The sequence below is a fragment of the Flavobacterium sp. A45 genome (genome assembly GCF_002001005.1).
In the GTDB taxonomy this organism is placed as follows: domain Bacteria; phylum Bacteroidota; class Bacteroidia; order Flavobacteriales; family Flavobacteriaceae; genus Flavobacterium.
Map to the genome: position 1 here is coordinate 1 of NZ_MUNX01000040.1, position 49,097 is coordinate 49,097.

43 protein-coding genes are annotated in these 49,097 nt (G+C 33.9%); 22 read left to right on the forward strand and 21 right to left on the reverse strand.

The genetic code is table 11. From position 1 onward, the window contains the following. Positions 1–10: 10 nt before the first annotated feature. Together B0E44_RS01695 and B0E44_RS01700 are read left to right on the forward strand one after the other, a co-directional pair. Positions 11–1,771 (forward strand): ABC transporter ATP-binding protein, encoded by a 1,761-nt coding sequence (locus B0E44_RS01695; RefSeq protein ID WP_077370513.1) that lies wholly within the window; start codon positions 11–13, stop codon positions 1,769–1,771. Between the two features lie 67 nt (positions 1,772–1,838). Then, complete coding sequence (locus B0E44_RS01700; protein ID WP_077370472.1) at positions 1,839–2,222, forward strand: PUR family DNA/RNA-binding protein; 384 nt, start codon at positions 1,839–1,841, stop codon at positions 2,220–2,222. An 87-nt stretch (positions 2,223–2,309) separates the two neighbouring features. On the opposite strand, the gene B0E44_RS01705 is transcribed toward B0E44_RS01700, so the two are convergent. From B0E44_RS01705 to B0E44_RS01715, 3 genes are all read right to left on the reverse strand, one after another. Then, complete coding sequence (locus B0E44_RS01705; protein WP_077370473.1) at positions 2,310–3,428, reverse strand: GTP cyclohydrolase; 1,119 nt, start codon at positions 3,426–3,428, stop codon at positions 2,310–2,312. A 24-nt stretch (positions 3,429–3,452) separates the two neighbouring features. Further along, positions 3,453–4,403, reverse strand: a complete 951-nt coding sequence (locus tag B0E44_RS01710; protein ID WP_077370474.1) for a transporter — start codon at positions 4,401–4,403, stop codon at positions 3,453–3,455. A 110-nt stretch (positions 4,404–4,513) separates the two neighbouring features. Beyond that, complete coding sequence (locus B0E44_RS01715; RefSeq protein WP_077370475.1) at positions 4,514–5,092, reverse strand: non-canonical purine NTP diphosphatase; 579 nt, start codon at positions 5,090–5,092, stop codon at positions 4,514–4,516. Between the two features lie 262 nt (positions 5,093–5,354). Between B0E44_RS01715 and B0E44_RS01720 the strand changes: the two genes are divergently transcribed. Beyond that, entirely contained in the window at positions 5,355–5,786 is a 432-nt protein-coding gene (locus tag B0E44_RS01720; RefSeq protein WP_077370476.1) for a lipocalin family protein, read from the forward strand. A 361-nt stretch (positions 5,787–6,147) separates the two neighbouring features. Here B0E44_RS01720 and B0E44_RS01725 read toward each other — a convergent pair whose 3' ends face one another. After that, positions 6,148–6,936 carry an NYN domain-containing protein gene (locus B0E44_RS01725; RefSeq protein WP_077370477.1) on the reverse strand — a complete coding sequence of 263 codons (789 nt, stop codon included), beginning with the start codon at positions 6,934–6,936 and terminating at the stop codon, positions 6,148–6,150. Positions 6,937–7,387: 451 nt separating this feature from the next. Between B0E44_RS01725 and B0E44_RS01735 the strand changes: the two genes are divergently transcribed. From B0E44_RS01735 to B0E44_RS01750, 4 genes are all read left to right on the forward strand, one after another. Beyond that, complete coding sequence (locus tag B0E44_RS01735; RefSeq protein WP_077370479.1) at positions 7,388–8,650, forward strand: aminotransferase class I/II-fold pyridoxal phosphate-dependent enzyme; 1,263 nt, start codon at positions 7,388–7,390, stop codon at positions 8,648–8,650. 248 nt (positions 8,651–8,898) lie between these two features. Next, positions 8,899–9,732 carry an alpha/beta hydrolase gene (locus B0E44_RS01740; RefSeq protein ID WP_077370480.1) on the forward strand — a complete coding sequence of 278 codons (834 nt, stop codon included), beginning with the start codon at positions 8,899–8,901 and terminating at the stop codon, positions 9,730–9,732. After that, on the forward strand, positions 9,729–10,277 hold the full coding sequence (locus B0E44_RS01745) for an alpha/beta hydrolase (RefSeq protein WP_077370481.1): 549 nt from the start codon (positions 9,729–9,731) through the stop codon (positions 10,275–10,277). Before B0E44_RS01740 ends, B0E44_RS01745 begins: the two co-directional genes overlap by 4 nt. Positions 10,278–10,279: 2 nt before the next feature. Then, complete coding sequence (locus B0E44_RS01750; protein ID WP_077370482.1) at positions 10,280–11,101, forward strand: sulfurtransferase; 822 nt, start codon at positions 10,280–10,282, stop codon at positions 11,099–11,101. Positions 11,102–11,216: 115 nt separating this feature from the next. Here the strand turns inward: B0E44_RS01750 and B0E44_RS01755 are convergent, their stop codons facing one another. After that, positions 11,217–12,749, reverse strand: coding sequence for a SulP family inorganic anion transporter (locus B0E44_RS01755; RefSeq protein WP_077370483.1), 1,533 nt, complete (start codon positions 12,747–12,749; stop codon positions 11,217–11,219). A gap of 389 nt (positions 12,750–13,138) precedes the next feature. Between B0E44_RS01755 and B0E44_RS01760 the strand changes: the two genes are divergently transcribed. After that, positions 13,139–13,717: a YceI family protein gene (locus tag B0E44_RS01760; protein WP_254423229.1), complete on the forward strand. Its 579-nt coding sequence runs from the start codon at positions 13,139–13,141 to the stop codon at positions 13,715–13,717. A 4-nt stretch (positions 13,718–13,721) separates the two neighbouring features. Here the strand turns inward: B0E44_RS01760 and B0E44_RS01765 are convergent, their stop codons facing one another. The 11 genes from B0E44_RS01765 to B0E44_RS01815 form a co-directional block, all read right to left on the reverse strand. Next, entirely contained in the window at positions 13,722–14,057 is a 336-nt protein-coding gene (locus B0E44_RS01765) for a tRNA-binding protein (RefSeq protein WP_077370484.1), read from the reverse strand. A 154-nt stretch (positions 14,058–14,211) separates the two neighbouring features. Continuing rightward, a complete protein-coding gene (locus B0E44_RS01770) occupies positions 14,212–15,144 on the reverse strand; it encodes a peptidylprolyl isomerase (protein WP_077370485.1) in 933 nt (310 codons plus the stop codon). A gap of 112 nt (positions 15,145–15,256) precedes the next feature. Continuing rightward, positions 15,257–15,793: a GNAT family N-acetyltransferase gene (locus B0E44_RS01775; RefSeq protein ID WP_077370486.1), complete on the reverse strand. Its 537-nt coding sequence runs from the start codon at positions 15,791–15,793 to the stop codon at positions 15,257–15,259. 52 nt (positions 15,794–15,845) lie between these two features. Further along, positions 15,846–17,711, reverse strand: a complete 1,866-nt coding sequence (locus tag B0E44_RS01780) for a TlpA disulfide reductase family protein (protein WP_077370487.1) — start codon at positions 17,709–17,711, stop codon at positions 15,846–15,848. Between the two features lie 245 nt (positions 17,712–17,956). After that, positions 17,957–18,520 carry a DUF4256 domain-containing protein gene (locus tag B0E44_RS01785; protein ID WP_077370515.1) on the reverse strand — a complete coding sequence of 188 codons (564 nt, stop codon included), beginning with the start codon at positions 18,518–18,520 and terminating at the stop codon, positions 17,957–17,959. Between the two features lie 109 nt (positions 18,521–18,629). After that, the gene (locus B0E44_RS01790; protein ID WP_077370488.1) at positions 18,630–19,097 is read right to left on the reverse strand and encodes a hypothetical protein; all 468 of its coding nucleotides are present in this window, start codon (positions 19,095–19,097) and stop codon (positions 18,630–18,632) included. Positions 19,098–19,275: 178 nt separating this feature from the next. Next, a complete protein-coding gene (locus B0E44_RS01795) occupies positions 19,276–20,085 on the reverse strand; it encodes a bifunctional 2-polyprenyl-6-hydroxyphenol methylase/3-demethylubiquinol 3-O-methyltransferase UbiG (RefSeq protein ID WP_077370489.1) in 810 nt (269 codons plus the stop codon). 177 nt (positions 20,086–20,262) lie between these two features. After that, entirely contained in the window at positions 20,263–21,057 is a 795-nt protein-coding gene (locus B0E44_RS01800; protein WP_077370490.1) for a hypothetical protein, read from the reverse strand. A gap of 202 nt (positions 21,058–21,259) precedes the next feature. After that, a complete protein-coding gene (locus B0E44_RS01805; RefSeq protein ID WP_077370491.1) occupies positions 21,260–21,790 on the reverse strand; it encodes a GNAT family N-acetyltransferase in 531 nt (176 codons plus the stop codon). 242 nt (positions 21,791–22,032) lie between these two features. After that, positions 22,033–22,758, reverse strand: a complete 726-nt coding sequence (locus tag B0E44_RS01810) for a hypothetical protein (protein WP_077370492.1) — start codon at positions 22,756–22,758, stop codon at positions 22,033–22,035. Between the two features lie 407 nt (positions 22,759–23,165). Then, positions 23,166–25,292: a M3 family metallopeptidase gene (locus B0E44_RS01815; RefSeq protein WP_077370493.1), complete on the reverse strand. Its 2,127-nt coding sequence runs from the start codon at positions 25,290–25,292 to the stop codon at positions 23,166–23,168. 181 nt (positions 25,293–25,473) lie between these two features. On the opposite strand from B0E44_RS01815, the gene B0E44_RS01820 reads away from it, so the two are divergent. The 10 genes from B0E44_RS01820 (at position 25,474) to uvrB (ending at position 37,816) form a co-directional block, all read left to right on the forward strand. Then, positions 25,474–25,917, forward strand: coding sequence for a DUF1569 domain-containing protein (locus tag B0E44_RS01820; RefSeq protein ID WP_165688750.1), 444 nt, complete (start codon positions 25,474–25,476; stop codon positions 25,915–25,917). A 27-nt stretch (positions 25,918–25,944) separates the two neighbouring features. Next, complete coding sequence (locus B0E44_RS01825) at positions 25,945–26,592, forward strand: DNA/RNA non-specific endonuclease (RefSeq protein WP_077370495.1); 648 nt, start codon at positions 25,945–25,947, stop codon at positions 26,590–26,592. A 122-nt stretch (positions 26,593–26,714) separates the two neighbouring features. Next, positions 26,715–27,392, forward strand: a complete 678-nt coding sequence (gene trmD, locus B0E44_RS01830; RefSeq protein ID WP_077370496.1) for a tRNA (guanosine(37)-N1)-methyltransferase TrmD — start codon at positions 26,715–26,717, stop codon at positions 27,390–27,392. 172 nt (positions 27,393–27,564) lie between these two features. After that, positions 27,565–27,915 (forward strand): 50S ribosomal protein L19, encoded by a 351-nt coding sequence (rplS, locus tag B0E44_RS01835; protein WP_077370497.1) that lies wholly within the window; start codon positions 27,565–27,567, stop codon positions 27,913–27,915. Positions 27,916–28,203: 288 nt separating this feature from the next. Further along, positions 28,204–30,426 (forward strand): NADP-dependent isocitrate dehydrogenase, encoded by a 2,223-nt coding sequence (locus tag B0E44_RS01840; protein WP_077370498.1) that lies wholly within the window; start codon positions 28,204–28,206, stop codon positions 30,424–30,426. Positions 30,427–30,579: 153 nt separating this feature from the next. Beyond that, on the forward strand, positions 30,580–32,988 hold the full coding sequence (locus B0E44_RS01845; protein WP_077370499.1) for a TonB-dependent receptor: 2,409 nt from the start codon (positions 30,580–30,582) through the stop codon (positions 32,986–32,988). Between the two features lie 33 nt (positions 32,989–33,021). Next, on the forward strand, positions 33,022–33,843 hold the full coding sequence (locus tag B0E44_RS01850) for a DUF4249 domain-containing protein (RefSeq protein WP_077370500.1): 822 nt from the start codon (positions 33,022–33,024) through the stop codon (positions 33,841–33,843). Positions 33,844–33,947: 104 nt separating this feature from the next. Next, entirely contained in the window at positions 33,948–34,610 is a 663-nt protein-coding gene (locus B0E44_RS01855) for a thiamine diphosphokinase (RefSeq protein WP_077370501.1), read from the forward strand. 207 nt (positions 34,611–34,817) lie between these two features. Then, positions 34,818–35,765, forward strand: coding sequence for a 23S rRNA (adenine(1618)-N(6))-methyltransferase RlmF (gene rlmF, locus B0E44_RS01860; protein ID WP_077370502.1), 948 nt, complete (start codon positions 34,818–34,820; stop codon positions 35,763–35,765). Positions 35,766–35,824: 59 nt separating this feature from the next. After that, positions 35,825–37,816 carry an excinuclease ABC subunit UvrB gene (gene uvrB, locus B0E44_RS01865; protein ID WP_077370503.1) on the forward strand — a complete coding sequence of 664 codons (1,992 nt, stop codon included), beginning with the start codon at positions 35,825–35,827 and terminating at the stop codon, positions 37,814–37,816. Here uvrB and B0E44_RS01870 read toward each other — a convergent pair. Beyond that, positions 37,813–38,214, reverse strand: a complete 402-nt coding sequence (locus tag B0E44_RS01870) for a TerB family tellurite resistance protein (RefSeq protein ID WP_077370504.1) — start codon at positions 38,212–38,214, stop codon at positions 37,813–37,815. The two genes, uvrB and B0E44_RS01870, sit on opposite strands and share 4 nt — an antisense overlap. A 58-nt stretch (positions 38,215–38,272) precedes the next feature. Here B0E44_RS01870 and B0E44_RS01875 point away from each other — a divergent pair, with 58 nt between their 5' ends. Continuing rightward, on the forward strand, positions 38,273–39,082 hold the full coding sequence (locus tag B0E44_RS01875; protein WP_077370505.1) for an alpha/beta hydrolase: 810 nt from the start codon (positions 38,273–38,275) through the stop codon (positions 39,080–39,082). Positions 39,083–39,235: 153 nt separating this feature from the next. On the opposite strand, the gene B0E44_RS01880 is transcribed toward B0E44_RS01875, so the two are convergent. Next, positions 39,236–40,747: a thioredoxin-like domain-containing protein gene (locus tag B0E44_RS01880; RefSeq protein WP_077370506.1), complete on the reverse strand. Its 1,512-nt coding sequence runs from the start codon at positions 40,745–40,747 to the stop codon at positions 39,236–39,238. Between the two features lie 198 nt (positions 40,748–40,945). Here B0E44_RS01880 and B0E44_RS01885 point away from each other — a divergent pair, with 198 nt between their 5' ends. Together B0E44_RS01885 and B0E44_RS01890 are read left to right on the forward strand one after the other, a co-directional pair. Continuing rightward, complete coding sequence (locus B0E44_RS01885; protein ID WP_077370507.1) at positions 40,946–41,407, forward strand: DUF1456 family protein; 462 nt, start codon at positions 40,946–40,948, stop codon at positions 41,405–41,407. 359 nt (positions 41,408–41,766) lie between these two features. Continuing rightward, entirely contained in the window at positions 41,767–44,292 is a 2,526-nt protein-coding gene (locus tag B0E44_RS01890; RefSeq protein WP_077370508.1) for a mechanosensitive ion channel family protein, read from the forward strand. A gap of 203 nt (positions 44,293–44,495) precedes the next feature. On the opposite strand, the gene B0E44_RS01895 is transcribed toward B0E44_RS01890, so the two are convergent. After that, positions 44,496–44,831, reverse strand: a complete 336-nt coding sequence (locus B0E44_RS01895; RefSeq protein WP_077370509.1) for a hypothetical protein — start codon at positions 44,829–44,831, stop codon at positions 44,496–44,498. 258 nt (positions 44,832–45,089) lie between these two features. Further along, positions 45,090–46,655, reverse strand: a complete 1,566-nt coding sequence (locus B0E44_RS01900) for a YdiU family protein (protein ID WP_077370510.1) — start codon at positions 46,653–46,655, stop codon at positions 45,090–45,092. Positions 46,656–46,878: 223 nt separating this feature from the next. On the opposite strand from B0E44_RS01900, the gene B0E44_RS01905 reads away from it, so the two are divergent. Continuing rightward, entirely contained in the window at positions 46,879–47,571 is a 693-nt protein-coding gene (locus B0E44_RS01905; RefSeq protein ID WP_077370511.1) for an endonuclease/exonuclease/phosphatase family protein, read from the forward strand. 81 nt (positions 47,572–47,652) lie between these two features. On the opposite strand, the gene sucC is transcribed toward B0E44_RS01905, so the two are convergent. After that, entirely contained in the window at positions 47,653–48,846 is a 1,194-nt protein-coding gene (gene sucC, locus B0E44_RS01910; RefSeq protein WP_077370512.1) for an ADP-forming succinate--CoA ligase subunit beta, read from the reverse strand. Positions 48,847–49,097 lie beyond the last annotated feature (251 nt).

Consider the following 49,097-nt stretch of genomic DNA (forward strand, 5'->3'; position numbering starts at 1 on the left):
CTCTTATAACATGAAAGAATTACGATATTTAAACAAATATTTCATTAAGTACAAATACAGCTTTTCACTCGGTATTATTATCACCATAATCGCACAAATATTTTCTTTATTTACACCAAAATTAATTAGTAAGTCATTTAATGAAATTGAAGCTTTCGCTAAAACTAAATCTGTAGACACCAGCGTAATAAGCCAAGAATTAATTTCGAATATCTTATTAATTATTGCAACGACTATAATAGCAGGTTTCCTTACTTTCTTAATGCGACAAACTTTGATTGTAATGTCGCGTCATATCGAATTCGACCTAAAAAATGAAGTTTTTCGTCAATACGAAAATCTCTCCCAAAATTTTTACAAGCAAAACCGGACAGGCGATTTGATGAATCGCATAAGCGAAGACGTTTCCAAAGTAAGGATGTATGTTGGTCCCGCTGTCATGTACTCGATAAACACTTTCATCCGTTTTGCCATCGTAATTGGCTATATGTACAATGTATCACCAAGATTGACTTTGTACACCATACTACCTTTACCCATATTATCCTATTGTATCTTCAAATTGAGTTCTGAAATCAATGTAAGATCGACAACATTCCAACAATATTTATCCAAAGTTTCCAGTTATACACAAGAAGTTTTTTCGGGAATAAGAGTTATAAAAGCCTATTCATTAGAAGATCAGCATCAATCCAATATTAGTGATCTGGCTAATGAAAGCAAGAGCAAAAGTTTAAGTTTAGCAAAAGTACAATCCCTTTTCGGCCCATTAATGATTGCCCTGATTGGTGTTAGTAACTTAATCGTGATTTATTTTGGAGGTTTGATGTATATTGATGGGACCATCAAAAGTATCGGTACCATTGCTGAATTTATTTTGTATGTGAACATGCTCACTTGGCCTGTAGCATCTTTGGGATGGGTTTCCTCCATGGTACAAGAAGCCGAAGCATCTCAAAAAAGATTGAATGAATTTTTGAAAATCGAACCAGAGATTCAGAATACAAATATTCACAGATCAAAAATTGAAGGCAGTATTACCTTTGACAATGTGAGTTTCACCTATAATGATACTCAAATAAAAGCACTTCAGAATGTAAGCTTCACTGTTCATAAAGGAGAAACTCTAGCAATTTTAGGGAAAACCGGTTCTGGAAAATCTACTATTTTGGCCTTACTTTCACGATTATACGATGTAACTAGCGGGCAAATTTTGATAGACAACCATGAAATTAGTCAACTCAATTTATTTGATTTGAGAAACAGCATCGGAGTAGTTCCCCAAGATGCCTTTTTATTTTCCGACACCATCAAGAACAATATCAAGTTTGGAAAAGAAGATGCAACCGATCAAGAAGTGGAAGCAGTGGCAAAAAGTGCTGTCGTTCATGACAATATTATCGGTTTCAACAAAGGATACGACACCATATTGGGAGAAAGAGGAATTACACTTTCCGGCGGACAAAAACAACGTGTTTCTATCGCCAGAGCCATCATAAAAAATCCTGAAATTTTACTATTTGATGACTGTCTGTCTGCCGTTGATACCGAGACCGAAGAAGCCATTTTGAACAATCTTTACCAAATATGCAAGAACAAAACCACTATAATTGTTAGTCATCGGGTATCATCTGCAAAAAATGCTGATAAAATTATCATTCTCGAAGAAGGGAAGATAATTGAACAAGGCACTCATAATCAATTAATAAACCAAAACGGATATTATGCAGCCCTTTATTTAAAACAACTTTCGGAAAAAGAATTGCTTTAATTGTTGTATAATACATATATTTTTATGATTTTTGATTGCTATTAAATAATAAAATGACGATACGATTATGAGAGAAAATGATATGTTAGAAAAAGAAGAAATCTTTTCAAAAGTTTTAAGAGCTGGTAGAAGAACCTATTTCTTTGACGTAAGAGCTACCAAAGCTGACGATTATTATATCACAATTACCGAAAGCAAAAAATTCACAGAAGAAGATGGTTCTTTTCATTTCAAAAAACATAAAATCTATTTATACAAAGAAGATTTTACCGCTTTTTCAGAAATTCTAGAAGACATGACATCATACGTTTTGAACCACAAAGGCGAAGAGGTAATTTCGGAGAGACACCAAAAAGATTTCAAAAAAGAATATGCTTCAGATGACAAAACAAACGAAGACATTATTCCAAATACATCTAGCTTTACAGATATCGAATTTGACGATATTTAATATAAAAGGCATAAAAAACAAAAGCCGACAGTTCAAAAACTGTCGGCTTTTTGCTTTAATATTAAATAGCAACTATCTATTTTTTTTTTACAGTTCCTTCCTAAACGTTTTTCTACGACAATGAACCACGGGATTAAAGTTCTTCCAAAGCAATTGAATGGCCAAATTATCTGATAATTCGGGTGTTCTAAAACAATTTTGAATTCCTTTTTCGGTAAAAGTTTTGTGGTATTCATTAAAAATCACTGCGGTCACTCCTTTGTTTTGATAATCAGGATGCACACCAATAAGATAAAAAACAACATCCTTGCTGTTACGCCTTGCATTCAATAAATGCAAAAACCCAAAAGGAAATAATTTACCATTTGCTTTTTGAAGCGCTTTCGAAAAACTAGGCATCACAATCGCAAAAGCCACAAGATTTCCGTCCTTATCTTCAACATATTTTATGTATTCAGGATTGATAAAGCTGATGTATTTTTTCTTGAAATATTCTTTTTGCACATCGGATATCGCAACAAAGGAAGATAGACTCGCGTACGATTCATTAAACAAATCAAACATTTTATCCACATAAGGCATTACGGCTTTTGTAGATTTGAAATTGATGGGCTTAAGTTGGTATCTTTTTTTGACCAACTCGTTTATTTTTTCAAAAAATTCTGGTTTAGCATTTGCAAAAGGGAATTTGTTTTCGACATATTCTTTTTCGGTTACGTAACCTAATTTTTCAAAATGGGTTGCGTAATATGGATGATTATACCAGGTAATCATCGTTCCTAATTCGTCAAAACCTTCTGTTAAAACACCTACTTTGTCCAGATTTGAGAAACCCATTGGGCCTTCAACATATTCCAAATTATTTTTTTGTCCCAATTCATATACTTTTTCAAGCAAAGCCTTAGTTACTTCAATATCGTCAATAACGTCAAACCAACCAAAACGAACTTTCTTTTTCTGTTGATGATTAACCTCATCCCAGTTGATGATTGTCGCAATTCTACCTACTATTTTATTGTCCTTATAAGCAACATAAAAATTGGCTTCAGCGCTGTTAAAAGCAGGATTTTTGGTTTTATCAAATGTTTCCAGTTCATCGGCAATTATCGGCGGAACCCAATACGGGTTGTCTTTGTATAAGGAAAAAGGAAATTTTATAAATTCGATTAACTCGTTTTTAGTCTTGGCTTCTTGAATGGTAATCATTGCTTTATTTATGGGGAGTTGCTATTACTTCTTTGTTTTTTTAAACCCTTTTTTGGTTTTGCTCTTTTTAGCCATTTTTTCTGCAGCTTCTTCTTCTTTGGTCAAAAGATGAACTTCCTTGTATCGACCGTCATAACGCCAAGAAAGTCCAACGCCACCATAAAGAATTGAAGGCGTATCTTTAAAATTAGTACTTATGGAAGCATCAACCTGCATGTTCTTGTTAATCAAATATGCGGCTCCACCTCTAACAATGGCATCACTGTAATAATCACTTTTTATACCTTGATTTTCAACAAAAGCAGACCATTTTTTATTAATTCCTTTGGTCAAAGTTAAAATATAACTCAAACTGGGATAATCGGTAGTCATGTAATTGGAAATGATATTGGTTACAAAAACCCAAGAACCATCACCCAAATGATTCTGCAAAATGATGGCTACTTTTGGTGTAATTTCAGATTCTGGGGAAAAATAAAAAGGATTATCAGCTCCTGTAAAATTTGCTCCGGCAAAAATAGCAACAGCAGGGATTACTTGGTGCCAATCGAATTTATGATTTGCTTTCCAACTGTATATATTCGCTTCTTTTTTATATCCTTTATTCGGATCATAAATCAAATATTTAGCTCCTAAAACAGATTGCTTGAAATCGGCTCTCTCATCAACCTGCATCGGATATGTAAATGTTTCATTTAGATATTGAACGTCCGCAATGAATTCTAAATTCTCCAAAAAAGCACCGTATCGCACTTCAAAATCAATTCCAAAACCATTAGCATCATACTTTGATAAATTATGACTTTCCTGAATACCAAACACACCTGTTTCTACTTGTAAAACCGTTTTTCCAACTGCAAAAGCAGACATGGATTCACCTGGTCGGTTTGAATTAATTTCGTCCGTGTGTTGCCCGTAATGAATTGTTGGAAGTAAAAAAAGGGAAGCAAAAAATAATGTTTTGATATTGAACATACTGAAATATTTGAGTGAAAAGCTATAACGCTTTTCAAATGTACTATATTTTATTGTAACTATCATTTTGTTAAAAATTTCTTAGAACATTTGATTTAATACAAAGTCTACTATGGATTCTGATTCAAAAAATCAATCAATTCGCGAGTAGCTTTTCCTCGGTGACTTATTGCATTTTTGGTTTCCAATGAAAGTTGCGCAAACGTTTCCTGATATCCTTCAGGCCTAAAAATAGGGTCGTAACCAAAGCCTAGATTTCCGTTTTTTTCTAAAGTGATTACTCCACGGGCAATTCCCGTAAAAAGATATTGTTTCCCTTTCAGATTTAAAGTAATTACGGTTTTAAACTGAGCATTTCTATTTGCTGAATTTTCTAAATTTACAAGTAATTTATCCATATTGTCTTCTGCCGATTTTTGATCACCAGCATAACGAGCAGAATAAACTCCAGGTTCTCCATTCAGCGCTTCCACTTCCAATCCTGTATCATCGGCAAAGCAATCATATCCATATTTCTCGGTTACGTAATTGGCTTTCATAATAGCATTCCCTTCAATGGTATCAGCAGTTTCTGGAATTTCTTCATTACAGCCTATACTTTCCAGACTAATAATTTCAATACTTTCAGGAAGCATACTCTGTATTTCATGAATTTTATGGGCGTTGTTGGTAGCAAAAACGATTTTCATTAGAATTTTATTAGATTTAAATTTACAAAGTAAAAATACGGTGTTTTAAAATGGTTTTTATTATTTTTTTTATTTCTGAAAAATTAAGTTTTTTTTTGTAATACTTTGACGCTTAATTACCTGCAATCAACATACATGATATTGCAACATTAAATTTATTTTAACAATAATTATATGTAAGAAACTTTAACATAAAATGTTTTTTTATGTATATTTTTACTATTAATATTGCATTTTAATAATCAAAAATTTACAAAATAAAATGAAAAAATTAAGTATTTTATTCCTTTCAGTTTTGACTTTAGGAATGACTGTTGTTTCTTGTAGTAGTGATGATGATAAAGCTGAGGCTTCTATTGAGGGAAAATGGAATTTGAGTAAAATGAGCTATACAGCACAAGGAGTAACATCTCCAGAGGCGGATAACTGGGATAATACTCCTGGCTGCACTAAAAATTATTTAGAAATTAAAACAGGAGGTGTTGCTGTCTATGGTGCTTACGAAGGTACAGATTGTACTCTTTCAACAGAAACTGGAACTTGGTCTAAAGATGGAAATAAAATCACTATTAAATTTGGTGATGATACTGAAGTTTTTGAACTAATAAGTGTAACAGATTCAGGTTTGACTCTTAGATATACATTTACTGAATCAGGGCAGTCTTTCACTGTAAATGATATTTATACAAAATAATTGTTTTAAATATTAAATATAAAAGCCAACAGCAATGTTGGCTTTTTTTATACTGTTTTTGACCAAATCCATTTCGGAAAAGTATTTCTTATCAGTTTAATAAAATTAGATTTAAACAATTAAAATACTGTAGGTTAAAAAACCGTTAAAAAGCTATTTTTCAGCAATTTAAACATTAAAAAATTGTAAATTTGATTGTGGTTTTGATTAATTACTTGAGCATATAATATCACAAATATTCAATATTAGAAAAAGTATTCTCAATAGTCAACTATACCGAATTTAAGTATAAGTTAGATAATGATAAATCAGAACTACAATGGGAGGGCGGTACATACGCCCTCCTTTTTTTATTGCTATTTTAAGTATAACGCAATCTTACATAAACGTGCTTGATTCCTTTTTTATCTGAATCCCTTTCGTCTATTTCCAGAATATCGGTAAGTGATTTGAGCATAGGTGTGAGTTTATTGAAACCATAACTTCTTGGGTCAAACTCTGGTTTTTTCTTTACTATAAGATTTCCAACATCACCCAAGAAAGCCCAGCCGTCATCATCGCAAATATCATCTATAGTATCTTCTATCAGCTCGATGGTTTTGTTATCAATTTTTATGGCAGTTTCTTTTTCAGGAGTTTTCTTGATTTCTTTGGCATCTGCAGCTGGAGTTGAGGCTGTTCGTTTTGGTTTTTTCTTATTGATTGCACCTTCCAATACCTCTATAAAAATGAATCGGTCGCAAGACACAATAAAAGGATTTGGTGTTTTTTTCTCGCCCATACCAATAACTTTCATTCCCGATTCCCGTAATCGAATCGCCAGTCTTGTAAAATCGCTGTCACTGGAAACAATGCAAAAACCATCCACCTTGTCCGAATACAGCAAATCCATCGCATCGATAATCAGGGCAGAATCAGAGGAGTTTTTCCCGACGGTATAACTGTATTGCTGAATGGGTGTAATGGCGTGTTCAAGCAACACGGACTTCCAACCGTTGGCATTGGGTTTGGTCCAATCGGCATAAATACGTTTTGTGGTTGGCGTTCCGTATTTGGCGATTTCCTCCATCATTCCTTTTACATTACTGTAAGGAACGTTGTCGGCATCAATGAGTACGGCAAGTTTTAGTTCTTTTGTATTTTGGGACATACCTAATTTAGATTTTAGATTGCAGATTTTAGACTTCAGATTTTAAATTTTCAAATTGATATTGCAATTGTGATTACTATCAACATTAAAACAACTTCAAATATACGTGTTTTATTGAAGAAAGTTGTTGATTACAGCATTAGCCCTGATGGAAATGGAAAGCCTCGACGGAATAAACCTATTTTTTCTTGTGGTGCAAGAGCGACCAACGAAAGCTCCATGCGGCACAATAGAAAAAAAGGTTTATGACAGAGAGCTTGTAATGGACAGCAGGAGAAAGCTCCTCACATTGACTTCGCTAAAAATGACCCTTCGACTTCGCTCAGTATGATGGTATTGCTATTTATAATGGTTTGGTTTTAGAAAAATAAATATACTTTCAAGATGCTAATACATTATAAATAATTATTTTTGCAACTTCTTAAAATTAATAGTAGTACAGATATATATTATGGTAAAAGATTTATTCGAAAGAATTCAAAACAATAAAGGGCCTTTAGGAAAATGGGCATCACAAGCAGAAGGTTATTTTGTATTTCCAAAATTAGAAGGAGACTTAGGTCCAAGAATGACATTTCAAGGAAAAGAGGTTTTGAACTGGAGTTTGAATGACTATTTAGGTCTTGCAAATCATCCAGAAGTGCGTAAAGCAGATGCCGATGCGGCTATCGAATATGGCGCTGCAGCCCCAATGGGAGCACGTATGATGAGCGGTCACACTAAATATCACGAACAATTAGAGAATGAATTGGCTGCTTTTGTAATGAAAGAATCAGCTTATTTATTGAATTTTGGTTACCAAGGAATGGTGTCTATCATTGATGCTTTAGTAACTAGAAATGACGTGATTGTTTATGATGTAGATGCGCACGCTTGTATTATTGACGGTGTTCGTTTACACAGCGGAAAACGTTTTACGTACAAGCATAACGACATCGAAAGTATGGAGAAAAACTTGGATCGTGCTACAAAATTAGCCGAAACAACAGGTGGTGGTATCTTATTTATTACCGAAGGTGTTTTTGGAATGCGCGGACAACAAGGAAAGCTGAAAGAGATTGTGGCGATGAAAGAAAAATACAATTTCCGTTTACTTGTTGACGATGCACACGGTTTTGGAACACTTGGAAAAACAGGTGCCGGGGCTGGTGAAGAGCAAGACTGTCAAGACGGAATTGATGTTTACTTCTCCACTTTTGCCAAATCAATGGCAAATATTGGTGCTTTTGTAGCGGCTGATAAAGACATTATCGATTATTTAAAATACAACTTACGTTCTCAAATGTTTGCCAAAGCATTACCAATGATCCAAACTATTGGTTCTTTGAAACGTTTACAATTGTTGCGTGATAACCCAGGATTGAAAAACAAATTATGGGAAAACGTAAATACTTTGCAAAACGGTTTGAGAAGCAAAGGATTTAACATTGGCGACACAAACACTTGTGTTACACCGGTTTATCTTGAAGGAAGTGTACCGGAAGCAATGGTAATGGTAAACGACTTAAGAGAAAATTATGGTATTTTCCTTTCGATAGTAATTTATCCGGTTATCCCAAAAGGAATGATTTTATTGCGCGTTATCCCTACCGCTTCACATACATTCGAAGATATTGCTCAAACACTTACTGCTTTTGAAGCGATCCGTGAGAAATTAGTAAACGGAACTTACAAAGAAATTGCAAGCAGAACTAAAGTAGATTTGGACGCTTAATTTTTAGCAGTTCATCTGAATATAGTAAATCCATCGGTCGAAAGGCTGATGGATTTTTTTTTGGAGCAGAATTTTCTTGTCTATCATCAAGTTCAGTCCTGCTATCCGCTATATTCCATCTCGTAGAAAAAACGAGATGGGATACCGCTTCTATCAGGGCTATTCTACAGCTTTATATTTTCATAAGAAACTGTACCAACAACGTATAAAAATTCTTTATTTTTATACTTTCAAAATAAAAATCGAAGATGAAAAAAATATTTCTTTCACTGATTCTACTGCTTTCCGTAACATTAATTACTGCTCAAAAAACAGAATATACCACTGCTACAAATATTCCTTATTATAGCGAAGCTGAAGCCAAAACAGATCCATACATCAAAGAACGTTGCGTTCTCGACATCTATTACCCAAAAAACACAAAAGGATTTACGACAGTAATTTGGTTTCACGGAGGAGGATTAACAGGTGGAAACAAAGAACTTCCAGAAGGTCTTAAAGACAAAGGCTTTTGCGTCGTTTCAGTAAATTATCGATTATCTCCAAAAGTAAAAGCACAAAAATGCATTGAAGATGCTGCAGCAGCCGTAGCTTGGACATTCAAGAATATTGCCACTTACGGCGGAGATGATTCGTTAATTATAGTTTCAGGACATTCAGCTGGTGCATATTTGTCATTGATGGTGGGAATGGACAAAAAATGGTTGAAAGCTGATGGAGTAGATGCTAATTCTATTGCAGGGTTGATTCCATTAAGTTCTCAAACTATTACGCATTTTGAAATCCGAAAAGAAAGAGGCATACCAGAAACCCAACCAATCGTCGATGAGTTTGCCCCATTATATCACGTTCGTGCCGATGCTCCGCCTTTATTACTAATTACAGGCGACAGAGAGTTAGAAATGTTGGGACGCTATGAAGAAAACGCCTATATGGCGCGAATGATGAAACTTACTGGTCACAAACAAACGACTTTATATGAATTACAAGGTTTTGGACATAATATGACAGAACCCGCTTTCCCATTGGTTGTCAAAGAAATTCAAAGAATTGTTTCCCTAAAAAAAGAACTCAAAAAATGACCCCTCACTTATTAATTATTCCAGGACTCGGAGATTCTGGCGAAAAACACTGGCAAAGCTTTTGGTTGCAAAAATTCACTAACTCAACCAAAGTTATACAAGACAATTGGGACGAACCTCAACTCGAAGAATGGCTTGAGAAGCTTTCGATAACTATTAAAAAGATAGAGAAACCAACCATTTTGATAGCTCACAGTCTGGCAGTTTCCCTAGTAATGCATTGGGTTTCCCAAAATAACAATCCAAACATTATAGGCGCCATGCTTGTCGCTCCCGCCGATGTGGATTCGCCTGCACATACACCCGATTTCCTGAGACACTTTGCTCCCATTCCAACACAAACTGTTCCATTTCCTTCACTGGTTGTTGGAACCGAAAACGATACGTATATGTCGCTAGAAAGAGCCAAAGAATTAGCCACATACTGGGGCAGTGATTTTATAAATATTGGTCATAAAGGGCACATCAACTCCGATTCTAATCTCGAATATTGGGAAGAAGGCCAAACATTTCTTCAGCAATTAATCACAAAAATAAAAAACTAAAAATGCCAAATCCAATAGTTTCTGCAGCTTGGTTACAAGAACATTCAAACGATTCAAATCTAATTATACTTGAAGCACGATTAGATCAAAACCAATCGAATTTAGAGAATCAAAATCCCGATTTACAAATAAAAGGTGCTCGTTTATTTGATATCAAAAATAATTTTAGCGACACCAATAATCCATTACCAAACACTTTTCCTTCAGAAGAGAAATTCACTACCGAATCTCAAAAATTAGGCATCAACTCAAACAGCACTATTGTGGTTTATGACACTTTGGGAATCTATTCAAGCCCAAGAGCGTGGTGGATGTTCAAAGCTATGGGCCATTCAAATGTTTTTGTTTTGGATGGAGGACTTCCGGAATGGATTAAAGAAGGATTCCCAACAGAAAAACAAAACGATGCAATTTATCCAAAAGGTGATTTTGTGGCCAAATTTCAGCCTGAATTAATCAAAAATAAAGAACAGATTCTGGAGAACATCTCAACTAAAGAAGCCGTTCTCATGGATGCCAGATCCGCAGATCGATTCCACGCCACTCACGAAGAACCGAGAGCTGGATTAAGAAGCGGACATATTCCTGGTTCCATCAACGTTCCTTTCACAGAACTGCAGCAAGACGGAAAATTCAAATCAAAAGAAGAATTAAAAAAAATCCTAAAACTGAACGACCAGCCGTTATTTTTTACCTGCGGTTCAGGAATTACCGCCTGTATTGTTTTATTGGCCTCTGAACTGATTTCGGACAATCCAAAAGCAGTATATGATGGTTCTTGGACCGAATGGGGACACGTCACTGATTTACCCATTGAAAAATAAAAAGGGGACCAAAAAAAAGGCTTACCATATAAGGAATATAAGGGCATATAAGCTGGGGCTTTAAGACAGTCTTATATGCCCTTATATTCCTTATATGGTTAAATTTTGACACCTATCACTCCACCGCCACTTTATAAGTTGGATCTTCAAGAATATTCACATCAATAACTGCCCCTGCATTTTGCAACAACTGCCTGCAATTGGGACTTAAATGACGTAACCGAATCGTTTTGTTCACATTGGCATAGCGCTCCGTAATTTTATTCAAGGCATCAATGGCACTCATATCCATGATTTTACTTTCTTTAAAATCAATGATAACCTCATCGGGGTCATTGGCAACATCGAATTTCTCTGCGAACGTAGTCGTTGATCCAAAGAAAAGCGGACCGTATATCTCGTAATGTTTCACTCCGTTTTTGTCAATGTATTTTCTTGCACGAATTCTTTTGGCACTTTCCCAAGCAAAAACCAAAGCAGATATAATCACGCCTATCAATACCGCTAATGCCAAGTTATGCAGAAAAACCGTTATTAAAGCTACGGTCACCAACACAAAAATATCATGTTTGGGCATTTTATTAAAGATTCGGAAACTAGCCCATTCAAAAGTCCCAATCGCCACCATCATCATTACTCCAACCAAAGCCGCAATAGGCAATTTTTCGATCACAGGTGCCCCAAATAATATGATTATCAAAATAGTTATTGCTGCTATTATTCCAGACAATCGCGCCCTAGAACCCGCGGATATATTAACCAGCGTTTGAGCAATCATAGGACATCCTCCCATTCCGAAGAAAAAACCATTCAAAATATTGGCGCTTCCCTGGGCAATACATTCTCTGTTGCTATTCCCTTTCGTATCCGTTAATTCATCAACCAAATTCAAAGTCAGCAATCCTTCCGTCAATCCAACTCCAGCCATAATTAGGGCATAAGGAAAAACAATCTGAAGCGTATTAAAATTCAAAGGGACGTTAGGAATATGAAAGGGTGGAAAACCACCGCTTATAGAAGCAATGTCTTTTACTGTTTTTGTATCAATATTCAATACCAAAACCACTATAAAAACTACAATTATAGCAACTAAAGAAGGTGGAATCTTTTTGGTTAATTTAGGAAAACCAATCACAACAATAATTGTCAAAGCCACCAAACCCAACATAGTATATAAAGAACTTCCCGAAAGCCAAACATTTTCACCATTGACAACTGTTTTAAACTGTTCTATCTGTGACATAAAAATAACAATTGCCAATCCATTTACGAAACCATACATTACGGGTTGTGGCACCAATCTGATAAATTTACCAAGTTTGAACAAACCCACTAAAATCTGAAAAACTCCCGCCAATGCAACAGCAGCAAACACATAATCCAATCCATTCGATTTCATTAAGGCAATCAAAACGATAACAGTCGCTCCCGCCCCACCCGAAATTAGACCAGGTCTTCCTCCAAATATTGCTGTTATCAATCCCATTATAAAAGCGGCATACAATCCCACTAAAGGCGGAAAACCAGCGAGTATAGCAAAAGAAAGCGATTCCGGAATCATCGTCATCGCTACTGTAAGACCTGCTAGAATTTCGATTTTATAATCTACTTTTTGATTGAAATTGAATAAACTAAAATATCGCTTCATAAATTGAAAATAGTTTGTTTTTTTGAGACGTGCAAAAATACAGCTTTAAACTTCGATTCAACTCGAAATTATCCTCCTGATCTTAATCAGTATTCCTTATAAAACTGTAAAAATCATAAATTAATGGTGACTGCTTATCTATCTTCAACAACAAAAATCACTACATCATCTTTTTCTTTCTTTTAAAGATAAAAACAACTAAAACACTAAATTACAATCAATTACATGATAAAAATCATTAAAAAAACGAGTTTAAATCACTAACTTTACATGTTGTTTTTATGCTTTTTATTCCTCAATAAAAAAATTCCCTGTTTACCCCTAATGAAAAAACTGAAACAGACAATAACGTATTTAAGATAAATTAAAACCTCTAAATTTTAATAAAAATGATACCCCAAATCACCATCAAAGAAGACCAAAACATAAACACCAGAATCATGGAAAATTTGAAATGGGAAATTGATCCCACACATTCAGAGGTGTTGTTCAAAATTAAACACCTAGAGATTGCCACTTTAACCGGGCGTTTTAATGAAATAATAGGAACTGCTGAGGCAGAAGAAGATTTTGAAAATGCGGAATTTTCTTTTACTGCAAATGTTGATTCCATTAATACCAATGATCAAAAAAGAGATGCTCACTTAAAAAGCGCAGATTTCTTCGATGTCGAAAAATTTCCAAAAATCACTTTCCATTCCACTAAATTTAAAAGAATTGGTGACGTCACGTTTGAAATAATCGGTAAACTGACCATCAAAGAAATCACAAAACCAACTATTTTGGAAATAAAATATGGAGGCACCAATATTGATCCTTGGGGAAATACAAAAGCGGGTTTAAAATTGAAAGGAAAAATAAATCGCAAAGATTATGGTTTGGTATGGAATGCCGCAATAGAAACTGGCGGCTTTTTGGTCAGTGAAGAAGTGAAGATAAGTGCCAATATTGAATTAGTAAAAAAATAACATATTACCCAATTCGCAATCCGTTTTCTATTTTAAAATCGGGTGCCAATAAAATTACATCACCCTCCTCGCCTACTGCTCCCAGCACCAAACATTCACTCATAAACTTTCCGATTTGCTTTTTGGGAAAATTGACCACGGCTACGATTTGTCTTCCAATCAGAACTTCTTTGGTATATCTTTTGGTGATTTGTGCCGATGTTTTTCGGATTCCAATTACACTTCCAAAATCAATAGTAAGTTGAAAAGCTGGTTTTCTGGCTTCTGGAAAATCGTTGACTTCTAGTATTGTTCCCACTCGCATTTCTACTCTTTCAAATTCTGACCATGTTAAATCCATAGGTTTCTTTTTAAGTTTCTAAGTTGCTGAGTCGCTAAGATACTAAGTTATGGAATTAAAAAACATATCATTTAAGAACAAAAAAATCCCAAAACTTTCGTTTTGGGATTTCCTATTTTTATCACAATAATCACTGTTTTCTGTTTTCTGCTAATTATTTAACGTCCATTAATTCAACGTCAAAAATCAAAGTAGCATTTGGTGGAATAACACCACCTGCTCCTGCTGGTCCGTATCCTAAATCAGATGGAATCACAAAACGAGCTTTATCTCCAACTTGTAATAAAGCAATACCTTCGTCCCAACCTTCAATCACCTGACCTTGACCCAATCTGAATTCGATTGGTTTTTTTCTTGGGTATGATGAATCAAAAACTTTACCGTTTTCCAATGAACCTTCATAATGAACAGCTACTGTTTTCCCGCTTTCTGCTTTTTTACCAGAACCTCTTTGGATGAATTGGTAACGCAAACCGCTTTCTGTTTTTTCAAAACCAGCAGCCAATGTTTCCATTTTTGCTTCCGATTCTGCTTTCAAAGCTGCTAATTTTTTCAAACGAGCTCCTTTCAAACCAACAAAAGCTTCAATAGCATTCCATTTTTCAGCTTCTTCACCTACTCTGATAATTTCAACTGTATCCAAAGAATCTCCTTGAGCAATAGCATCTACAACATCTTGTCCTTCTACTACATTTCCAAAAACAGTATGTTTATCGTCTAACCATGGCGTTGCAACGTGTGTGATAAAAAACTGAGAACCATTCGATCCTGGACCTGAATTTGCCATAGATAAAACTCCTGGTGCATTGTGACGTAAATCTTTATGAAATTCATCATCAAACTTGTATCCTGGATCTCCAGTACCAGTTCCTTGAGGACATCCTCCTTGAATCATAAAATCCGGAATTACTCTGTGGAAATTTAAACCATCATAGAATTTTTGTCCTTGAGGTTTAATTTTATTTTCCATGTTCCCTTCGGCAAGAGCCACAAAGTTCCCAACAGTTCCTGGTGTTAAATCGTGTGTTAGTTTTACTAAAATCGCCCCTTTTGCGGTATTGAATTTAGCGTATATTCCGTTTTCCATTGTGTTTGTTTTTTATTGAGGTGCAAATTTACGAATAAAATTAGATAATCAGAAAATTTGAGGATTTGATTCCTGCAAATGTGTTTTGCTCTGTCGTAACTAAATTTACTGATTAAACTACATCCGATTTTAAAAGCGAATACAAATTCAAGTCAATAAATGTATCATACAACAACTCACCTTGTCGAATAATACCTTCTTTTGTAAAGCTTAATTTCTCTGGAATGGTCTTGCTTTTCAAATTTTCGGTTCCGCATTTGATTTCTATTCTGTTTAATTGTAAATCTGAAAAGCAAAAATCGATAATGGCTTTACACGATTTGGTGACAATTCCTTTTCCTTGTAATCCTTCGATGATCCAATAACCAATTTCTCCAATTTTGTTTTGGTTATCAATTTTATAAACTCCAATTCGGCCAATAACATTTTCATTTTCAATAATAACAAAAGCATATTCGTTTCCTTCTTTGTTACGTTGCATCGTTCCTTTTACAAAATTTTGAGCAAATTCAACAGTTTGCATTCTGTCTACAAAAGGTAGCCAAGGTCTTAAATGGGTTCTGTTGGCATCAACCATATCAAATATTGGTTGTGCATGGTTTTCGGTAATCAATTCCAGTTTAAGATTATTGTCAATGGTAATCGTCATTCTATATAAAAGCTAAAGATTATTTATTCTTTGGTTTATTAAATTTTGGAAATTACAAACTCAATTGTTCATCAATTAAATTCATCAAGTTTTGTTCGGAAGCATTATCTGAAAGTATAGTTCCCTTTTTGTCTATTAAAATTTTAGTTGGAATCCCTCCCACTTTATATTTTGCAGTAATGGTGTCATCAAAGTCAAAAACAACATTGAAGCTGTATTTTTTATCATTGATAAATGTTTCCACTTTTTTTACAGTCTCACTATTTTCTTTTCCTCTTTCCCAAGTATTCACAAACAAAAATTCAACATCCTTGCCTTTGTATTTAGTCACTAATTCCTGCATGCTTGGAAATGAAGCCTTGCAAGGCCCGCACCATGTGGCCCAAAAATCTAGAACTACCACTTTACCTTTGTAATCTGATAGTTTTACATCTTTTCCATCTAAATTTTTCAGATTAAAATCGATTGCCTGTGTGCTGCCATATTTTTCTACAAGAGCCGCATTGTTTTTAGCATTTGCAGCTCCAACTGCTTTTTCTTTAATTTTATTAAACTCCGCAATAGGCAAGTTTGATTTTTTATATATTTCTTCCAATTGAGTTAACAGTACTCTGGAATCCACTCCATTGGCCAGTTCAGTCTCAATATATTTTTTGGTAACCTCCAAACCTTTTACCTTTTCCATCATACCAGCATAACGCTCTTTTCCTCCAGTATCTAGACCTCCCAATTCGTTAATCTTATCTTGATATTGAAAAGCTTCTTCAAACCTGCTTAATTTATACAATATTAGAGCATAAGTATCAGCATACATATTAAAATTACCTTGTAAGTCTTCTGGAAAATAAGATTCCTTTTGCATATTGGCAATAATATCCAATGACCTTTTTGAAATTTTTTCGGCATACACAATGTCTTTAGAAGGAGTTACCAAATCTTGTCCTGATAAATTCCAGGCATAATCGTTATACAAGGAAGGCGCTATGTTTTTGTCAGATACTATTTTTTCATAATGCTCAAGCTTTTGAAAATCTTTATTTTCTAAATATATTTTCAATAAACTAACATAAAAGTTATCTCTAAACCTTGTGTTATCCTTAAATGTAGTTGTATAAAAATTCAAACTTTCCAAAATATACGATTCTGTTTTATCAGGGTGGTTCGCAAAATCGAAAAAGAATTTACTCGATTCAAAATTTCCCTTAGGAAATTTTGCTGTTATTTGATTTTCTAGCTGTGTTTTTTCATCAGTCATTTTGAGATTGCCATAAAGCCTAGATGCCATTAACAAATACTCTTCTGAATTCTTTTTCTCGCATTTTTTGGCAAAAGCTAACATTTCACCTTTTGTCTTTTCTTTCTCAAAAGGCTCTTTTTGATATAAATAATACTCATAGCTTTTGTCATCTTTCATCATCGGATATTTAGCATATAATTTATTATATTCTCCTAAAATACTTTTTGGGCTAGAATCCAGTTTTAAATTCAATTTTGAAGCCAATAAATCGTTGGCATATCTCATAAGTGTTATTCTTTCAACAATACATTTCCCCATTTCAGTTGAACTGGAGGATTTTAAAAACATATCATATCCAGTATTCTTATTGTTATCTATTACTTTTGTTCCATTAACAATAGCAGCAACAAAATATCTAATTGAATCTGGCACCTGTAGAGAAAACTCATAACCATTTGCTTTTTTTATCAATGTAGCTCCACCACCAGAAAAATCAAAATTGTTATTATACACAACTCTAACTTTGGCATCTTCTGGAATTTTAACACCTTTTGGCGGTTCGTACACATAGGTATTTTCTTTTCCTATTATTAATTTTGAATTTTTCAAGTAAAGTTTCCCAACTTGAGAAAAAGTGACATTACAACATACCAAAAAAAGCAACATTACTGAGTTTTTCATATTTCTATATTTTTTAGGAGTTATTTTCAATTGACACAGAATAGCTATACAACTGATTTTCTTTTAATTAAAAAGTAAATATAATTGCTTTTTACTACAAAATAAGATGCTCTTGTAAAAATAACTTTTATTTATGATTTAAATAAAAAACCCCGTTTAGAAGGAACTAAACGAGGTTGCTTTTTGCATTTCTATATTATGTTTAAGTTTGGAAAAGAAAACAATTTGCTTATTTTGTTTATTACTTAAACCCTTAACGAGCCACGAAATCCTCTAACAGCATAGTACGAAGATGCACCGTTGTGGTATATAAACACATTATTATAACGGAAATCAGCAAAAATGGCACCGCCGAGTTTTCTAATATCCGATGGTGTTATTATCCAGCTCGACGTTTTGGCATCAAACTTACCAAGCTGTTGCAACTCTCGATATTGTTCCTCCGTTAAAAGCTCGATACCCATTTCGGCAGCCATATCAATTGCGCTATTTTCTGGTTTGAATTCTTTTCGAGAATCGAGTGCTTCACGGTCGTAACAAAGACTTCTTCGCCCTTTTGGACTTTCTGCCACACAATCATAAAAAATATATTCTCCTGTCTTTTCATCGTGACTTACTACATCTGGTTCTCCGCCAGTTCTTTCCATTTCATTGAGTGACCATAGTTTTTCAGGATTGGCTTCCAGCTTAGTTTGTACATTGCTCCAATCAAGACCTATGTGGCGGTTTCTATTTTTCTCAAAACGGGATTTTAATGTCCCGAGTAATGCTGAATGTTGTTCTGGTGACAACTCTTTTTTATTACCCATTGCCATAATGTGCTATTTAAGTTTATTAAAATACTTCAAATACAAAGCCCTTTCTAAATCTAACCGATTGTCCAAATCCGTTGTAGCTCTTAAGCGCAATTTTATTCCGCTACCAATATTCAAAGATTCGAGATATTTTTCCATTTTTAAACTCGAAAAGTGTCATTTGGGGTTCACCGTCTTTGATTTTATCATCTTTCTTTTGAACAAAACTCTTTTGAACAACCACAGCGTTAAGTCCTACAATTTTGTTTAGTATTCTAATATCAATAACTTTTCCATCATAACCTCCCGCTTTTTGATTCCGGACATATCCGTTATACAAATTCTCTCTTGTGTATATTCCACCATATTTTGGATGAACATATGTAAAGTCGTTTGTAAAAAGTTCAAAAGTGCTGTCAATGTCCTGAATTGTTGAATTAGCTTGAAATATTTTAAGGTTTAAATTATAATATTTTTCAACAATTGTTTCCAAAGAGTCTTTATGAGTCTTTGTGACGTCCTGCGCAATAATTTGATTTGATGCAAAAAGAACCAAGAGAATAGAAATTATTTTTTTTAGATGTATTTTCATGTGTGATTTTATTTGTTTCGAATTGTATCTAACGTCTGTGACTACAACGGGTTTGCGACTAAATTAAGTCCATTCTTCGGATTTGCCAGCCGAGCGAAAGCGAACAGGCGAAGCAAATCATTAAAAACGTAAAACCAACTTTCCATTAAGACTATAGCCAAATACGTAGTAGTAGCTGCTAGCTGTTGTTTTTCTTTTTCGCACTAATGGAATAAACCATTGGAATTTTATTCTCCAAATGTTCTATTCTATATTTTTTTGGTTCAAATTCAATAGTCTTGTTAAAACAATTATATGGCGAATAATCGTATTCGTTAAGTTGATTTATTTCAAGACCATTCTTTATTAAACTATTCATTACCTCACTCAAACCGTGATTCCACATTACATATTCCTGCGAAATTTTTGCTGATTTGTCAGCATAAGTTCCACTTTCAGACTCAACGATTGCACCAGAATTAAAATACCTATAAAATATTTTTTCAAAATTGTCGTCAAACATCCAAACTACTGGATGAAATTCTACAAACACAAATTGTCCGTTTGGTTTTAGAAATTTGGAAACGATTTTTGCCCATTTGTCCAAATCGGGCAACCAGCCAATTGTTCCATAACTTGTAAACACAATGTCAAATTGTTTGTCCAAATAGATAGACAAATCATAGATATCACAACAAATAAACGTTACATTTTCGTTTGTTTCTTTTGCAATTTGCTTTGCACTTTCAATTGCTTTGTCCGATAAGTCAACTCCTGTAACGTCTGCACCAAGTCTGCTTAAAGAAATTGTGTCTTGTCCGAAATGACATTGCAAATGCAAAATTGTTTTTCCTTTTATGTCGCCAAGCAAGTTTAATTCAATCTCATTTAGAGAGGTTTTTCCATTCAGAAATCCGTTAAGATCGTAAAATTCCGACTTTAAGTGTATATCAGTTCTGTTGTTCCAAGACTGTCGGTTTATTTCTATATAATTATCTTCAGAGTTCATTTATTCTACGTTTGGTTTTTCAAAATAACAACTAACGTTTTGGTAATACCGTAGTTTTTGAGTTAAATTAAGCCCTGTTTTCAGATTTGCCAAATCATCCCAAATACAAAATCAACTTGCCATTAAGCCAATTGCCCAAATCCGTTGTAGTGGCTGTTGGTAGATCGTATCTTTTTTTTAACTTCCTAATTTTCCATATCTTACATATTCCGAAAAATATAAGACAATTGTTTTTTTACCTTTTTTGTATGGATAAAATAATTCATAGTCGCCATCGTGATTGCTATATCTCAATTCTTCACTTTTTCCGCTAAATACTTTGTCTAAATATTCTCTTTCTTCTTGAGTTGTTTTGTACAGATATTCTTTTTTATTCGGTTCAATTGTGTCGTTTAACTTTTCAAAATTACTTTGGTTAAATCCTAAATAAACAGGTGAACCATTTATACTATCTTTAACTAATAAATTTACACTTGGGAAATTCTTATCCGTTTCTGAATAGATTTCTAAAATATTACTTGTTTCATTTATATATTTTTCTGAAAATTCATAGTTAACTAATTTTGAACTATTCTTTTCGTTTTTCTCTAAAATTGATTTTGCGGATTTTATCAGCATTTTTTCTTTTTTGTTGGATGTTAAATAATCGCCACCAAATAATATTATTCCAATTATTGGAAAAATTATAAAAAGAATTAAATATGTTTTGTTATTCGATTTTGCATTATTTTCATCATTATTTTTGGTTTCTGCAATTCTTGTTAGATTAAACATTACGTTTATAATTAATGAGCCAACCATTAAAGCAAGAATGCCCAAAACGCTCAGATAAAACGTTTCTGTCATATTTTCTCTAAAAACTTTTAATCCGAAAACTTGAATTATAATAAATGTAAAAACCCAATAAACTAATAGAATTATCGCTGTTATTCCAATTGCGTTGCTAAGTTTTACAAGTTGTTTTGGTGTCATAATTTTATTTTTAATTTATTGGTTAATTATATTTTTCGTTTTTTGGAGTGATATGTCTGCCAACGTTCTCGCGCTACAAGCAGTTTGGGATTAAATTAAGCCTATTCTAAGGATTTGCCAAATCTTCCAAATACAAAACCAACTTTCCATTAAGGCAATTGCCCAAATCCATTGGAGTAGCAGTTGTGCGTCGTTTTTCTATTTACTTTTCACTAATATCGATTCTGTAAATATTTACTAACATTCCGTTATAATCAATTGTTTTATCATTTTTCATTCCGTTTTTTTTGGCAACTTTTTTAGAATTAACATTTTCAGTATTAATTATTGAAATTAAACTTTCAGAAAATTTATTCTCAAAAGCAAACTCTTTGCATTTTTCAGTTGATTCGCTTGCAAATCCTTTTTTCCTAAATTCTGGCAAAATTGAATATGCGATCTCTATTTCTTGTTTACCGTCAATTTCTCTGACGATAAGTCCACTTTGACCAATAATTTTATTTGTCGATTTTTCTATTAATATGTTCGCTCCGCCCAAATCGTTTTTATATCTTTCAAATGTCATTTCAAACCAAAGTTTACATCTTTCTTTTGGTGTTTCAATTTTGTCAACTCCTAAAAACCTACAAACTTCAATGTTTTCAAACAATTCAACCCAAACATCAAAATCATCAATATTTAATAACCTAAATTTTAACCTTTCCGTTTCTTCTCCTACTAATGTATATTTCATTCTGTTATTCTTATTCTTATCTTATTTTATAATTTATAATACTGCAAATTATTCCCTTTGGATTAGTTTTATTTTTTTCTATTATGTTCGGGTAAAATGACGCACAACGTCCCCGCGCTACACGTAGGCTGGAATTAAAAATGTGGTGTCTTTCGATTATACACTATTTTTTCAAATACAAAACCATCTTTAAATTAAGCCAAATGTCCAGCTTGCTTGTAGCGTGTGTTGTACACAGTATTTTAATTGGTTTTCAATATCCATAACTTGCCTGAACTATCTTTAAAAGCAATCAATCCAAACTCATAATTATAACACATATAACCTTTCACTGTCCATGGGTTATGATAAACATTATAAAAAATCTTACCTTTTAAATTAATACTATCAATTGGCTTATAAAAATTATTACTCGATGAAAAATAGTTGTTCTCACGTTGGTTGACTTGAATATCTATATAAGATATATTATTGCCAGATTCCTTTTTAGGGAATGCAATAATATCTAATCTATCGTACACAAAAGCATAATCTTTAGCAAGACCTAGAGTTGCTTGTAAAGAAATTAAAAATTTAATATCGACTTCGTCAGAGTCTGAAACAAGCCACATACTATAGTTATCAACTTCTGCTTCTACATTTATTTTTTTCGAATTGTCAGATGGACATTTTATTTCTCCACCTGTAGTACTATAAAATTTCCTTTCTCTTTGAACAACTTCAAAAACAACTTCATTGTTTAAACTATCTATAAAATGTAATTTTTTATCAATTTTAGTATATGGAATACTTTTAAATGAACTATCAAGTAAAATATACTTCAATTCTAAATTTATACATGGTTCTATTTGTTCTATAATGTCCTTTTTATTTTCATTATTATTATCATCCTGTTCACAGGATATTAATAAAAGAAAAGTAAATATTATAGCGGTAAATAAAAGAAGCTTGGTGACATTTCGTTTCATTATTTATAAGTTTTGATTTTCATAATATTGTGTACAACTATTGGCTATGTGTGATAACTTCATCATTCTTATCCCGTAAATATATTAAAATTTTCCTTACACTATTTCTAAAACAAGATTTCTGTTTAGAGTCTTTTTGTTATGAAATAAAAATGCTATTTAGAATCCTTACTTCCACGAAAACCTAGCCCTGATCGCAGTGTAAAGCCTTGCGAAGGAGACTTGTATTTTTTTCTGGGTAAAAAAGAGCGACCAGCGGAAGCTCCTTTTTTGTCCTAGAAAAAAACAAGACTACAAACAAGCTTGAAACGAAGAGCAGGACACGAGCGAAGCGAACTGACAAAGTAAATTGCTCCAAAAAAAAAATGACATCCTTTCGAATGTCATTTTAATGTATTGATAAAAAATTAATGAGCAGATAATCCCGCATTTTTCAGGTACGGTTCGGTTTTCATATCGTGACCTATGAAATCTTTGAAAGCTTCATTTAAATCGACACTATTCCCCACCGATAAAATATATTTTTTGAAACGTTCGCAGTTTGCTCTAGTCATACCACCATTGGCTTCCATCCAGTCGTATGCGTTGTAATCCAAAGTTTTTGACCATGTGTAAGCATAATACCCAGCTGAGTAACCGCCTCCCCAGATGTGGGCAAAATAAGGTGTATGGTAACGTGTAGGAGCTTCATTGACCAATAATCCGTATTTTTCAAGCGCTTCTTTCTCGAAAACTAAAGTAGGTTTGAAATCTGATTCCTTTTCAACACTGTGCCAAGCCATATCAAGAGTTGCTGCCGCTAACAATTCGGTCACATCATATCCTTTATTAAAAGTTTCGGCTTTCTTGATTTTACCAATTAACTCGTTCGGAATCGGCTGCTTGGTTTGATAATGAATCGCATAATTTTTTAGTACTTCAGGATCTAACGCTGCATGTTCATTGATTTGAGAAGGAAACTCCACATAATCTCTTGGAACAGAAGTCCCTGATAACGACACATATTCTTGGTTGGCAAACAAACCGTGCAAAGTATGTCCGAATTCATGGAACATGGTAATTACATCATCAAAACTGATTAATGACGGGCTTCCTTCCACAGGTTTAGAGAAATTATAAACGTTTATAATTACTGGTTTTTGTTTTAGATAATGTGATTGGCTCACCAAATTACTCATCCAAGCCCCACCATTTTTATTATCACGGGTATAAAAATCAAGGTAATAAATTGCTATTGAAGTTCCTTTCTCATCAAAAACCTCATAAACTTTTACATCTGGATTATAGACTGGCAAATCTTTTCTTTCAACAAATGTGATTCCATACATTTGTTGAGCAGCAAAAAACACACCTTTTTCCAAGACTGTATTCAATTCAAAATAAGGCTTGGTTTGACTTTCGTCCAAATCGTATTTGGCTTTTCGCACTTGTTCTGCATAGAAGTTCCAATCCCAAGGCTCTAATTTAAATCCTCCTGCTTGAGAATCTATCAAATCTTGAATTTCTTTGGATTCAACTTTTGCTTTTGCAACGGCAGGTCCTGCAATTTTTGCTAATAATTCCATTGCTACTGCTGGTTTCTGAGCCATTTGATCTTGCAGTTTCCATTCAGCAAAACTTTTCTTTCCCATCAAATTGGCTTTTTGCAAGCGCAATTTTGCTGTTTTTTCCAATACTTCACGGGTATCGCCTTCATCATTCTTTTCGGCACGAAACCAAGAAGCTTTGTATATTTTTTCTCTAGTGGCACGGTTTTTCAAACTTGCTAACAAAGGTTGTTGTGTCGTATTCAATAATCCTATTAAATATTTATTCTCGTAACCTGCTTCTTTAGCTTTTAGTTTTGCTGCGTCGATTTCGGCAGCACTCAATCCGTCTAAATCGGCAACATTGTCGAATAAAATCGCTCCGTTTTTTCTGGCTACCAATAATTTATTACCATAAAGAGTACTAAGACTTGCCAACTCTTCATTAATTTTTTTCATTTTTTCTTTATCTGCTTCGGATAAATTAGCTCCAGCCAATTCAAATTGTTGCAAATAATATTCAGTCAGCTTTTTGTCTTCCCCTTTTAGCTTTTTCAGATCAATCGCTTTGATACGATTATACAATTTACTGTTCAAATAAATCTTGTCGTTATGTCCTGAAAAAACAGGAGCATATTCTGCTTCAATTGCTTGCAAGGCAGGATTTGTATTGGAACCTGTTAGATTGTAAAAAATCCCTGCCGCTCTGTTCAAATCTACTCCGCTGATTTCTAAAGCCAAAACGGTATTTTGAAAAGTAGGTTTAGCAGTATTATTTGCAATGGTTTCTACCTCTTGATCGTGAACTTTCAATCCATATTCAAAAGCAGGTTTAAAATGTTCGTCTTTTATCAAACTAAAATCGGGAGCCTGATACTGCAACGTACTTTTTTGTAATAGCGGATTTGTCATTTTTACATCCTTGTTTTGAGCATTCATTGTTTGCATTTGCAGGGACATCGCAAAACACAATGAACTAGTAATAAATAGTTTTGAAAAAATTTGCATAGATATTAATTATTAAATTTTGGTCATAAAAATAGTCAAATAAAACATTTAACACATCAAAATCAAAACAAATTCTAAATATTCGCAACATTTTGAGTTGCCATGACATATCTGCAAAAAATTGAGAATGAATCAAATGAAATATACTTTATATTTGTTAATCTCTTTAAACCAAAGAAACATGAGCTCAATCTATAACAATGCAGATAATGAGACTATAATAGCCCGAATCAATTTATTATCTAATGAGAGCAAACCGCTGTGGGGAAAGATGAAGGTGGATCAGATGTGCAAGCATTGTAACGCCACGATGCAGGTAGCGTTTGGTAAACAAACCCTTAAGATGAATTTCTTGATGCGTCTTTTGGGCCGAATGTTAAAAAACAAGGCTTTTAATACTGACTTTGGAAAAAGCAGCCCGACGGCCAAAGAATTTAAATTTGAAGGTTCTTATGATTTTGAATCCAGCCGAAAAGAATTTGCCGAAAGTTTTAGTCAATTTGCAAAAGGGACTCAAGTTATCAAGCTTATGGACCATCCTTTTTGGGGAAAAATGACATACGAAGATTGGGATAAATTGATGTGGAGACATACAGATCACCATTTGAGGCAGTTTGGAGTTTAATAAAAATTAAAAAAACAATATTCGTTTATGAGCATCATCCGACATAAGCATTTTTTTCTATCGTATTCCGAAGAACACGAACAAGCGGAGTGGGCTGCCTATTATTTGACGGGAGACACTAAGTTCCAACATCATTTTGAGAGACCTTATTTCAAGCAAGACCCGTTAGTCGATACTGATTCGGCTCATTGGGGAAACTACAAAGACACAGGCTACGACAAAGGACATCTAGTTCCCGCTGCCGATATGAAATTTTCCAGTGAAGCCTACAATGAAACTTTTTACACCTCGAATGTGTCCCCTCAAAACAAAGCTTTCAATGCCGGAATCTGGAACCGATTGGAGCAAAAAATTCGCTATTGGGCCGATAAATACACGGCTCTTTTTATCGTTACAGGAAGTATTTTGCACGACAATTTGGTTACTATTGGAGATGAGGAAGTCTCAGTTCCTGATTATTTTTTCAAAATCGTGGTTCGGGTACAAGACAATGGGTTGGTTATGATTCCGTTTTTGGTTCCCAATCAAAAATCGGATGCGCCGCTTTACACTTTTGCCACAACGATTGAGGCTATCGAGCAAATAACCCGAATTGATTTTAACCAAAAACTATCCGAAAAAATTGAAGAGAAAATAGAAAAAGAGTTGAGTTATAAGGAATGGAGTTTTAGTTAGAAAAAATTAACCGCAAAGTTCACAAAGAATTACGCAAAGTTCACAAAGCTTTGTGTGCATAGAGAAGACTTTGCGAACTTTGCGGTTAAAAATTGTACCTTTGCCGTTCCTAAAAAAGCAATATGAGAATTGACATTATAACGGTATTACCTGAATTATTAAGAAGTCCCTTTGAAGCTTCGATTATGAAACGCGCCATTGACAAAGGACTGGTGGAGGTTCATTTTCATAATTTAAGAGATTATACGACTAATAAACAAAAAAGCGTTGATGACTATCCGTTTGGCGGTGGCGCTGGAATGGTTATGACTGTTCAACCCATAGATGCCTGCATCACCCACCTGAAAAGTGAAAGATCATATGACGAAATCATATATATGTCGCCCGATGGTGAAACACTAAACCAAAAAATGGCCAATACGATGTCGATGTATGAAAACATCATCATTTTGTGCGGACATTACAAAGGAGTCGATCAACGTGTTCGTGACCATTTTATCACCAAGGAAATTTCAATAGGCGATTATGTTTTATCGGGTGGGGAATTGGGAGCCTTGGTTTTATCCGATGCTTTGATACGATTGATTCCAGGGGTTTTGAGCGACGAAACTTCGGCATTGACCGATAGCTTTCAGGATGGCTTGCTTTCAGGCCCTATCTACACAAGACCTGCTGATTACAAAGGCTGGAAAGTACCAGATGTGTTATTGAGTGGTCATTTTGCCAAAATTGACAAATGGAGAGAAGACACTGCCTATGAACATACTAAGAACCGAAGACCGGATTTGCTTGAGGAATAGTTTAAGTTGGTTTAAATCGTTTAAAATTGTTTAAGTTTCAAACAACATTAAACAATTTTTAAACTTTTAAACTTTTTTTAAACTTTTTTTTCTACTTTTGCACCCTCATTAGACCAACCTCTGGCGAAATCCGTGAATGTTGCTCTTTTTAAAACCATAAAATAAAAATAAAATGGCAGATTTAATGAAATTCGTTCAAGACGAATTCGTAACAAGAAAAGATTTCCCTGTATTCGGAGCTGGAGACACAATCACAGTTTACTACGAAATTAAAGAGGGTGAAAAAACAAGAACACAGTTTTTTAAAGGTGTTGTAATTCAAAGAAGAGGTTCTGCTAACACAGAAACTTTTACTATCCGTAAAATGTCAGGTGCAATTGGAGTTGAGCGTATCTTCCCAGTAAACTTGCCAGCTTTGCAAAAAATTGAAATCAACAAGAAAGGTGCTGTACGTAGAGCTAGAATTTTCTACTTCAGACAACTTACTGGTAAAAAAGCTAAGATTAGAGACAAAAGAAGATAGTTTACGCTATTTCTTTAATGATAAAAAAGTCCCAACCGATGAAAATCGAGATTGGGACTTTTTTTTTGATAATTTTTAGCCGCTAAAAATCATAATTTACGAATCAAACAGCACAAAAAATATCAAATTATAAATATCACAGAATATATATTTAAATTTATTTTTTTATATACAAATAAAATCTCTATTACAAGAGCATTTCATATCTTTGCCCGCCTTAACTCAAACGATGTAATTCTACAAAAGGCCTTAAATAAATTGTGATTTAGATTAAAAAAAATAAAAAAAATGACAACAAAAGCTAAAATTTTTTACACACTTACAGATGAGGCACCTTTATTGGCAACCTACTCTTTCTTACCAATTGTCCAAGCATTTACTGCTACTTCTGATATCGAAATAGAGACAAGAGACATCTCACTTGCTGGAAGAATCATTGCGAATTTTTCGGAATTTTTAAAGGAAGACCAAAAAACACAAAATGCTTTATTAGAATTAGGTCAATTGGCCACAACTCCTGAAGCAAATATTATAAAGTTACCGAATGTATCAGCGTCAATTCCACAATTGAAAGCTGCCATTACAGAATTGCAATCTCACGGTTATGCTTTGCCTGATTTCCCGGAAGATCCACAAACTGAAGAAGAGAAAGCTGTTAAAGCTAAATATTCTAAAATCTTAGGATCGGCTGTAAATCCAGTTTTACGTGAAGGAAATTCAGACCGTAGAGCTCCAAAGGCTGTTAAAAATTATGCAAAAGCTAATCCACACTCTATGGGTGCTTGGACTGCTGATTCAAAAACTCACGTAGCTTCTATGGAAAGTGGTGACTTTTACGGAAGTGAAAAATCAATCACTTTGGCTGACGCTACCGATGTAAAAATCGAATTTGTTGCCAAAGATGGTACAACTACTGTCCTAAAACCAAGTACTTCTTTGAAATCTGGAGAAATCATTGACTCTTCAGTTTTAAGCCTAAATGCGTTAAAATCTTTTGTGGCCAAAACGATCATAGAAGCCAAAGAACAAAATTTGTTGCTTTCTGTACACTTGAAAGCAACGATGATGAAAGTTTCAGACCCGCTTATTTTTGGTGCTATTGTTGAAGTATATTTTGCTGATGTATTCAAAAAATATGCTGCTTTATTTGAAGAATTAAACATTAACACCAGCAATGGTTTAGGTGATGTCTATGCAAAAATTGCAGGACACCCTCAACAAACTGAAGTGGAAGCTGCAATTGCACAAGCTATCGAAAACGGACCAGCTTTGGCAATGGTAAATTCTGATAAAGGAATTACCAATCTTCACGTTCCTTCGGATGTGATTGTAGATGCTTCTATGCCTGCAATGATTCGTACTTCTGGACAAATGTTCAACAAAGAAGGAAAACAACAAGATACTGTAGCAATTATCCCAGACAGATGTTATGCTGGTGTTTATACTGCAACTATCGATTTTTGTAAAAAACACGGTGCCTTTGTACCAACAACAATGGGAAGTGTTCCAAACGTAGGATTGATGGCACAGCAAGCTGAAGAATACGGTTCGCACGATAAAACTTTTCAAATAAAATCAGACGGAGTTGTTCGCGTTGTCGATACAAACGGAAACGTTTTGATGGAACAAAACGTAGAAGCAAACGACATTTTCAGAATGTGCCAAGCGAAAGATGCTCCTATTCAAGACTGGGTAAAACTAGCCGTAAACAGAGCTCGTTTGTCTAATACTCCTGCTGTTTTCTGGTTGGATAACAACAGAGCACATGATAGAGAATTAATAGTTAAAGTACAGAAATATTTAAAAGATTACGATACAAACGGTTTAGATATCCAAATCCTAAATCCTATTGAAGCGACCAACTTTACTTTGGAGCGTATCATCAAAGGATTAGACACTATCTCGGTAACTGGAAACGTATTGCGTGATTACCTAACCGATTTATTCCCAATTCTTGAAGTTGGAACTTCAGCTAAAATGCTTTCTATCGTTCCATTAATGAATGGTGGTGGTTTATTTGAAACTGGCGCAGGTGGATCGGCACCAAAACACGTTGAGCAATTTATTCAAGAAGGATACTTGCGTTGGGATTCACTTGGAGAGTTTTTGGCTTTAGGAGCTTCATTGGAGCATTTAGGACAAACTTTACGCAATCCTAAAGCAATTGTTTTGGCTGAGACTTTGGATGCTGCTACTGAAAAATTCTTGGCAACTGACAAATCGCCTTCTCGTAAATTAGGCGGGATTGACAACCGTGGTTCTCACTTTTATTTGGCAATGTACTGGGCAGAAGCTTTAGCTGCTCAAGACAAAGACACTGAATTGAAAACAATCTTCACTCCTATCTCTACGGAGTTTATTGCAAATGAATCTAAAATCAACGAAGAATTAATTGGTTCTCAAGGCAAAGCTCAAAACATTGGCGGTTATTACCAACCAAATCCAGCGTTGACAGACAAAGCAATGCGTCCAAGCAATACTTTCAATGGTATTTTAGCTAAACTGGCTTAATTTAAAAAAAACTTCTATTTATATTCAAAAGACAACTGGAAACGGTTGTCTTTTTTTATTGAAAACAACCTCATTATCTTAACTATACATTAACATTTGTTATGTACGAATTGAACTTCACTTTATTGACATTTGTAATTCAAAACCAAAACAATGATTTCGAAGAAAATTATTTACATATTCGTATTATTGTTCACATCTCTGCATAGTTTTTCGCAGGATATGAGCAATAATGATTCGGCTAAGCAAAAATTCACTCTTAGCGGAACTATCTCAGACAGCAATAGTAATGAAACCTTAATTGGCGTCAACGTTATGATACCCGAATTAAAAACGGGAGTGATTACAAATGAGTACGGTTTTTTTTCCATCACATTGCCAAAAGGAATTTATAAAATTCAAATCACATCTATTGGCTTTCAAACCATTGACGAGACAATTAATTTGGATAAAAACACCAAAATGAATTTCAAATTGATGGGTAGTGAAAATGTTTTGAAAGAAGTCGTTATCAACAGTAACGATAGTCAAACGGAAAACCGAAAACCCGAAATGGGCGTAAACAAACTTTCGGTTGCAACAATTAAAAAGATGCCGGTTGTACTCGGTGAAGTCGATATTATTAAATCTATTTTATTGCTTCCGGGTGTTACCAATGCGGGTGAAGCGGCTTCTGGATTCAATGTTCGTGGAGGTGGTGCCGACCAGAACTTAATTTTGATGGACGAAGCCAGTATTTTTAATTCCTCGCACGTTTTTGGTTTCTTTTCCATTTTTAATCCAGATGCCATAAAGGATATCAAATTGTATAAAGGTGGTATTCCTGCCCGATATGGAGGAAGAGCATCTTCGGTTTTGGATATTTATCAAAAAGACGGAAACAGTAAAGATTTCCACATGAGTGGTGGAATTGGATTGATTACGAGCCGCCTTTTAGCCGAAGGTCCCATAGTAAAAGACAAAGGCTCTTTTCTTATTGCCGGTCGAGCATCTTATGCGCATTTATTCCTGAAACTTTCTGAAGAACAAAAGGACAATGCTGCCTATTTTTATGATTTGAACGCAAAATTAAGTTATAAATTGACCCCAAATAATAACTTATACATGTCGGGTTATTTTGGTCGAGATGTATTTTCTATAAATAAAAGTTTTACCAACATTTATGGAAATACGACTTTTAACACCCGTTGGAATCACTTATTTTCTGATAAACTTTTTTCAAATCTATCGGCTATTTTTAGTGATTATTATTATGGTTTAGATCTTGATTTTGTAGGTTTCGAATGGAGATCAGGAATTAAAAATTTCAATATAAAATATGATTTTAGAAGTTATGTTTCAGACAAATTAAAATTAAATTTTGGTGTAAATGGTATTTATTACGAGTTCAATCCTGGAACCATCAAACCTTCAAGTACTGAGTCGGGAATTAATCCTGACCAACTCGAAAAAAAATATGCATATGAACCCGCTATTTACATCAATGCCGAACAAAAAATAACCGAACGGATTGATATTAATTATGGATTACGTTACAGCTTGTTTTACAATGTAGGTTCATCAACAGTGAATTTGTATGAGAATAACAATCCTGTATTATTTAATTCGCAATTTCAAATCTATGAAAAAGCAACTCCAATTGGCACAAAACAATACAGCAAAAATGAAGTAATTAAAAGCTTTGACTATTTGGAACCTCGTTTAAGCGTAAATTATCTGCTCAATGACAATCAGTCTTTTCAGGCGAGTTACAATAGAATGGTTCAGTATTTACAGTTAATTTCCAATACCTCCTCACCTACACCTTTGGATGTTTGGACTCCAAGTGGAACCTATATCAAACCTCAAATTGCAGATCAAGTGGCGCTGGGCTATTTTAGAAAATTCAAGGAAGGAGCCTATTCTGCAGAGGTGAGTAGTTTTTATAAAGAAGTACAAAACAGATTGGATTATATTGATGGAGCCAACTTAATTGCCAATAAAGCAATAGAACAAGTTTTACTGAATGGACAGTTACGCTCTTATGGTCTGGAATTGATGCTGAAAAAAAACGAAGGAAAGCTAACAGGTTGGATATCCTACACCCTTTCTAAATCTGAACAACAAACTCCTGGTCGAACGCCCGACGAAACTGGAATAAACAATGGTCAATGGTACAATACTGCTTATGACAAAGTCAACAACCTAGCTGTTACTGGTTCTTATTATCTCAACCCTAAATGGGCTTTTGGTGCCAATTTTATTTATCAAACAGGCCAGCCTACCACTTATCCAAACGGGCAGTACGAATATCTGGGAATGACTATCCCAATTTATGGATTGCGTAATAAGGAACGATTGCCATCCTTTAATCATTTGGATATTTCGGCCACATTAACTCCAAAACCTAATTATAATAAAAACTGGAGAAGCGAATGGGTTTTCAGTATTTACAATGTTTACAACCGAAAAAATGCTGCCTCAATTGGATTTAGGGAAAATATGGATACAGGTGCAAACGAAGCGGTAAAAACATCCATTTTCGGAATCGTTCCAGCTGTTAGCTATAATTTTAAATTTTAAAAACATTTTTGTCATGCAAAAAACATAGAACTAATGAAAAAAATAATAACAACCTTGGTCATAATCTACGCTTTTGTGTTTACAAGCTGCGAAGAAGTCATTAAAGTAGATGTCGATACTGCAACTCCTCGACTGGCTGTTGAAGCGGTAATCAACTGGCAAAAAGGCACAGTAGGAAATATGCAATCCATAAAACTAACCACTACAACGGGCTATTTCGAGAACAATGTTCCAGTAGTCTCAGGAGCTGTAGTAACTGTGACTAATAGTATTAATACAGTTTTTAATTTTATTGAAAACCCAAATACTGGAATCTACGTCTGTTCTAATTTTGAACCTCAACTAAATGAAACCTACACCCTGACCATTATAACAAATGGACAAACATACACTGCCACCGAAAAAATGTACCCAGTCGCTGCCATTACTAAGTTTACACAAAACAATGATGGTGGATTTACTGGAAAAGACATTGAGGTAAAAGCCTATTATAACGACCCTGCAGACGAAATCAATTTCTATTTATACCGCTATAATTATAAAAATCAAAAAAAGTCAAATCTTTATACAGATGATGACACCTTTTTCAACGGAAATGAATTTTTTAGTATCTCCCAAAATGATTCTATAAAAGTTGGAGAAAAAATAAATATTACCCATTTGGGCATTTCAAAAAGTTATTACAATTACATGAGTGTTATTGTTAGCCTTGCTGGACAAAATGGCGGAGGTCCTTTTCAGTCGCCGCCATCAACTGTGAGAGGCAACGTAGTCAACACCACCAATCCAGACAATTTTCCTTTGGGTTATTTTTCCGTAAGCGAAAGCGATAACAAAGAATATACTGTTCAGTAAGGGACGAGCGATTTTAGATTTTTCATACATTTACAAAAAAAAAAATAGATAAACATCTAAAGCCCTTATTTTAAAAATCAGAATTCTAAAATCTAAAATCTAAAATGTCTTCACACCATATCGTTCGCGACGACCAAGAACCCGCTTTAATTATTGCTAACGGAGCTGCTTGTCATCCTGAATTACTGGGACAATTACTGGAATGGTCACCCTTGGTTATTGTACTTGACTCAGCCATAGAACGTGTAATGGAACTGGACGTAAAAGTCGATGTTCTATTGGGAGATTTTGATCGTGGTTTTGATCCCGAAAAATATCAAACTTCCCAATATCCATTAGAAATTGTCCACACACTGGATCAAAATAAAACCGATTTGGAGAAAGCCTTGGATTACTTGATCGACCGAAAGATTCCGGCAGTAAACATAGTTTGGGCAACCGGAAGAAGAGCGGACCACACCATTACTAATCTCACAAATATCGTTCGCTATAGAAATTTAATCAAAATCGTCATACTCGACGACCATTCCAAAATATTTTTGCTTCCAAATAAATTTGAAAAATGGTACACCGCTGGCACACCAATTTCGTTAATTCCTATTGGAGTTGTCAACGGAATCTTTTCTCAAAACTTAGTGTATCCTTTAGAAAATGACACCTTAACTATGGGCTACAGAACAGGAAGCAGTAACGCTGTTGCCAATGACGGAATTGTTTCAATCTACCACAGTAATGGCGATTTGTTATTAATGGAATGTATTGATTAGTAAAGCATTGTTTTAAAAAAAAACATTACTAAAAAGTGTAATCCAAACATAAAAATATTCCTTTTCTTAAAACACAAAAAACACAATCAACTAAAAATCAAATACTTTGGCTTGATTATTGCAATAAAGGCAAACAAAAACAGCTGTAAATAAGCATTATATCAATTTCAAGAAAGGATTGACTATCTTTGCAGCGAAATTTAGGAAATGAAATCAACAAAGAATACCGAAAAAACAACTTTACATCCAAGAAATCTACACCGATTTGGATATAACTTTGAACTATTGACACTAAATTATCCCGAATTGGGTGAATTTATTTTTGTCAACGAACACAATATTGAAACAATTGATTTTAGTAATCCAACTGCGGTAAAAGCGCTTAACAATGCTTTGTTAATCACCAATTACGACATTCAAAACTGGGATATACCTGCTGACTTTTTATGCCCGCCAATTCCAGGCAGAGCCGATTATATTCATTACCTCGCCGATTTATTGGCCACAGCAAATAATAGTTTAATTCCGCAAGGGGAAACTGTTATGGGACTCGATATTGGTATTGGTGCCAATTGCATTTATCCCATACTTGGAAATTCAATTTACGGTTGGTCATTTGTAGGAACGGATATTGATGAAGTTGCGATTCAGAATTGCAAAAAAATTATAAGTCACAACCCTAAATTAGCAGAAACCATTAGCCTGCAATTACAGGTAAACTCGCGTTTTATTTTCAAAAACATTATAGCTCCAGAGGATCGATTCACTTTTACAATCTGTAATCCTCCGTTTCATTCTTCCTCAGAAGAAGCAACTAAAAGTAGCCTTAGAAAAGTGAATAATCTAAATCCTGACGCTCCCAAAACAGTAAATCCGACCCTCAACTTTGGAGGACAAAATGCCGAATTATGGTGTGAAGGCGGTGAATTGGGTTTTATCAAGCAAATGATTTATGAAAGCGCTAAATATCCAATGCAATGTCTTTGGTTTACCACATTGGTTTCCAAACAATCCAATTTGAATACGATATACAAAACCTTGAACAATGTGGCTGCTATACATAAAACCATAGAAATGGCTCAAGGCCAAAAAACAAGCCGCATTGTTGCCTGGACTTTTATGACCGAAGCACAACAGAAAGCTTGGAAGTTTTAGGTTTTCTATAGGCTATTTACTTTGTATCTTTACGACATAGTACATTAGAACTCTAAACAATGAATTTCCAAGTCATATCCGAATACCAACCGAAAGGCGATCAACCACAAGCCATTGAAAAATTAGCTCAAGGCATAGAGGCAGGTGAACAATTCCAAACTTTACTTGGAGTTACTGGATCCGGAAAAACATTCACTATCGCCAATGTTATTCAGGAAATACAACGTCCTACTTTGATTTTGGCACACAACAAAACCTTAGCAGCACAATTGTATTCGGAATTCAAACAATTTTTCCCAAATAATGCTGTGGAATATTTCGTGTCCTATTACGATTATTACCAACCCGAAGCTTTCATGCCCGTCACTGGTGTTTTCATCGAGAAAGATTTATCCATCAATGAAGAGTTGGAGAAAATGCGTTTAAGCACTACCTCTTCCCTCCTTTCTGGTCGAAGAGACATAATAGTCGTAGCATCTGTTTCCTGCATTTATGGTATTGGAAATCCCGTTGAGTTTCAAAAGAACGTAATTGCCGTAGAGAGAAACCAAATGATTTCCCGAACCAAGTTATTGAAAAGTTTGGTTCAAAGTTTGTATTCCAGAACCGAAGCCGATTTTACTCCTGGAAATTTTCGCATAAAAGGAGATACGGTTGAAGTATATCCAAGTTATGCCGATGATGCTTTTAGAATTCATTTTTTTGGAGATGAAATAGAAGAAATTGAAAGCTTTGACGTAAAAACCGCTAAAGTCATTGAACGATACGAAAAACTCACAATATATCCTGCCAATATGTTTGTGACCTCTCCTGATGTGCTGAATGGTGCGATTTGGGAAATTCAACAGGATTTGGTCAAACAGGTTGATTATTTCAAAGAAATAGGCAAACACCTTGAAGCCAAAAGACTCGAAGAACGCACCAATTTTGATTTGGAGATGATTCGGGAATTGGGCTATTGTTCCGGAATCGAAAACTATTCACGTTATTTGGACGGAAGAGAAGCTGGATCTAGACCTTTCTGTTTACTGGACTATTTCCCAAAAGATTTTTTGATGGTCGTTGACGAAAGCCACGTAACCCTATCACAAGTGCAAGCAATGTATGGCGGAGACAGAAGCCGTAAAGAGAATTTAGTGGAATATGGTTTCCGATTACCGGCAGCTATGGACAATCGCCCTCTGAAATTTGACGAATTTGAGGCGATGCAAAACCAAGTCATCTATGTATCTGCAACTCCTGCCGATTATGAATTGCAAAAATGTGACGGCGTATATGTAGAACAAGTGATTCGCCCAACAGGTTTATTGGATCCTATAATTGAAATTCGCCCGAGTCTAAACCAAATAGACGATTTGATTGAGGAAATTCAGCAGCGCTGTGAATTGGATGAACGGGTTTTAGTAACCACTTTGACCAAAAGAATGGCTGAAGAACTGGCCAAATACTTAACTAAAGTATCTATTCGTTGTCGTTACATCCACTCTGATGTTGACACACTAGAACGAATCGAAATCATGCAGGATTTACGAAAAGGAATTTTTGATGTGTTGATTGGAGTGAACTTATTAAGAGAAGGATTGGATTTACCCGAAGTTTCATTGGTTGCCATACTCGATGCAGACAAGGAAGGATTCTTAAGAAGTCATCGCTCGCTAACCCAAACCATAGGCCGCACCGCAAGAAACCTAAACGGAAAAGCCATAATGTACGCCGATAAAATCACTAATAGTATGCAAAAAACTATTGATGAAACCAATTACAGAAGAACAAAGCAAATTAATTTCAACTTAGAGAATAATGTAGTTCCACAAGCTTTAAATAAGAAAATCGAAAGCGCCTTTACCAACAACAAATTGGTTGAGTATGAATTGGGACACATTATGAACGTTGCCGCCGAACCAGAAACAGCCTATATGTCTAAACCCGATTTGGAAAAACTCATTCGCGAAAAACGAAAAGCTATGGAAAAATCTGCAAAAGATTTAGACTTTATGCAAGCTGCAAAACTGCGTGATGAGATTAAAGCTTTACAGGCAAAAACTCATTAATTATGTTGTTCTTGAAAATGATCCAATAATACATTTGGAGAAATAATAGCACTAGGAGATGTTTTCATTAGCTTAAGAACACGATTTGTTGCACTTGGATTCAAACCCATGTTAATAGCAATTTGGCGAATAGCATCTTCTTCTTTTTGATGTAAAACACCATCAATATGCATCAATAATGCCAAACGATAAAATTGCTGAATCCGTTCAAACTCAGATTTTATTACGCCTGTTGGCAATTCTTGATGGAACAACTCACTGAATTCTTTTTTACTGATACCTAATTCTTGAGCGACAATCCAAACAAACTGGTATTCTCGTTCATGCAATCTTCCATCAACAACTGAAAATGCAATCATCTCAGACAATAAATTGATTTTTTCTATGTGTGTGTCCATCTAATTATTAATTTTAGCTAAAATATTCTTTTTTTCTAAATCTAAAAATTAAATCAGCTTGAAATTAATTTACTTGATCCCCTTACTTCTATTTCTTGGTAAAGCAACTGCCCAAGAGAGTACCGCTTCCAAACAAGTTTCCACTTTTACAATGGAAGCTCCCCAACTAAAAACAAGCAGAAAAATTTGGTTGTACTTACCTAAAAATTACGAAACCTCAACCAAGAAATATCCAGTCATTTACATGCATGATGCCCAAAACTTGTTTGATGCCAAGACTTCGTTTGCTGGTGAATGGAATGTAGACGAAAAACTGGACAGCCTGAATGCACAGGTAATTGTGGTGGGAATTGAAAACGGTGGCGAAAAACGACTGGAAGAATTGACACCTTACAAAAACGAAAAATACGGTGGTGGAAATGCAGATAAATATCTTGAATTTATCGTAAACACACTAAAACCTGAAATCGACAAAAAATACCGAACAAAAACTAACGCCAAAAGCACTACTATTATGGGAAGTTCATTGGGCGGCTTGGTTTCTTTTTATGCCGCTATAAAATATCCAGATGTCTTTGGAAAAGCAGGTGTGTTTTCTCCTGCTTTTTGGATCAATCGAAAAGATATAAATAATTATATGTCAAACAGTAAAAAAATTAAGGCTAAAATTTACTTTCTCTGCGGTGATTCAGAGGGCGATGATGATGACATGGTAAATGACCTGAATCATATGGAACATTTATTGAATGAAAACCGTTGTTATTGCCTGCATTTAAACAAAAAAATAATTGTAAAAGGAGGCCATCACAATGAGAAATTATGGAGAGATGGTTTTACAGATGCTTTTCTTTGGTTGGGATATAAATGATTTTGAATCTATTTTCTAAAAGATCTTGAATATATACGTGAGGGATAAAAGCTGGCTACCGAAGTAGCGCGGATAGCCCGACAGCATAAAGAAAATGGGCCGAATCACCACAATGATGATTTGGCCCATTTTCTTTATGGCGGCACGCCCAAACTATTTCTTGGAATACTCTTTTTCCATTTGGGTAATGATGCTTTTTATGGCTTCGGAGCCTATTCCTTTGGCTTTGATGACTTTGTTTTTATCGAGAATATAAATCACGGGTGTTGTCACAACATCGTACTTATCCTTGAGATTATTAATATGAACGCCATCATAGACATTAATCCAATCGATTTTATTGTCAACAATGTACTTCTTGTATTTATCAAATTCATTTTGGGTGTAAACCCCAAAAACTTTGACATCCTTGTTTTCTTTTTGAAATTCATGGTACATTTGCAGAATTTTTGGCACTTCTTTTTGGCAATGCCCACAGTCTACATCCCAAAAAAGCAGAATCAAATAATCGGCTTTGATACTCGACAAAGTCACATAGGATTTTTCGATTTCTAACTTATTATCATAATAGATTTTGGTAATTTCTTCGCTCGTTTTGGCGGTATCGAAACCCATTTTGGCAATTTTATCATGACTAGGAATATCTATCATATAGAGCTCAGGAGCTGTTTTTCCGAGTTGTAGTGGTGCCAAAACATTACCTCGGTTTATGATAATTTTGATTACGCTATCATCATAAACGCCTTTGGCTTTTCCTGTTTTGAAGTAATTATCAACCATATAGACAAACACTTTGTCCATTCCCATTATTTTTGGTATCTCATATGTCGAAGTAAAATAGGCCAATAAAAGCATATTCATTTTGGTCCCTTGTTTTGTTTTAAGCATCATACGATCAATCTCGACACAAATTGAGTCGGGATGCTGTACTACAACCGTATTAAAGTATTGCTTGATTTTATTGGTGAAAAATGGATTACGCAACATGGCATCGTCCTGAAAATTCACCCCATCCCAAAAATGTTTTTTGTAATAATGATATGCAAAAATGCTGTCTGGTCTTCCGTTGGCAGCTTTGGGAATATCCTTAGCTGTTTTTTCGGATTTTAAATTGATTATTTCGGAGAGGTAGTTTCCTTTATTTTGGGTTATAGTATTCAAATCATTCTCCAAAATAGCCTCATTTAAAACTTTGAATTCCTTGATTAAAAGTGCCGTGGAATCAGATTTTTTCTGTTCTTTTATTGATTTTTTAAAACTATCAAATTCTTTGTTTTTGGTTGTTACAAAACGAATGTAGTTGAAGAAATTTTCGTTTTGTTTAGAATCAACTGCTTTTAAATTATCCAGTAAATTGGATTTATCCGATGTGATTTGTTGCTTTTGAGTCTGCTCGTCTACGATGAAATCAAAATAATTGCCTTTTTCTTGACTGAGCAAAAAGTAAACCCCTTTGTCCAAATTTTTCTTTCCCTTGAAAACAATATTCCCGTTCACCACTTTTTTGCAGGTATCAGAAATATATAATTTGTCAAATTGATAAAAGGCCAGATATGCGACTGTATCATTACAATGCTGCAAATTAATTTTAATTTCATGACCTGATTGGGCTTGAGCAAACATTGAACCAAAAAAAAGAGCGAAACTTATTAAAATTTTCTTCATAATTCACAATAATCTTTGAGACATTTTAGACATAGTAATTAAACATTTTTTCAGAAAATAATTCTAATTATTAACACCCAAAAATAATTGAATTTAAATCTAATTTCAAATAATTGACAAAGTGTTTTTATTGTCAAGAAAACAATAACAACAAATTCATTTTGTAAATGCTTATCTTTGCCCTTTAAATACTTAAAAATGACAAATAACGATATATTCAAAAAACTTCGAGTAGCCTTGATGTTGCGCGATGATCAAATAGTGGAAATTTTAGAATTGGTAGATTTTAGAATTACAAAATCAGAATTGGGAGCTTTTTTCCGTGATGAAAAACACGAAAATTACATGGAATGCGGAGATCAGGTTTTGCGTAATTTCCTAAACGGATTGGTAATTCACTTGAGAGGCACCAAAGAAAATCCTAAAAACCCTAATGATGTTTTGGCTAAACACAAAGCTCAAATTCCGGCAAAAGACGGAGATTCAAAAAGAGCCGAATTTAAACCAAAAGCAAAAGATGAAGAAAGAGCAAGAGGCGATCAAGCCCCAGGAAAATCTAGCACGGCAAAAAAACCTGCCAAAAAACAATACCCAAAAGGCAATTCAAAAACACCAGTTGTAGAAAAAGTAAAATACAATTTTGGGAAAAATAAAAAATAATAACACGAGTTATATTTTTAAAAATACTGTCCAACTCAAGAATTGGACAACGCCAATTAAATAGCCTGAATGAAAGTTCAGGTTTTTTTATGCCCATAATTGACAATATATACAACAAAGTCTTTTTTAATAACATATAGGAAAAGCTAATATTTTTTTGTTAAATTTGATATATACATCTATTAGTCTCCTATTGAAATAGTAAGAAAAAACAAGAATTCAAAAAATTAAATTTAATTATTCTGTTAATTCCAAAGATGAATAAATTTATTGAAACCTTTTTTAATTCTTACTAATGCAATGCGTTTATGAAACACTAATTCCAAAAAAATTAAAGCAATTAAAACATATCATAGCCCATGTTAAATTTTACTTTTCAACATATAAACGCTACCAAAAATAATAACGGCAATAGTTGGAAATCTATTTTCGTTTTTTTTGCTCTAATCTCTCTCCTTTCTACTGCTGGCCAAACCCCAAAAAAAGAAATGGATTCCATCGTTAAAGAAATTGGAATCAAAAATAGAATAAACCAGCTTATGCTTGAGAGTAAAGCAAATTATGATAAGAAAGCGAGACAGGAAAAATACATAAACTACCAAAAAGTCCAAAAACAAAATAGAATATTCAATTTAATTGAATTTGAAGTACAAAACGCTAAGTTCCTTATAAACAGAGGATTTGATTACAAGGAGATTACACAAGAAATTCATCAATTAAAAGATTGGGAAGAATTTGCCGTTAAAGGAATCGTTGGAAAAAAATTTAGGGTTATAACTGACAGGAACCTTAGTTCTACTTCTATTCTTCTTGACGAATTATTAAAACGCACCAATAATCGTTTAAAAAAAATCAGTTTTGAAAATCAAGAACTTAGTAGAACACAAGAGAAAATTGATTCCTTAGTAGCTGAAAAAAGTCTGTATTATGTTCCAACCGATTCGGTTGCCAGAGAAATTTACCGCCTGCAATCGTTGAAGATGAATGCTGACATCGATCTAGTCTCTGATAGGCTGAAAAATGCCGTCGACAGTATTCAAACATTGAAAATTTTGGGTGATCAATTAAAATTCAAAATTGAATCGGATATAATACAGAATGACAAACTCAGACAAATCGAACTTGACCAATTATTCACTAAAAAAGTTCCTGTTTTTGAACGTCTTGACATCAAAACATTAATGGTTAATGATCCTTTGGCTTATTCCATTAAAACAAATAATCTAGTACTTTATTTTTATCTGATAAACAATAAAAATGCAATACTGACGATGCTGATACTAATAATCGGCACAGTGATATACTTTAATTTACAAAAGAGAAAATTCCTTAATTTGGGTTATAAAAAAAACATGCTAGTTGATGTCTATATCCTAAATAGCCCAATAGCAACAGCAGTTTTGGTAGTCTTGAACTTGTACCAATTTATTCTCCCTATGCCACCGCTTATTTTTTCTATTCTAATCTGGACAATATCAACCATTTCATTGACCGTAATGATGTGGAAATCGATTAAGATATTTGTCTGGAAAATTTGGATAGCCATTTTTGTATTGAATCTCATAGCATTATTTGACATTATAATTTTGATTCACTTTATTGGAGAATCCTTTTTAATTATGGCTATAAATTGTTTAGGTATTGCAATCGGTATTTATGCATTCGTAAATAGATCCCAAATTCAAAGAAAAATTTATTTATGGTATATCATTTTAGCGACAATTCTCCAATTTTTCTCATTCTATTATCTGGTAAACGGTCATTACAATTTAGGTAAATTTTTAATGACTAAAGCAGTTTACACAATTATAGTCGTGTTTTCACTCTATAGCACATTCATAATAGTGAAGGAAATTAATTTGGTGTCTAAAATTTTGAACGAAGTCGATGAAGACGAACCTAGAAATACTATCAGCGGAGTTCCTCATAAATTTACTATTGGTTTTTATGTGATTCTCTTCATTTGTTGGTTTTTATTGATGACAAGAAACACCTTTACTTTCCAAAATTTTGTAGACCCCTTTAGAAGTACCATATCCGAACCCCGAAGTATTGGAAACATTACGTTTTCGTTTGAAAATATCATAATATTCATCCTTGTAATTGTATTGTCCAGTTTCATTTCAAAAGTGGTTTCCTTTTTGGCTTCCGATAATCAAATTATAAAAAGCAAAAACAAAACCAAAAATTTTGGAAGCTGGTTATTTTTATCCCGAATAGCCATTGTAACTTTAGGTGTGCTTATTGCTTTTGCATCTGCAGGTATTCCTTTGGATAGAATAACATTAATCATAAGTGCATTGGGAGTTGGTATTGGTTTTGGTATGCAAAGCTTAGTTAATAATCTAATAAGTGGATTAATCATAGCTTTTGAAAAACCAGTGAGTTTGGACGATATCATTGAAGTTGGGACCCAATCCGGAAAAATGAAATCTATTGGCATCAGAAGTAGCGTAGTCACTACATTTGATGGCGCCGATGTAATTATTCCAAACGGAGAATTATTAAACCAAAATTTAACCAATTGGACTCTAGGAAGCAGTAGCCGCAGATCGGAAATCCGATTTGGGGTAGCCTATGGAACCGACTTGGAATTAACCAAAAAATTGCTTTTTGAAATTCTTGAAAAAAATCAAAACGTGCTGATGAGGCCACAACCGGCAATTTGGTTTACTAAATTTGGCGACAGTTCTATTGACTTAGTTCTGAAATACTGGATTAGCCACTTTGATTTTGATAATGACACAAGGAGCGAATTGATAATTGCTATTGACAAAACCTTAAAAGAAAACAACATTGTCATACCATTTTCTCAACAGGATATTCACATTATAAATAAAGAAATTGAACCTGAATCCAAAGTTGATCCTATGCAAGAATTGTAATTATGTTTTGATAGTACTACAAAAACTATTCTCAAAGTTCTGAATACTTATAATTTAGAAAAAGATAAATTTTAACAACATCCTATTTATTATAAACAACAAAGGAAACCCTTTTGGTTTCCTTTGACTGATATTCAATTAAATATCAAAACCCTAATCGATTTAAAGCATTCGGTAAATATCCGATTCTTTAATACAGCACTTTAGTTTTTAAATCTTACTTCAAAAACATAGTCTTTTCCAACAACTAATTCGTTAGAAGAAAGCTTTTTGTAATTAAGCACCTGCTTAACATAATCTTGAATTTGCGAATTATTTGAATTCACTTGTAATACGACAACCTGATTCAATTTGTTAACTACAAAAGTAACTTTAACCAATTCTTCTTTTTCTAAAATATCTCCTGAAAAAGATTTGTTAAGCAACAAGGACAACTCTTTTGTAGTTTTTGAAACAACTTTAGGATCATCATCACTAGTCGAAGCAAATGCAGTACTTACAAATAAAGAGACAATAGCTGATAAAATTAATTTTTTCATGGTTTTTTGTTTTAAGATTACATGTCAAAATTACTCATGAAAAACACATAAAAATCACAAAATAAATCACTTAACTAATTCTTAAAATAGAAAAAACATTAGATTTTTCCTTCATTAAACTCCCATCATCCCAAATAAATTAAAAATAAATACTTTTAAAATTAATTCGTAAAAAACTAAGAAAACAGCAACAAAAAAACATTTTACTTAATTTAAGTATAATCCAGTTTTTTGATAACATTAGCTTTAAAAAGAGCATTAAGAACTACAACTTAACATAGAACACCCCACCTTGTCTCTGGCCCAATCAGGTCTTTTGGCAAACCATTTTTGGCTTTCAAGTTGTTCATCATATGGCTTTTTAAGCAATTCAAACAGTTCGTTCAGTAAAGAATAATCTCCCTTATCAGCAGCATCAATACTTAATTGTGCCATATAATTTCGCAATACATATTTGGGGTTCACGGAATTCATTTGTTCTTTTCTCTCAGTATCACTAAGAAGTTCATCATTGATTCGACTACTATAATTCCCTAACCAACCATACCATTTATCCAGAATAGATTCATTAAGGTCTTTTTCATTATAAAAAGCCTCTTTAATTTTATCTAAAGCAACTTCGGTCGAATCCTCTTTTTGAACACTACTCAAGTTTCTAAAGAAAATAGTCATATCAGTTTCAATTAGCTGTAGAATTTCCGTCAAGCTTTCAATTAAAATAGCGTCTTCATCCTTACTTAATTTGAGACCAAGCTTATTTTGCATCATACTCCAATATTCCTTTTGATAATTATTACCAAAGGCATTCAAGATAGTTTCAAGCGGTTTGGCATCATTAATTAACGGATACAAAGCATTAGCTAATTGATACAAATTCCACAAAGCAATATCGGGTTGATTGCCAAATCGGTATCTTTTATATTGCCTATCGGTTGTATTGGGAGTCCAATTCGGGTCGTAATCTTCCAGCCATCCATAAGGTCCATAGTCAATCGTAATACCATGAATTGACATATTATCAGTGTTCATGACGCCATGAACAAAACCTACTCGTTGCCAGTGTACAATCATTTCTAAGGTTGTTTGGGTCACCGCTTGAAAAAAGGCAAGATATTTTTCGACACCTTCACTCTTAATCTCCGGAAAATGATATTTGATGGTATAATCCGTTAATAATTGCAGTGTAGCATGATCTTTTCTTGAGGCAAATAATTCAAAATTCCCAAATCGTATAAATGAAGGTGCTACTCTACAAACGATGGCTCCTTTCTCATAAGCTGGGTTTCCATTATAGAGTATATCTCTCATTACCTGATCACCGGAAAGCATTAGCGAAAGCGAACGTGTTGTTGGAACTCCCAAATAATGCATAGCCTCTGCACATAAATGCTCTCTAATAGAAGATCGCAATACTGCAAAGCCATCGGCTGTGCGGGAATATGGTGTAGGACCTGCTCCTTTTAATTGTAATGTGTACAACTTATCATTATGTACTACTTCGGTTAGATTGATGGCGCGACCATCACCCAATTGCCCAGCCCAATTTCCAAATTGATGCCCAGCATAAGCTAAAGCATACGGCTTGGTTTCTGGATAAATGGTATTCCCCGAAAAAGTATTTAGAAAATCATCTGAACGAATGTCTTCCAGGGACAATCCTAAAGAATTGGCCACCTCAACCGAAGCATGCATCAAAGAAGGGTTCGAAGGGTTCTTTGGTACTACATAAGAAAAACAGGCTTGCTCCACCTGTCTCGGAATATTGATTTCACTTGGATCGGCAGGTAATTCGGTAGTAAAATTATTTTGTATGTGAAGTTTCATTTCTTTAAGAGTATTCGAACTAGAATTATAAAATCAAGTCAACTGTAAAGGTATTTCATCCTTTTAAGATAATTGAATTCTTGCGATAATTTTATTTTATAACCAAAGTCGTTTTGTTTATAAAAAAGGTAAATTCAAAAAATTCGATTTCAATGGTAGAAAAGTTGAACTTTCACTCCAGATTTTTTTTGATATATTTGAAAAGTCAATACATAACTTATCTATGAAAATAATCACTTGGAATTGTAATGGAGCATTTAGAAAAAAGTTTAGTCAACTTGAATCATTTGATGCAGATATTATTGTCATACAAGAATGTGAAGATCCAAAAATGTCAAATGATAAAAAATATAAAGAATGGGCTAGCAATTTTATCTGGATAGGAGACAATAAAAATAAAGGGCTAGGAATGTTTTGCAAAGCATCTGTTAAATTATCCGACAATAATTGGGATACAAATGGACTTAAATATTTTATATCTGCCAATATTGATAATAATTTCAATATTATTGGTCTATGGAATCATCATGCAAATTCACCAACTTTTGGCTATATAGGTCAATTTTGGAAATATCTACAAATAAACAAACCTTTAATGACAAAAACTTTAATAACTGGAGACTTTAACAGTAATAAAATCTGGGATAAATGGGACAGATGGTGGAATCATTCAGACGTTGTAAAAGAATTAGACGAAATTGAAATCAGAAGTTTATATCACGAATATTTTAACGAAAAACAAGGAGAAGAAGAAGTTCCTACTTTCTATTTACAAAGAAATATTTCAAAACCATATCATATAGATTATGCCTTTGCAGATAAAAAAACCTTCAAAAAAATTAAAAACATTATAATAGGTCAAAAAAACGACTGGTTAGAATTGAGTGACCATATGCCAATAATAATCGAATTTTAAAATATTGTCAAAATTATTTTTCCCCAAAACAAAAAATCCTGAGCTTTCACTCAGGATTTTCAATATTATAGACTTTTCTAATTAAGAAAGCGCAGCTTTTACTTGGTCTGCAGCTTCTTGGAATTCAACAGCAGATAAAATTGGCATTCCTGAATTATCAATTAATTCTTTTGCGATAGCAGCATTAGTACCTTGTAAACGAACAATGATTGGCACTTTTATAGCATCACCCATATTTTTGTATGCATCAACAACTCCTTGTGCCACACGGTCACAACGAACGATTCCACCAAAAATATTAATCAAAATTGCTTTTACGTTTACATCTTTCAAGATAATACGGAAAGCCGTTTCAACACGTTTTGCATCAGCAGTTCCACCTACGTCTAGGAAGTTTGCAGGTTCAAAACCAGCATACTTAATTAAATCCATAGTTGCCATTGCAAGACCTGCACCATTAACCATACATCCTACAGTACCGTCAAGATCTACGTAGTTCAATCCTACTTCTTTTGCTTCAACTTCGATTGGGTTCTCCTCACGAACGTCACGCATATCAGCATATTTCTTTTGTCTGTATAAAGCATTATCATCGATATTTACTTTAGCATCTACAGCCATAATTTTATCATCCGAAGTTTTCAAAACTGGGTTGATTTCAAACATAGATGCATCAGAACCAATGTAAGCATTGTATAATGAATCGATGAATTTAACCATTTCTTTGAAAGCATTTCCAGAAAGACCTAAGTTAAAAGCAATTCTTCTTGCTTGAAAACCTTGTAATCCAACAGCTGGATCAATTTCTTCCGTAAAAATTAAATGTGGAGTATGTTCAGCAACTTCTTCAATATCCATTCCACCTTCAGTAGAATACATAATCATGTTACGTCCCGTAGCTCTATTCAAAAGAACAGAAACATAAAACTCAGAAGTTTCACTTTCACCTGGATAATAAACATCTTCAGCGATTAAAACTTTGTGCACTTTTTTTCCTTCAGCAGAAGTTTGAGGTGTGATTAATTGCATTCCGATAATTTCTTCTGCAATTCCTTCTACTTTATCAATTCCTTTGGCAAGTTTTACTCCACCACCTTTTCCACGACCACCTGCGTGAATTTGGGCTTTTACAACATACCAACTTGTACCAGTTTCGGTAGTTAATTGTTTTGCAGCAGCTACAGCTTCTACTGGACTATTAGCTACAATTCCGCGTTGAATGCGAACTCCATAGCTAGCTAAAATTTCTTTTCCTTGATATTCGTGTATGTTCATAATATAGAATTTGTCTGGATTCTGAATCTATTTCAGAATAAAAGTGGCACAAAAATAGCAAAATTTAATTTAATTGAAATTTTTTTTAATTATAATAACATATAAAAGTAAAAATTGGTCAATCTTTAATCTCAAACGTTATAGTGGAATAAATTTAAAAATTCTCAGCTTTTTTGTTAAAATAATTATCCACAAAAAGTATAATCCTATATTTATTACAAAAAACAAGTGTTTTTAAAATTTAAAAAAAT

Coding starts and splice junctions, on each gene's coding strand:
- rlmF (WP_077370502.1), top strand. CDS start 34,818: ATGAAATCAACAAAGAATACCGAAAAAACAACTTTACATCCAAGAAAT.
- B0E44_RS01820 (WP_165688750.1), top strand. CDS start 25,474: ATGAGCTCAATCTATAACAATGCAGATAATGAGACTATAATAGCCCGA.
- B0E44_RS01780 (WP_077370487.1), bottom strand. CDS start 17,711: ATGAAAAACTCAGTAATGTTGCTTTTTTTGGTATGTTGTAATGTCACT.
- B0E44_RS01880 (WP_077370506.1), bottom strand. CDS start 40,747: ATGAAGAAAATTTTAATAAGTTTCGCTCTTTTTTTTGGTTCAATGTTT.
- B0E44_RS01735 (WP_077370479.1), top strand. CDS start 7,388: ATGGTAAAAGATTTATTCGAAAGAATTCAAAACAATAAAGGGCCTTTA.
- B0E44_RS01775 (WP_077370486.1), bottom strand. CDS start 15,793: ATGACGATTACCATTGACAATAATCTTAAACTGGAATTGATTACCGAA.
- B0E44_RS01870 (WP_077370504.1), bottom strand. CDS start 38,214: ATGGACACACACATAGAAAAAATCAATTTATTGTCTGAGATGATTGCA.
- B0E44_RS01760 (WP_254423229.1), top strand. CDS start 13,139: ATGATACCCCAAATCACCATCAAAGAAGACCAAAACATAAACACCAGA.
- B0E44_RS01695 (WP_077370513.1), top strand. CDS start 11: ATGAAAGAATTACGATATTTAAACAAATATTTCATTAAGTACAAATAC.
- B0E44_RS01710 (WP_077370474.1), bottom strand. CDS start 4,403: ATGTTCAATATCAAAACATTATTTTTTGCTTCCCTTTTTTTACTTCCA.
- B0E44_RS01715 (WP_077370475.1), bottom strand. CDS start 5,092: ATGAAAATCGTTTTTGCTACCAACAACGCCCATAAAATTCATGAAATA.
- B0E44_RS01850 (WP_077370500.1), top strand. CDS start 33,022: ATGAAAAAAATAATAACAACCTTGGTCATAATCTACGCTTTTGTGTTT.
- B0E44_RS01795 (WP_077370489.1), bottom strand. CDS start 20,085: ATGAACTCTGAAGATAATTATATAGAAATAAACCGACAGTCTTGGAAC.
- trmD (WP_077370496.1), top strand. CDS start 26,715: ATGAGAATTGACATTATAACGGTATTACCTGAATTATTAAGAAGTCCC.
- B0E44_RS01740 (WP_077370480.1), top strand. CDS start 8,899: ATGAAAAAAATATTTCTTTCACTGATTCTACTGCTTTCCGTAACATTA.
- B0E44_RS01745 (WP_077370481.1), top strand. CDS start 9,729: ATGACCCCTCACTTATTAATTATTCCAGGACTCGGAGATTCTGGCGAA.
- B0E44_RS01800 (WP_077370490.1), bottom strand. CDS start 21,057: ATGACACCAAAACAACTTGTAAAACTTAGCAACGCAATTGGAATAACA.
- B0E44_RS01855 (WP_077370501.1), top strand. CDS start 33,948: ATGTCTTCACACCATATCGTTCGCGACGACCAAGAACCCGCTTTAATT.
- B0E44_RS01840 (WP_077370498.1), top strand. CDS start 28,204: ATGACAACAAAAGCTAAAATTTTTTACACACTTACAGATGAGGCACCT.
- B0E44_RS01755 (WP_077370483.1), bottom strand. CDS start 12,749: ATGAAGCGATATTTTAGTTTATTCAATTTCAATCAAAAAGTAGATTAT.
- B0E44_RS01805 (WP_077370491.1), bottom strand. CDS start 21,790: ATGAAATATACATTAGTAGGAGAAGAAACGGAAAGGTTAAAATTTAGG.
- B0E44_RS01750 (WP_077370482.1), top strand. CDS start 10,280: ATGCCAAATCCAATAGTTTCTGCAGCTTGGTTACAAGAACATTCAAAC.
- B0E44_RS01895 (WP_077370509.1), bottom strand. CDS start 44,831: ATGAAAAAATTAATTTTATCAGCTATTGTCTCTTTATTTGTAAGTACT.
- B0E44_RS01790 (WP_077370488.1), bottom strand. CDS start 19,097: ATGAAAATACATCTAAAAAAAATAATTTCTATTCTCTTGGTTCTTTTT.
- B0E44_RS01765 (WP_077370484.1), bottom strand. CDS start 14,057: ATGGATTTAACATGGTCAGAATTTGAAAGAGTAGAAATGCGAGTGGGA.
- B0E44_RS01885 (WP_077370507.1), top strand. CDS start 40,946: ATGACAAATAACGATATATTCAAAAAACTTCGAGTAGCCTTGATGTTG.
- B0E44_RS01815 (WP_077370493.1), bottom strand. CDS start 25,292: ATGCAAATTTTTTCAAAACTATTTATTACTAGTTCATTGTGTTTTGCG.
- B0E44_RS01785 (WP_077370515.1), bottom strand. CDS start 18,520: ATGGGTAATAAAAAAGAGTTGTCACCAGAACAACATTCAGCATTACTC.
- B0E44_RS01810 (WP_077370492.1), bottom strand. CDS start 22,758: ATGAAACGAAATGTCACCAAGCTTCTTTTATTTACCGCTATAATATTT.
- B0E44_RS01905 (WP_077370511.1), top strand. CDS start 46,879: ATGAAAATAATCACTTGGAATTGTAATGGAGCATTTAGAAAAAAGTTT.
- B0E44_RS01720 (WP_077370476.1), top strand. CDS start 5,355: ATGAAAAAATTAAGTATTTTATTCCTTTCAGTTTTGACTTTAGGAATG.
- uvrB (WP_077370503.1), top strand. CDS start 35,825: ATGAATTTCCAAGTCATATCCGAATACCAACCGAAAGGCGATCAACCA.
- B0E44_RS01725 (WP_077370477.1), bottom strand. CDS start 6,936: ATGTCCCAAAATACAAAAGAACTAAAACTTGCCGTACTCATTGATGCC.
- B0E44_RS01890 (WP_077370508.1), top strand. CDS start 41,767: ATGTTAAATTTTACTTTTCAACATATAAACGCTACCAAAAATAATAAC.
- B0E44_RS01900 (WP_077370510.1), bottom strand. CDS start 46,655: ATGAAACTTCACATACAAAATAATTTTACTACCGAATTACCTGCCGAT.
- sucC (WP_077370512.1), bottom strand. CDS start 48,846: ATGAACATACACGAATATCAAGGAAAAGAAATTTTAGCTAGCTATGGA.
- B0E44_RS01825 (WP_077370495.1), top strand. CDS start 25,945: ATGAGCATCATCCGACATAAGCATTTTTTTCTATCGTATTCCGAAGAA.
- B0E44_RS01705 (WP_077370473.1), bottom strand. CDS start 3,428: ATGATTACCATTCAAGAAGCCAAGACTAAAAACGAGTTAATCGAATTT.
- B0E44_RS01700 (WP_077370472.1), top strand. CDS start 1,839: ATGAGAGAAAATGATATGTTAGAAAAAGAAGAAATCTTTTCAAAAGTT.
- rplS (WP_077370497.1), top strand. CDS start 27,565: ATGGCAGATTTAATGAAATTCGTTCAAGACGAATTCGTAACAAGAAAA.
- B0E44_RS01845 (WP_077370499.1), top strand. CDS start 30,580: ATGATTTCGAAGAAAATTATTTACATATTCGTATTATTGTTCACATCT.
- B0E44_RS01770 (WP_077370485.1), bottom strand. CDS start 15,144: ATGGAAAACGGAATATACGCTAAATTCAATACCGCAAAAGGGGCGATT.